Source organism: Glycomyces salinus, assembly GCF_016428645.1.
Classification (GTDB): domain Bacteria; phylum Actinomycetota; class Actinomycetes; order Mycobacteriales; family Micromonosporaceae; genus Glycomyces; species Glycomyces salinus.
Genome location: NZ_JAELXW010000045.1, coordinates 1 through 41,342, shown reverse-complemented (window position 1 = coordinate 41,342; position 41,342 = coordinate 1). Strand labels below are relative to the sequence as shown.

The 41,342-nt window shown below is 69.8% G+C and carries 34 protein-coding genes and 2 pseudogenes; 12 read left to right on the top strand and 24 right to left on the bottom strand.

Annotated elements, in window-relative coordinates:
• Together JFB92_RS14195 and JFB92_RS14190 are read right to left on the bottom strand one after the other, a co-directional pair.
• Window positions 1–194, bottom strand: a 194-nt coding sequence (locus JFB92_RS14195) for an NTP transferase domain-containing protein (RefSeq protein WP_199039861.1), incomplete at its 3' end; no start/stop codon positions are given.
• A 166-nt stretch (window positions 195–360) separates the two neighbouring features.
• Entirely contained in the window at window positions 361–2,217 is a 1,857-nt protein-coding gene (locus tag JFB92_RS14190) for a glycosyltransferase (RefSeq protein ID WP_199039859.1), read from the bottom strand.
• A 232-nt stretch (window positions 2,218–2,449) separates the two neighbouring features.
• Between JFB92_RS14190 and JFB92_RS14185 the strand changes: the two genes are divergently transcribed.
• Window positions 2,450–3,172, top strand: coding sequence for an IspD/TarI family cytidylyltransferase (locus JFB92_RS14185; protein WP_199039857.1), 723 nt, complete (start codon window positions 2,450–2,452; stop codon window positions 3,170–3,172).
• Between the two features lie 61 nt (window positions 3,173–3,233).
• Here the strand turns inward: JFB92_RS14185 and JFB92_RS14180 are convergent, their stop codons facing one another.
• The 5 genes from JFB92_RS14180 to JFB92_RS14160 all read right to left on the bottom strand — a co-directional run bounded on the left by JFB92_RS14180 (window position 3,234) and on the right by JFB92_RS14160 (window position 11,003).
• Window positions 3,234–4,394 carry a glycosyltransferase family 4 protein gene (locus JFB92_RS14180; protein WP_199039855.1) on the bottom strand — a complete coding sequence of 387 codons (1,161 nt, stop codon included), beginning with the start codon at window positions 4,392–4,394 and terminating at the stop codon, window positions 3,234–3,236.
• Between the two features lie 265 nt (window positions 4,395–4,659).
• Entirely contained in the window at window positions 4,660–7,401 is a 2,742-nt protein-coding gene (gene topA / locus JFB92_RS14175) for a type I DNA topoisomerase (RefSeq protein ID WP_307789164.1), read from the bottom strand.
• Window positions 7,402–7,581: 180 nt separating this feature from the next.
• The gene (locus JFB92_RS14170; protein WP_199039851.1) at window positions 7,582–9,906 is read right to left on the bottom strand and encodes a sodium-translocating pyrophosphatase; all 2,325 of its coding nucleotides are present in this window, start codon (window positions 9,904–9,906) and stop codon (window positions 7,582–7,584) included.
• Window positions 9,907–10,137: 231 nt separating this feature from the next.
• On the bottom strand, window positions 10,138–10,647 hold the full coding sequence (locus JFB92_RS14165; RefSeq protein ID WP_199039849.1) for an ATP-binding protein: 510 nt from the start codon (window positions 10,645–10,647) through the stop codon (window positions 10,138–10,140).
• Entirely contained in the window at window positions 10,644–11,003 is a 360-nt protein-coding gene (locus JFB92_RS14160) for an STAS domain-containing protein (protein WP_199039866.1), read from the bottom strand. Before JFB92_RS14160 ends, JFB92_RS14165 begins: the two co-directional genes overlap by 4 nt.
• On the opposite strand from JFB92_RS14160, the gene sftH reads away from it, so the two are divergent.
• Window positions 10,924–13,527, top strand: a complete 2,604-nt coding sequence (gene sftH / locus JFB92_RS14155; protein WP_199039846.1) for a DEAD/DEAH box helicase — start codon at window positions 10,924–10,926, stop codon at window positions 13,525–13,527. The two genes, JFB92_RS14160 and sftH, sit on opposite strands and share 80 nt — an antisense overlap.
• A gap of 593 nt (window positions 13,528–14,120) precedes the next feature.
• On the opposite strand, the gene JFB92_RS14150 is transcribed toward sftH, so the two are convergent.
• Window positions 14,121–14,711 carry a heme-binding beta-barrel domain-containing protein gene (locus JFB92_RS14150; protein ID WP_233163205.1) on the bottom strand — a complete coding sequence of 197 codons (591 nt, stop codon included), beginning with the start codon at window positions 14,709–14,711 and terminating at the stop codon, window positions 14,121–14,123.
• 150 nt (window positions 14,712–14,861) lie between these two features.
• On the opposite strand from JFB92_RS14150, the pseudogene JFB92_RS14145 reads away from it, so the two are divergent.
• Together JFB92_RS14145 and JFB92_RS26975 are read left to right on the top strand one after the other, a co-directional pair.
• Window positions 14,862–15,641 (top strand): annotated as a pseudogene (locus JFB92_RS14145) (HAD-IIA family hydrolase); the annotation flags it as partial.
• Between the two features lie 18 nt (window positions 15,642–15,659).
• Window positions 15,660–15,980 (top strand): DUF3263 domain-containing protein, encoded by a 321-nt coding sequence (locus JFB92_RS26975; protein ID WP_372451648.1) that lies wholly within the window; start codon window positions 15,660–15,662, stop codon window positions 15,978–15,980.
• A gap of 465 nt (window positions 15,981–16,445) precedes the next feature.
• Here JFB92_RS26975 and JFB92_RS14140 read toward each other — a convergent pair whose 3' ends face one another.
• The 4 genes from JFB92_RS14140 to JFB92_RS14125 form a co-directional block, all read right to left on the bottom strand.
• Window positions 16,446–17,681, bottom strand: coding sequence for an APC family permease (locus JFB92_RS14140; protein ID WP_199039827.1), 1,236 nt, complete (start codon window positions 17,679–17,681; stop codon window positions 16,446–16,448).
• Between the two features lie 3 nt (window positions 17,682–17,684).
• Entirely contained in the window at window positions 17,685–18,425 is a 741-nt protein-coding gene (locus JFB92_RS26625; protein WP_199039824.1) for a phosphatase PAP2 family protein, read from the bottom strand.
• A 75-nt stretch (window positions 18,426–18,500) separates the two neighbouring features.
• Window positions 18,501–19,451 carry a malate dehydrogenase gene (gene mdh, locus JFB92_RS14130; protein WP_199039821.1) on the bottom strand — a complete coding sequence of 317 codons (951 nt, stop codon included), beginning with the start codon at window positions 19,449–19,451 and terminating at the stop codon, window positions 18,501–18,503.
• A gap of 12 nt (window positions 19,452–19,463) precedes the next feature.
• A complete protein-coding gene (locus JFB92_RS14125; RefSeq protein ID WP_199039819.1) occupies window positions 19,464–20,885 on the bottom strand; it encodes a zinc ribbon domain-containing protein in 1,422 nt (473 codons plus the stop codon).
• Window positions 20,886–21,203: 318 nt separating this feature from the next.
• On the opposite strand from JFB92_RS14125, the gene JFB92_RS25575 reads away from it, so the two are divergent.
• Window positions 21,204–22,088: a sulfite exporter TauE/SafE family protein gene (locus JFB92_RS25575; RefSeq protein ID WP_269847945.1), complete on the top strand. Its 885-nt coding sequence runs from the start codon at window positions 21,204–21,206 to the stop codon at window positions 22,086–22,088.
• A 19-nt stretch (window positions 22,089–22,107) separates the two neighbouring features.
• Here the strand turns inward: JFB92_RS25575 and JFB92_RS14115 are convergent, their stop codons facing one another.
• Window positions 22,108–23,277 (bottom strand): acyl-CoA dehydrogenase family protein, encoded by a 1,170-nt coding sequence (locus JFB92_RS14115; protein ID WP_199039816.1) that lies wholly within the window; start codon window positions 23,275–23,277, stop codon window positions 22,108–22,110.
• A 208-nt stretch (window positions 23,278–23,485) separates the two neighbouring features.
• On the opposite strand from JFB92_RS14115, the gene JFB92_RS14110 reads away from it, so the two are divergent.
• Window positions 23,486–24,886 carry a UDP-glucose dehydrogenase family protein gene (locus tag JFB92_RS14110; RefSeq protein ID WP_199039813.1) on the top strand — a complete coding sequence of 467 codons (1,401 nt, stop codon included), beginning with the start codon at window positions 23,486–23,488 and terminating at the stop codon, window positions 24,884–24,886.
• A gap of 7 nt (window positions 24,887–24,893) precedes the next feature.
• Here the strand turns inward: JFB92_RS14110 and JFB92_RS14105 are convergent, their stop codons facing one another.
• From JFB92_RS14105 to JFB92_RS14075, 7 genes and pseudogenes are all read right to left on the bottom strand, one after another.
• On the bottom strand, window positions 24,894–25,157 hold the full coding sequence (locus tag JFB92_RS14105; protein ID WP_199039809.1) for a hypothetical protein: 264 nt from the start codon (window positions 25,155–25,157) through the stop codon (window positions 24,894–24,896).
• 29 nt (window positions 25,158–25,186) lie between these two features.
• Window positions 25,187–25,822 (bottom strand): annotated as a pseudogene (locus tag JFB92_RS14100) (UbiX family flavin prenyltransferase); the annotation flags it as partial.
• A gap of 68 nt (window positions 25,823–25,890) precedes the next feature.
• Window positions 25,891–26,325 (bottom strand): hypothetical protein, encoded by a 435-nt coding sequence (locus tag JFB92_RS14095; RefSeq protein ID WP_199039804.1) that lies wholly within the window; start codon window positions 26,323–26,325, stop codon window positions 25,891–25,893.
• Between the two features lie 89 nt (window positions 26,326–26,414).
• Window positions 26,415–28,421, bottom strand: coding sequence for a CDP-alcohol phosphatidyltransferase family protein (locus JFB92_RS14090; RefSeq protein WP_199039802.1), 2,007 nt, complete (start codon window positions 28,419–28,421; stop codon window positions 26,415–26,417).
• On the bottom strand, window positions 28,418–29,242 hold the full coding sequence (locus tag JFB92_RS14085; RefSeq protein ID WP_199039800.1) for an ABC transporter ATP-binding protein: 825 nt from the start codon (window positions 29,240–29,242) through the stop codon (window positions 28,418–28,420). Before JFB92_RS14085 ends, JFB92_RS14090 begins: the two co-directional genes overlap by 4 nt.
• Before the next feature lie 46 nt (window positions 29,243–29,288).
• Window positions 29,289–29,630 (bottom strand): hypothetical protein, encoded by a 342-nt coding sequence (locus JFB92_RS14080; protein WP_199039798.1) that lies wholly within the window; start codon window positions 29,628–29,630, stop codon window positions 29,289–29,291.
• A gap of 5 nt (window positions 29,631–29,635) precedes the next feature.
• The gene (locus JFB92_RS14075; RefSeq protein WP_199039796.1) at window positions 29,636–32,110 is read right to left on the bottom strand and encodes a glycosyltransferase; all 2,475 of its coding nucleotides are present in this window, start codon (window positions 32,108–32,110) and stop codon (window positions 29,636–29,638) included.
• 162 nt (window positions 32,111–32,272) lie between these two features.
• Between JFB92_RS14075 and JFB92_RS14070 the strand changes: the two genes are divergently transcribed.
• Together JFB92_RS14070 and JFB92_RS14065 are read left to right on the top strand one after the other, a co-directional pair.
• Window positions 32,273–33,775 carry a glycosyltransferase family 2 protein gene (locus JFB92_RS14070; RefSeq protein WP_199039793.1) on the top strand — a complete coding sequence of 501 codons (1,503 nt, stop codon included), beginning with the start codon at window positions 32,273–32,275 and terminating at the stop codon, window positions 33,773–33,775.
• 19 nt (window positions 33,776–33,794) lie between these two features.
• A complete protein-coding gene (locus JFB92_RS14065; protein WP_199039790.1) occupies window positions 33,795–35,252 on the top strand; it encodes a glycosyltransferase family 2 protein in 1,458 nt (485 codons plus the stop codon).
• Here JFB92_RS14065 and JFB92_RS14060 read toward each other — a convergent pair.
• Window positions 35,160–36,263 (bottom strand): glycosyltransferase family 2 protein, encoded by a 1,104-nt coding sequence (locus JFB92_RS14060; protein ID WP_199039787.1) that lies wholly within the window; start codon window positions 36,261–36,263, stop codon window positions 35,160–35,162. The genes JFB92_RS14065 and JFB92_RS14060 overlap by 93 nt on opposite strands.
• A 321-nt stretch (window positions 36,264–36,584) precedes the next feature.
• Between JFB92_RS14060 and JFB92_RS14055 the strand changes: the two genes are divergently transcribed.
• Together JFB92_RS14055 and JFB92_RS14050 are read left to right on the top strand one after the other, a co-directional pair.
• Entirely contained in the window at window positions 36,585–37,883 is a 1,299-nt protein-coding gene (locus JFB92_RS14055; RefSeq protein WP_372451647.1) for a nucleotide sugar dehydrogenase, read from the top strand.
• 60 nt (window positions 37,884–37,943) lie between these two features.
• Window positions 37,944–38,873, top strand: a complete 930-nt coding sequence (locus JFB92_RS14050; protein ID WP_199039768.1) for a hypothetical protein — start codon at window positions 37,944–37,946, stop codon at window positions 38,871–38,873.
• Between the two features lie 4 nt (window positions 38,874–38,877).
• On the opposite strand, the gene JFB92_RS14045 is transcribed toward JFB92_RS14050, so the two are convergent.
• Genes JFB92_RS14045 through JFB92_RS14035 form a run of 3 tightly spaced genes read right to left on the bottom strand, consistent with a single transcriptional unit; the run spans window position 38,878 to window position 39,939 of the window.
• The gene (locus JFB92_RS14045; protein WP_199039765.1) at window positions 38,878–39,186 is read right to left on the bottom strand and encodes a hypothetical protein; all 309 of its coding nucleotides are present in this window, start codon (window positions 39,184–39,186) and stop codon (window positions 38,878–38,880) included.
• A complete protein-coding gene (locus tag JFB92_RS14040; RefSeq protein WP_199039762.1) occupies window positions 39,179–39,505 on the bottom strand; it encodes a hypothetical protein in 327 nt (108 codons plus the stop codon). The genes JFB92_RS14045 and JFB92_RS14040 overlap by 8 nt, the downstream gene beginning before the upstream one ends.
• Window positions 39,502–39,939: a hypothetical protein gene (locus tag JFB92_RS14035; protein WP_199039758.1), complete on the bottom strand. Its 438-nt coding sequence runs from the start codon at window positions 39,937–39,939 to the stop codon at window positions 39,502–39,504. The genes JFB92_RS14040 and JFB92_RS14035 overlap by 4 nt, the downstream gene beginning before the upstream one ends.
• 359 nt (window positions 39,940–40,298) lie before the next feature.
• On the opposite strand from JFB92_RS14035, the gene JFB92_RS14030 reads away from it, so the two are divergent.
• A complete protein-coding gene (locus JFB92_RS14030; RefSeq protein ID WP_199039755.1) occupies window positions 40,299–41,147 on the top strand; it encodes a helix-turn-helix domain-containing protein in 849 nt (282 codons plus the stop codon).
• 33 nt (window positions 41,148–41,180) lie between these two features.
• The coding region (locus JFB92_RS26970; RefSeq protein WP_199039863.1) for a DUF397 domain-containing protein at window positions 41,181–41,342 on the top strand (162 nt) is incomplete at its 3' end.

Sequence of the window (41,342 nt, the reverse complement as noted above, 5' to 3'; positions counted from 1 at the left end):
ACCTCCTCCATGATCATCTCCTTCTTGAACCCGACCACCAGGTGGATCGAGTGGCGGCTGAACCTGGAGGTCAGCAGTCGCAGGCTGCGGCCGAGGATGGTCTCGCCGGTGTTCAGCGGCGTGAGCGGCTTCGGGTGCGGCTTGCCGAGCCGGGAGCCGACACCGGCCGCGAGAATCACGATGTTCGTGGACATGTGGATGCCACCTCGGTCAGTTGGGTTGCTGGATTCGAGCAGTTTACCTAGTTGAACCTGAATTGACCCTGAGACTGACACCGGGTGGACGCCGAGATCACAGCAGCGGGCCGAGCCGGGGCCGCCGCCCTACCCAGGATCGCCGTACTCGCTGAGGCCGCAGGGGTCAGTCGCTCTCGATCGACGACCGACTCGGCTCTACCAGGTCGGACGACACCGTGAAACTGAGGTTCCCTTTGACCGTCACGTACGGCTCTAGGCGCTCGGACTCGGGCAGGTCGGCAGCACCGGGTGCGGCCAGGCGTCGGCGGGTGCGACCGCCGGACGTCTCGATCTCGAGGTAGAGGTCGATCGTGTCGCCGGCGGCCGGGTCCGCCCGCTCGAGCGGCCAGGCGGCCTCGAACTCGAAGTCTTCGCTCCCGGTGGAACGCAGCTCGGCGGGCACGACTCCGTAGACCGGGCGCTTCCGTGCCGACCACGACAGCGACGCGGTCGGCCGGTCCAGGCGGCGGCCCGTAACGGACCCCCTCACCAGTAGGCGGTCCCCGGTGAACGAGAAGTTCTCGACACGAGCTTTGAATCGCGGAGCCCGGCCAGCACTCTTGCGGTCCATGGCCTCGGCCAGCGCAGTCGCCCACCGCCGGGTGATGGCCGCGTCGCTGAAGTCCGCCGCCCGCTTCCTGGCAGCGGCCCGCATGGCATCGAGTTCGGTCTCCGGCATCGCGGCGACGCGTGCGATGGTCGCGGCGAGCGCTCCGACATCCCCAGCGGGCACCAGGAAGCCGTCGACACCGTCGGTGATGATGTCCCTCGGGCCGTAGCGGATGTCGTAGGCGATGGGGATGCACCCGGCCGCCATGCTTTCCACCAAGACCAGCGCCATTCCTTCGGACTTGCTGGTCAGAAGGCTGAACGAAGCCGTGTTGAACTGAGCGGCGGCGTCGTGCCGGTACCCCATGAGTTCGACGTACGAACCGGCGTCGACCGCGTCGACCTGCTTCCGCAGGGCCTCTCCGTGGTCACCGTCACCGAAGATACGCAGTCGGACACCGGTGCCGCCGACCCGAGCCAATGCCATCGCGTCGATGGCGTGGTCGATCCTCTTGTCGACAGTGAGCCGGGCGAGCATGACCCCGTCGCGCGGATCGCGTCGGCTCGGGAGCGCCTCGAGTTCGACAGCTCGGGAATTGGGGATGGCCACGAGATTCGGACCCGCGAGGTTCGCTTCGGCGAGATCCTCGGCCTGCCTTCCAGTCAGCGTCGCCACCAGGTCGAACCACCGCATTCCCTTGATGAGGTCGAGCTTCCCCGCGGTGAGCGCCCCGAACGGACCGGCCTCTTCGCGCCGCAGGTGTGCGCTGTGAATCACTTGAACGGTCGTGATGTGGGGCCGTCGGTACTTGTACAGGAATCTGCCCACGACCTTCGAGTCACTGATCAGGTACGACGGTTTCCGACCGATGACATGGTCGAGCCAGGCGAAGTAGAACTCGGCGGCGCCGTCCCAGGAGCGCAACGCCGTTCCCTTTCGAGTGAACAGCGTCAACCGGCGTCCCCCGGGCGTTCCCTCAGAACGAACGTCCCTCCGGTCCGAGAACAGCCGAGTACCGTCGTCCCGGAAGGTGTCGACCTGGAGGACCTTCTTCCCGTCTGAAGTCAAGCGCTCGGTGCGCCTGCGCCCCTCGTACGGCAGCAGATGCTCGCTCTCGTCCGGGACCGGCCGATCGGCGGCGAATCCCTTGGCGAGCGCCCGATCGGACATGCGGGCCAGCTCGTCCCAGAGATTTCGCAGCCGCACTCCTTTGCCAAGCCGACCCGAACTGCGCAATTCACGGGTGCAGGAGCGCAGGTCCAGGTCCCCTGCAAGCGTCAGTATGTCGATACGTCGGCCTCCGAGGCGGGCGAACGCCGCGCTGCGGTGGAGGAGCACGTTCGTCATACCCCCGAAGTTCTCCGGGATCGACCAGGTGATGCCGTAGATGGGTTCGGGTGGTAGCGCCACGGAGGGCTTGCGTTTGAACATGACCTACCTTCAAATGCTGGTCGCCCGTGCAAAGCCGGTGCCCATCAAGCGGTTTGGATGAGCCTGGGGCATGAGGTTACCGTCCCATAGCGCCATCCGAAGAATCATGAAATTTCCTGTGAACGCCGTCATATCGACGCCGGGACACAACCGGCGGACGTCGACCGGGTCGGACAGGTCCCGATATCCTTTCGTGGCACACCCGGTGCGAGTCTCAACCATTGGAGGGGCCATGCGGAATACACGCCCGACCGTCGCCGCCGTCCTCGCGGGCGGCCAGGGCACCCGCATGGGCGCGGCCCTTCCCAAGCAGTTCATCGACCTCGCCGGAAAACCCGTGCTCGGACACGCCCTGGAGGCGTTCGACGCTGCCGAGGCGGTAGACCGGATCCTCGTCGTCGGTGTCGAGCGGGAGCTCGACCGGATCCGCCGAATCGCTGCCGGATCGACCAAATTCGCCGGCGCCGTCGCCGGCGGCGCCACCAGGTCGGAGTCGTCGAAGGCCGCCGTCCGGTGGACCGAGGACCACTTCGGGACCGAATGCGACCTGCTGATCCACGACGCCGCCCGGGCCCTGGTGACCCCGAACCTGATCAACCGCGTCGCTTCCGGACTCGAACGCCACGCCGCCGTCACAGCGGCCGTGCCCTCCCGGGACACCGTCGTCCAGGTCCGACACGACCAGGACGGCGAGTTTCTGTCACGGTCCCTGGAACGCGACGAGCTCCGCCGAGTCCAGACGCCTCAGGCGTTCCACCTGGCGGTCATCCGCGATGCCTACCGCGCCGCCGAGACCGACCCGGACTTCAGCGCCACCGACGACTGCTCGGTGGTGCTGCGCTACCTGCCCCATATTCCGGTGGCCGCAGTCGCCGGAGACGAGCGGAACCTGAAGGTGACCGAGCCGCTCGATCTGGCCGTGGCCGGCGCGCTGCTGGAGGCCGACGGCGTCTAGGACCCGCTGAACAGCTCCGGGCGAGGCCGCATCCGGCCCGGTCGACATTGCTGAACGGGCCCTATCGCCTGACCAGGCGTTCGAACAGCGCCTCGTGGAGGCCCACGACCTGCGCGGGCTCGAACGTGCGGGCGGTGCCGGCGGCGCCTTCGGCCAGTTCGCGGCGCAGATCCTCGTCCTCGATGAGGCGCCTGAGGGCCTTACCGAGCTCCTCGGGGTCCTTGGACTTGACCAGGAGGCCGTTCCGTCCGTCCTCGACGATCTCCAATGGACCGTGCTTGACGCGGGTGCACACCACCGGCATACCGGCGGCCATGGCCTCGACGATGACCAGCCCGAACGGCTCGAACCGGGAGGGCACGGCGGCGATGGAGGCGCGGTGCCACTCCTCGTCGAGCGGCGCGACCGGCCCCATGAGCTTGACGCGGCCGCGCAGTCCGTGCTCGTCGATCAGCTTCTGGAGCTTCTTGCGGTCGCGTCCGCGGCCGTAGATCTTGACCGACCAATCCGGATAGTGGTGGGCGACCTCTCCGAAGGCCCGGATAAGGATATCGAAGCCTTTCATTCCGGTGAGTCGTCCGGCGGTCATGATGACCGGCTCGGTCAGCGGCGAGCGGCCGGCCGGGTTGGCCGGGATCGAATTGGGAATGCACTCGACCTTGTCCGCGTGATCGGGCATGGCCTCGCGGTAGACGCGGGCGTCGGCCTCGGTGACGGTGACGATCGCGTCGAACGCGCCGTACCTGCGCTTGATCTCGTCCTGGACCGGCCCCCGGTAGTGGTCGAGGTACAGGTGCTCCTGGGCGACGGCGACCGTGCCCGGCCGAGCGAAACGCGCCACCAGCAGGTTCAGGATCACGTGGGTGCTGACCAGGACATCGGTGTCGAACCGGCGCAGGAACCTCTTGATGCGCTTATCCAACAGCCGGGAGGACTCGCGCATCCTGTTGATCTCCAGCGGATCCAGCACCGAGGGCAGGCGGGTGTTGATCCGGTCGGCCAACGACAGCCGATCCCCGCCCTCGCTCGGGTCGCGGACGTCCCAGAGGCTGACGATCTTGATGCGGGGGTCGTGGTCGAAGTCCGTCTCGTCCTTGGCGCGAACGCAGGACGCGATGGTCACGTCGTGCCCGCGGTCGATCAGCGCGGCGGCGGTGTTGAAGGTGGTCTTGATCGTCCCGCCGATGCCCCAGATGTTCCGGACCAGAAACGTGATTCGCATAGCGTTGAGTGTCCTTCTCGAAGTCGCGACACAGAGCGAGACCGCGGAACGCCGATGTCCCGTTCAGACCTCTTGCGTACGACGCTTACCACGACGCGGTCGGTTGCCGGGTGTTGCCGAGAAATTCATTCCGGAAACCAGCGATGTTCACCACACCATTGCCACCTGGGCGCTATACGCCGGCCGATCGGAGAGCGAGCGATCCGTCGCGCTCGAGACAGCGCTCACCGCGGCGGCCGCCCGCAGGCGGCCACGGCCTCCCGCGCTACTCGGAGGCGGTCTTCTTGGCGGTCTTCTTCGCCGCTTTCTTGGCCGTCTTCTTCGCCGTGGACTTCTTGGAAGCCTTCTTGGCCGCCGACTTCTTGGCGGAGGTCTTCTTAGCGGTGGACTTCTTGGCCGCCTTCTTCGCGGTCTTCTTGACCCCGCCGTTCTGGGCGACCCTCTCGCGGCGCTCGGCCAGCAGCTCGGCGGCCCGGTCGATCGTCATCGCCTCGACCGTGTCGGTCCTGCGGATGGAGGCGTTGGTCTCCCCGTCGGTGACGTAGGGGCCGAAACGCCCGTCCTTGAGGTTGACGTCCTTGCCGGTGACCGGATCGGCGCCCAGCTCCTTGAGCAGGGTCTGGGCGCGCTGCCGCCCGCGCGCCTTGGGCTGGGCCAGCAGCTTCTCGGCCTCCTCGAGCGTGAGCGTGAACAGCTGGTCCTCGCTCTCCAAAGACCGGTAGTCGCGCTTCTTGACCACGTAGGGACCGTGCGGGCCCAGACCGGTGCGGACCTCCTCGCCGTCGGCGTCGACGCCGACCAGCCGCGGCAGCGTCAGCAGCCTGACCGCGTCGTCCAGGGTCAGATCCGAGAGCTTCTGCCCGGTCAGCAGCGAGGAGGACTTCTCCCCCGAGGTCACGTAGGGCCCGTAGCGGCCGGTCTTGGCGTAGACCGGCTCCCCGGTCTCGGGGTGGGTGCCCAGTTCCCCCTCGCCGGCGCCGAGCTCGTACAGCTCGGTCACCTTGGCGGGCGTGAGCTCGTCGGGCGCCATCGACTCGGGGATGGACGTGCGCTCCCCGGCCTCGGCCTGCTCGGGCGTGGTGCGCTCAAGGTAGGGCCCGTAGCGGCCGACCCGGACGACGACCTTCCGGTCGGCCTCGTCGGTGTAGAGCGGGATCGAGTTGACCCCGCGGGCGTCGATCTTGCCCAGCTCCTCCTCGATCAGGTTCCGCAGCCCGCCCGAGGCGGCCACGGTGCCCTCCTTGTCGGCGCCGCCGAAATAGAAGGCGCGCAGGAAGTTCAGGCGCTGCTCCTCCCCCGCGGCGATCTCGTCGAGCTCGTTCTCCATCCCCGCGGTGAAGTCGTAGTCGACCAGGCGCGGGAAGTGCCGCTCCATCAGCCCGACCACGGCGAAGGCCAGGAACGACGGCACCAGCGCCTGGCCGCGCTTGAACACGTAGCCGCGGTCGGCGATCGTCTGCATGATCGAGGCGTACGTCGAAGGGCGGCCGATGCCCCGCTCCTCGAGGGCCTTGACCAGGCTGGCCTCGGTGTAGCGGGCGGGCGGCTGCGTGGTGTGCCCGGCCGGGTCCAGGCCCCGCTCGGACAGGTGCTGCCGCTCGGCCAGCTCCGGCAGGCGCTTCTCGGCGTCGTCGGCGTCGCCGTCATCGATGGACTCGACATAGGCCAGCAGGAACCCGGGGTTGGTGATGGTCTTGCCCGAGGCGGTGAAATCGGCCTCCTCCCCGGCCGAAGAGACCGCGCGGGAGCGCACCGACGTCGAATTGCCGGTGGCGTCGACCATCTGGCAGGCCAGGGTGCGGCGCCAGATCAACTCGTACAGCCGGTGCTCCTCGGCGCTGAGGACGCCCTTGAGCTGAGTCGGGGTCTTGAACCGGTCCCCGGCCGGACGGATCGCCTCGTGCGCCTCCTGGGCGTTCTTGACCTTGCGGGCGTAGCGGCGCGGCTCCGGCGAGACGTACTGGCTGCCGTAGAGATCTGCGGCCTGCGCGCGAGCCGCCCGCACCGCCGTCTCGGACAGGTTGGTCGAGTCGGTCCGCATATAAGTGATGTGGCCGTTCTCGTACAGCCGCTGCGCCACCCGCATGGTCTGGGCGCTGGACAGGCGCAGCTTCCGGCTGGCCTCCTGCTGGAGGGTCGAGGTGATGAACGGCGCGTACGGGCGGCGGCGATAGGGCTTCTTGTCGACCTTGAGGACGGTGAAGTCCTTGCCCCGCAACCGCTCGGCCAGGCCGCGCGCGCCGGCCTCGTCGAGGTGGACGACGTTGCCCTTGGCCGCGCCGGTGGACGGGTCGAAGTCCTTGCCGCCGGCGACCCGGTCGCCGTCCACGGCCGCCAGCGCGGCCTTGAAGACCTGGCCGTCATCGGTGGCCAGGCGCGCGGTGACGTCCCAGTAGTCGGCCGAGCGGAACGCCATGCGGGACCGCTCGCGCTCGACGACGATGCGGGTCGCCACGGACTGGACCCTCCCGGCCGACAGGCGCGGCATGACCTTCTTCCACAGCACCGGGGACACCTCGTAGCCGTAGAGGCGGTCGAGGACCCGCCGGGCCTCCTGGGCGTCGACCAGGTCCTGGTCGAGCTCCCGCGGATTGGCAACGGCCTCGGCGATGGCCTGCGGGGTGATCTCGTGGAAGACCATGCGCTTGACCGGGATCTTCGGCTTGAGCGCCTCGAGCAGGTGCCAGGCGATCGCCTCCCCCTCGCGGTCCTCATCGGTGGCCAGCAGGAGCTCGTCGACCTCGGCCAGGTAGCCCTTGAGCTTCTTGACGTGGTCCTTGCGGTCGGGGTTGACGATGTAGAGCGGCGCGAAATCGTTGTCCACGTCCACCCCGAGCCTGGACCAGGGCAGATCCTTGTACTTCTTCGGGATTTCCTTGGCGCTGCGCGGCATGTCGCGGATGTGCCCGAGGGACGAGTCGACGATGTAGCCGGGGCCCAGGTACGACGAGATCGTCTTCGCCTTCGCAGGCGACTCGACGATGACCAGGCGCTTGAGGTCGGCCACTACTCCCACCATCCACTCGGATTCACGGAAACACTGAAAGATTGCACTCGAATCGTTACGTTAGCTCACGGTTCGCGAGCTCGTCCTCTGAGTATGGCCATGCCCCGGCCCCTCCACTGATTCACGGCTCGCGAACTTCACCGCGGGAGGCCGGGGCACACGCTCGAACGCCCCCGGACGCTATCCGACGTTCACGGACTCACGCTCGTGCGGGGCCCGGTCTTCCCCCGACTCCACCACCGCCGAGCGGCGCTTGGAGATGAGGATGGCCGCCACCAGGACGGCCAGGGCCGCGCCCGCCACGCCCCAGCGCAGGGCCGGGTTGGTGTCGTCGCCGACGGTGGCCACGACCACGGCCGGGGCGATGATGAGGCTCACCAGGTTCATGACCTTGAGCAGCGGGTTGATCGCCGGGCCGGCGGTGTCCTTGAACGGGTCGCCGACCGTGTCCCCGATGACGGCCGCGGCGTGGGCCTCCGAGCCCTTCCCGCCGTGGTTGCCGTCCTCGACGTCCTTCTTGGCGTTGTCCCAGGCACCGCCGGAGTTGGCCAGCATGATCGCCATGAGCACACCGGTGGCGATCGCACCGGCCAGATAGGCGGCCAGCGGACCCACACCGAGCCCGAAACCGACCGCGACCGGAGCCAGCACCGCCAGGAGGCCGGGCGTGGCCAGTTCGCGCTGGGCGTCGCGGGTGCAGATGTCGACCACCCGGCCGTACTCGGGACGCTGCTCGCCGGTCATGATGCCCGGGAAGCGGGCGAACTGGTCGCGGACCTCGTCCACGACCGCGGCGGCCGAGCGGGCGACGGCGTTGATCGCCAGGCCCGAGAACAGGAACACGACGCTGGCGCCGATGATGAAGCCCACGATGTTGGCCGGGTCGGCGATGCTGAGCGCCTCGAACAGCGCGGCACCGACCAGGCCGTCCTCGCCCTGGCCGACCGCGTCGGTGTAGGCGCCGAACAGCGCGGTCGCGGCCAGGACCGCGGTGGCGATCGCGATGCCCTTGGTGATGGCCTTGGTGGTGTTGCCCACAGCGTCCAGATCGGTCAGGGTCTGGGCGGCCTCGCCGTCGACGTCGCCGCTCATCTCCGCGATGCCCTGCGCGTTGTCGCTGATCGGACCGAACGTGTCCATCGCGACGATGACGCCGACCGTCGTCAGCAGGCCGCAGCCGGCCAGCGCGACCGCGAACAGGCTCACCAGCAGGTTGCCGCCGCCGAGCAGGTAGGCGCCCATGACCGCGCCGCCGATGAGCAGCGCCGAGTAGACCGCCGACTCCAGGCCCAGCGAGAAGCCCGAGAGGATGTTCGTGGCCGCGCCGGTGCGGGTCGAGGCCGAGACGGTCTTGGTGGGCTTGTAGCGGGTGTCGGTGTAGTAGCCGGTGAGGGTCATCATCGCCGCGGCCAGCGCGATGCCGATGACGACGGCGATGATCGCCAGGCCCTGCGGGGAGACCGGGATGCCCTCGGCGTCCACGCCGCTGCCGAGCTCGGACCATTCGGCCGGGACGTACAGGAACACCGCGACCGCGGTCAGCGCGGCGGAAATGAACGCCGAAATATAGAAGGCCCGGTTGATGGCCGTCAGACCCGAGGCGTCGGAGGCGCGCATGCGGGTGATGATGACGCCGATGATCGCGCAGACGATGCCGACCGAGGCGACCAGGAGCGGCAGGACCAGGCCGGTCTCACCGAACGCGGCGCGACCGAGGATGAGGCTGGCGACCAGCACCACGGCGTAGGACTCGAACAGGTCGGCGGCCATGCCGGCGCAGTCGCCCACGTTGTCGCCCACGTTGTCGGCGATCGTGGCGGCGTTGCGGGGGTCGTCCTCGGGGATGCCCTGCTCGACCTTGCCGACCAGGTCGGCGCCGACGTCGGCGGCCTTGGTGAAGATGCCGCCGCCGACACGCATGAACATCGCCAGCAGCGCGGCGCCGAAGCCGAAGCCCTCCAGGACCACCGGGGCGTCCGAGTTGTAGGTGAACACCACGATCGAGGCGCCCAGCAAGCCCAGGCCGACGGTGAGGAAGCCGACCACGCCGCCGGTGCGGAAGGCCAGCTGCATCGCGCCGATGGGCTCCCCGTCGCGGGCGGCCGCGGCCACGCGCACGTTCGCGCGCGTCGCCAGGTTCATACCGGCCCAGCCGATGAAGGCGCTGAAGCCGGCCCCGACCACGAAGAACAGGCTCCGCCCGATGCGGACGTCAGTCCCGGCGTCGCCGACCGGCAGCAGGAACAGGAGGATCACGGCGGCCACCACGAAGATCCCGAGCGTGCGGAACTGGCGGCGCAGATAGGCCGAGGCCCCCTCCTGCACGGCTCCTGCGATCTCGCGCATCTTGTCGGTGCCGGTGCCGGCGCTCAGGATGCTTCTGACGAGCCCGGCGGCAGAGCCGAGTGCGACGAGGGCGAGCACGGCGGCCAGGATCACCAGGCTGATATTGGAGCCGGTGAGCTGGCCTACGTCCCCGTCGCCGTTGGCGAGCAACGTATGCATGTCGTTCCTCCATAGAAAAGAATGCGGCGCGCAGCGCGCGCTGGGTGATTCCGTAATACGCCGGCCGGTTCAGGCGTGACGAGACGCGAAGGCCCCGAAACGCCGCTCGCTGTGCGCGGGCGGCGTGGGTCCGAGACCGTCAGGTGCGGCTGGCATGACCAACGGAGTGTAACGATGTGAGGGATTTGCGAGTGGGTTCGGTCACTCACGCCGGGTGCGGCGGCGCTCCGGTCAGTGGTCGGAGCCGGAGGCGCGCCCCGGCAGGGGCCAGCTCATGGTGACCGTGGTCCCGCGCTCACCGTCCGGACCGGTCACTACCAGGTCTTCGACCAGGCCGCCGAGGACGATCAGGGTGATCTCCTCGGAGAGGGTGTCCTCCTCGATCGCATCATGATCATTCGCTCGCGCATCGCTCCGGTACCCGGCGGGAGCGAGACGGCTCTCCGACTTCGCGCGCAGATCACGCGCATTATCGGTGATTTTCGCTACGAAACGATCACCGATCGAAAACTCGACGCGCACAAGATCATCGATATCGCTGTCCCTGTGCCGGAGGACCGCGCGCGTACAGGCCTCGCCGACGGCCTGACGGACCTCGTCGAGCAGACCGGTGGCGACCCCGGCGTGGGAGGCGACGTCGGCGGCCACGAGCCGGGCGGCGCGGACGTAGGCGGCGGCGGGCGTGAACGCGAACCTCACCGTCACCGAATCAGGGCGATGGTCGTGTTTGGCGGCGTTCACTCGCTGGGCACCGCTTCCCGGACGTCGAGGACCTTGTCCAGTCCGGTCATGTCGAGGAGCTTGCGGATGCGCGTATTGGCGCAGACGACCACCAGCGCCCCGCCGGCGTCGGCCAGGCGGCGACGGGCCCCGATGAGCAGGCCCAGACCGGTGGAGTCGCAGAACTCGGTGGGCGTCAGATCGATCGCCACCTGGGTCCGGCCCTCGCCGATGAGCTGCCGGATCGCCTCCCGCAAACGCTCGACGGTGTACATGTCGATCTCGCCGCTGACGGCGATGACCGTCCAGGCGCCGGCCGTAGACAGGCTCAGTCCCAGTTCAGGCTCGGGCGCTCCGTCACTGGTGGTCCCTCTCACGCGCTCTCCCCAAGTCGACTGTGCTCTAGCGCATAAGCGTACTGCGTTCGCCGTGGGAGCGTGTCGGGAGCGTGACCCCGCCGCGCGGAGGCGTCGCCGGCGGCACGTGTCGGAGCGCTGCGGCATCATTGACCCCGTGCCGTCCGACCACCTCATCAGCTCCCTGGCCGCCGACCACACCGGCCGGGCGGCCGATCACGAGCCCGGAAACGGCGGCCTGCGCCATCTGCGCGAACTCCCGGCCCGCCCGGCCGAGCGCTGCGACTGGCCCGAGTGGGTGACCGAACCGGTCCGCTCCGCCCTGGCTAGACAGGGCATCGTGTCGCTGTGGCCGCACCAGGCCGAGGCCGCCACGCACGCCTTCGAAGGCCGGGACGTGGTGGTAGCGACCGGCACGGCCTCGGGCAAGAGCCTCGCCTACCTGCTGCCGATCCTCACCGAGGCCGACGCCACCGACGGCTCGGCGTCGCCGTTGGGCGGGGAAGGCCGGACGCTGTACCTGGCGCCGACGAAGGCGCTCGCCGCCGACCAGGCCAGGGCGGTCGGCGAGTTCGACGTCGAGGGCCTCGTCCCGGCGATCGTCGACGGCGACACGCCGTACGAGCACCGGCAGTGGGCCCAGCGGTTCGCGAACCTGATCTTCTCCAACCCCGACCTGCTCCACCACTCGCTGCTGCCCCGGCACCGGGCGTGGCGCTCGCTCCTCAAGAATCTGAAGTACGTGGTGGTCGACGAATGCCACATCTACCGGGGCGTGTTCGGCGCGCACGTGGCGCTGACGCTGCGCCGCCTGCTGCGGCTGGCCGCGTACTACGGGGCCGAGCCGACCGTGATCGCGGCCAGCGCGACCGCCGCGAACCCCGCCGCGTCCCTGTCGGTCCTGACCGGGCGGCCCGCCGTCGAGGTCACCGTCGACTCCTCGCCGTCGCCGGGGGCGAGCGTGGCGCTGTGGGAACCGGAGTCGTTCGAGTTCGAAGGCGAGATTCAGAAGGTCTCCACGCTCGGCGAGACCTCGCGGATGCTCGCCGAGCTGGCGCGGCAGGGAGTGCGCACGCTGGCGTTCGTGCCCTCGCGGCGCGGCGCCGAGATCGTGGCGGCCGAGGCGAAGGCGCGGCTGGGCGCCGACCCCGCCTCCGAGCGGATCGCCGCATACCGGGCCGGATACCTGCGCGAACACCGGCGGGAACTCGAATCGGACCTGCGCGAGGGAAGACTCCTGGGCGTCGCCACCACCAACGCCCTCGAACTGGGCATCGACGTCACCGGCCTGGACGCGGTGATCCTGTGCGGGTACCCGGGGCGGTTGGCCTCGTTCTGGCAGCAGATCGGGCGGGCCGGACGCGGCGACGAGCCGGCCCTGGCGGTGATGCTGGCCCGCGACGACCCCCTCGACACGTTCCTGGTCCACCATCCCGAGGCGATCTTCGAGCGGCCGATCGAGACGAGCGTGTGCGACCCGTCGAACCCGTACGTGCTCGCCGGGCACCTGTGCCTGGCCGCCGAGGAACTGCCGCTGCGCGAATCCGACTTCGAGTCGATCCCCGGCAGCCGGGAGGTCGCCGACCAGCTGTGCGAGCAGAAGCTGCTGCGCCGGCGGCCGGGAGGACGCTACTACTGGGTCGGCTCCGAGCGCCCGGAGGTGTCCCTGCGCGGATCGGGGCCGATGGCGGTCGACATCGCCGAGACCAGCACCGGCAGGCTCATCGGCACCGTCGACTCCGCGGCCGCGCACCGCCTGGTCCACCGGGGCGCGCTCTACCTGCACCAGGGCGAGAGCTACCTGGTGGACGACCTTGACCTGGACGACGGCCTGGCGCTGGTGCACGCGGCGCGGCCGCCGTGGACGACCACGCCGCAGGAGATCACGCACCTGGAGATCCTCGGCACCCGAGAGAGCCTCGACCTGGGCCGGGTGGCGCTGTGCCTGGGCGAGGTGGAGGTGACCTCGGCGGTGATCTCGTACCAGAAGCGGCGCATCCCCTCCGGTGAGGTGATCGACACCCAGATGCTGGACCTGCCGCCGCAGACGCTGCGCACCGTGGCGGTGTGGTGGACGGTCGAGCCCGAAGCGCTGGAGGGGATCAAGGACCTGCCGGGCTCACTCCACGCGGCCGAGCACGCCTCGATCGGGCTGCTGCCCCTGGTGGCGACGTGCGACCGGTGGGACATCGGCGGCCTATCCACATCGGCCCACCCGGACACGGAGCTGCCGACGGTCTTCGTGTACGACGGCCACCCGGGAGGCGCGGGCTTCGCCGAGCAGGCGTTCCGCTCCTGGCGCGACTGGCTGGAGGCCACCATGGACGCGATCGCGGCCTGCGGCTGCAAGGAGGGCTGCCCGAGCTGCGTCCAGTCCCCGAAGTGCGGCAACGGCAACGAACCGCTGGAGAAGGCCGGGGCGGTGGCGCTGCTGAAGACCGTGCTGGACGCCGACGACGGCACCGCAGTGGTGAAGACCCACTCCCCCGCCGCGCCCCCTGACCAGGACGAAGAAGAGGAGGACCTGTGGCCGGGCGACTTCTGAACCGTCCTTCGAACCGGGATCCTTCGTCGCATCGCCCCGGGCGGAAGGCCGAAGACAACACCCATGCTCTGGGGCAGCGATCGCGCCGCCAGGGACCGGCTAGGGTGACCGACTCTCAGGAGCGCTCTCGGCTGGTCAGGGAACGGAAACAAGCGCGGCTGGCCGAGTTATCCACAGGGTGGGGGGAGTTATCCACAGGCCGGAGGATTTGGTTGCGATCCGTTGTCGACATCGGAGATGGTTGTAGACAAAAAACCCGTCGGGCCACGGCGGGATGGCGGCACAAGAGGGTTCCGGAAGTCCGCCATACCGAGATCGCGCGCGGAGAGCCACCCGCGCGCGGCCCCCGCCAAGGCCCGACACCGCTCGCGAGCAGCGGGCGGCCGGACCGGTCCGGCCGCCCGCACCAAATATCTAGGCGCGAGGTCCCAACCGTCCACGCCGGCGAGACGTCGCCGGCCGCGCGGAGACCCACAACGTCGAGCAGACCGAGTCAAGCGGCACCCGGCGCGTCAAGACGCGCGCAGCAACAAGCGGTCAACGACATCAGGTAACGCAGTGCCGGGCGCACAAATACTCACCGCGGCCCGGGGTCAGTCCTCGGCGCGGGTCAGGCGAGCCGAAAGATGCGGAGTCAGGGGTTTGCCCTCGGCGGCCATCTCCACCGCGTACATCAGGGCGCCCTCGACGAGGCCGTAGAGGCGCTTGGAGGCGGTGACCTCCTTGGCCTCGGGGCTGCGGACGACGGCGTCGGTGGCCAGTTCGATCCGGTTGCCATCCACGTGACCGTAGTACAGGTCGAGGATGCCGGTCGGGTGGGCGAGCAGGACCTCCACCTCGGGTTTCTTGGGGTCCTTGCCCTTGATCGGGCGCCACCAGCCGGTTTCCTGGGCGGCCGGGCGGACCGGCTTGCCTTCGGTGTCGATGATCCACGAGCGGGCCGTGTAGTGCAGGAACGGGCGGCCGTCATGGGTGAAGGTGACCTCCTGGCCGTACAGGAAGTCCTCGGTGCCCGGGTAGCCGCCCTGGCCGCGGCCGCGCCAGCGGCCGACCAGGGGCAGCAGCGGGACCAGGTCGTCGTGCAGGTTCGGGCCCGTGCGCAGGTCCTCGGTCTCCTCGAACGGGTAGGGCTCGACCTGCGCAAAGGTCGAGGCGTACTCCTCGGGTACCTCGTGTCCGCTCAACGGTTCCTCCCCGTTCTGATCGTCCAATAGCCGAATGCGCCCGCCAGCGCGCCGGAGGCGATGACGAGCACGGCGGTCAATGCCGTCTCCACGTCCCATACTTTACGTGCGGGTCTGGTCGCGGTGATCTTGCGATGGCAAGATGTCCCCATGGATACACCTGGACCGTTCGAATCGTGGCTCTCGGACATGGACGGCGTGCTCGTCCACGAGGGGGTCCCCGTGCCCGGGGCCAACAAACTGATCGAGAAACTGCAGGCGGCCGGCAAACGGTTCCTCGTGCTGACCAACAACTCGATCTACACCCCCCGCGATCTGCATGTGCGGCTGCGGAATTCGGGGCTGGCGGTGCCCGAGGAGTCGATCTACACCTCGGCGATGGCCACCGCGGACTTCCTGCGTTCGCAGCGGCCGGACGGCTCGGCGTACGTGATCGGCGAGGCGGGGCTGACCACGGCGCTGCATGAGATCGGGTACGTGCTGACCGACTACCAGCCCGACTATGTGGTCCTCGGGGAGACCCGCCGGTACGACTTCGGGGCGTTGACGACGGCGGTGCGGCTGGTCAAGGGCGGGGCGAGGTTCGTGTGCACCAACCCCGACACGACCGGGCCGAGCCCGGAGGGCCTGATGCTGGGGGTCGGCGCGGTGTCGGCGATGATCACGGCGGCCACCGGATCCCAGGCGTACTTCCCGGGCAAGCCGAACCCGCTGATGATGCGGAACGCCTTGCGCCGCATAGGGGCCCACTCGGAGTCGACGGTGATGATAGGCGACCGGATGGACACCGACGTGCTGTCGGGCCTGGAGGCCGGGCTCGAGACGGTCCTGGTCATGTCGGGGGTGACTGACAGTATGGGGGAAGTGGAGAAGTACCCCTTCCGCCCCAACCACGTGAAGGACTCGGTGGCGGACCTGATCGATTGGATCGAGTTAGGAGCGACCTTTATGCCTCCCGGACGCACCCCGGCCAGACCGCCCATGCCCGCGCGACAGGAGGCCGAGGAACACCTGCCCGCGCCTCGGGCCGCCCGCGAGCCCGAGGCGAAACTGACCGCCCTCGAACAGCGGATCCTGGGTTTCGAATCGCGCTGGTGGCGCGCTTCGGGCGCCAAGACCCAGGCGATCCTCGACGAGCTGGAGCTCACTCCCGAGCAGTACTACCAGCACCTGGCACGCCTGATCGACAACCCCGAGGCCGCCGCGGAGCAGCCGGCGGTGATCCGTCGGCTCCGCGCCGCCCGCGATCACCGCCGGGGCGCTCGCTGACTCCTCACTTCTGCCGGCGCGCTTCTTGTTGCCGTCTCGGGTCTTTCAGCGGGTCCGTCCGAACCCCGGAAAACGGTCGAAACCTCGGGCGGCTTGGCGGCTTCCGGGTTCCTCAGTCCCGGACGTTCCCTCTGGGTTCACCGGCGCGGCTGGCATGATGAAGATCACTCAGTGCCACCACAAGCCATACGAAGCTCAGAATCATCATGGTGATCCATGCGATGGCGGGCCAACTACCAAAGAGCCGAACTTGACTCGTGAGCGCAAGCAGACCGACCACGCCCGCGAAGACCAGGTGCTTCCCACGTCGTCTCGACATGTGTTCCCCTCGCCGTTCTCAGGCCGTCCCGCCTACGCGGCGGAAGCCGATGAGTGCTCCAAGCCCAGGTAACCATGAATCGGGCCGCGATCGGGTTCAGGTCATGTTGGACTGGCGCGCTGGAGGTAGTCGACTGCGCGGCGGACCTATCGCCGCCGCTCGGTGATCAGGTACCAGACCGCGCCGACGGCGAAGACGGCCAGGCCGCCCAGGACGCTGGCGATCGGGAGGCTCGCGGCGATGAGCAGGCATCCGGTCAGGCCCAGCCACGGCAGGGGCGCGCGCCGGTCGAGGGTGGTCGCCGAGGCGTTGGCGACCGCGTAGTAGACCAGGACGCAGAAGCTGGAGAATCCGATCGCGCCGGCCAGGTCCATGGTGGCGACGACGATCAGGACCAGGACGGTGACGGCGAGTTCGGCGGCCCAGGGGACCCCGAAGCGTTCGGAGACGGCGTCGAGGGCGGCCGGCAGGCGCCGGTCGCGGGCCATGGCCAGGGTGGTGCGGCCGATGCCGGCCAGCAGGCTCAGCAGGACTCCGGCGACGGCGATGCCGGCGCCGACGGCGACCAGTGGTTCGAGGGCCGGGGCGCCGGCGGCGGCGAGGTCGGCCAGGGGCGTGTCGGTCCGGGCGAGCATGTCGGTGCCCAGGACGGCCAGGGCGGTGACGGCGACGACGGAGTAGACGACGAGGGTGATGCCCAGGGCTATCGGGATCGCGCGCGGGATCGTCCATTCGGGGCGTTTGACCTCTTCGCCGAGGGTGGCGATGCGGGCGTAGCCGGCGAAGGCGAAGAAGATGAACCCGGCCGCGGTCAGCACCCCCCAGGGGTCGGTCTGCTCGGCTACCGGTACTGCCGCCGGTCCGGTCGCTCCGGCGATGACGACGGCCGAGAGGACGGCGATGGTCGCGAACGCGAACAGCGCCGAGGCCAGCGCGGTCTTCTTGACGCCGAGGAGGTTGACGGCGGCCAAGGCGATGACGGCGGCGACCCCGAGCGCTCGGGGGTGGTCGGGGAGCAGGTAGTGGCCGAGGGTCAGGGCCATGGCCGCGGCCGAGGCGGTCTTGCCGACCACGAAGCCCCATCCGGCGGCGAAGCCGGCGGCGGGGTGGAGTCGGACGGTGCCGTAGAGGTAGGCGCCGCCGGATTGGGGGTGGACGGCGGCCAGTCGGGCGGTGGAGCGGGCGTTGCAGTAGGCGATGAGTCCGGCCGCGGCGAGGGCGGCGAGCAGGGCGGGGGCGGAGCCGGCGGCGCCGGCGGCGGGGCCCCAGACGGAGAAGACGCCCGCGCCGAGCATTGAGGCGAGGCCGATGACGATGGCCGAGGGGAGGCCGAGGCGTCGGTGCAGGCCGGGTTGGGGCCGGGGTTCGTCAGAAGGGGGCATGTCCTAAAGATACCGTTTCTCTGGCTCGAGCCAGGTGGGCAGTTCGACTGTGTCCCATCGGATGCGTTGGACGATTCGCATGATGATCACGCCGATGAAGATGCCGGCTGGGGCGTCGGAGAACCAGTGCCAGCCGAGGTAGACCATGGAGGCGAAGGCGATGACCGGCGGCGCGAACAGGAGCAGGCGCCGCTGCCAGACGGTGAAGGCGCCGCCGACGAGGATGACGATGACGCCGAACCAGACGATGGTGTTGAGTGCGTGTCCGGCCGGGTAGGACTGGGCGGGGCTGAGCCCGGAGAACAGGACGGCGTCTTCGGCGTCGGCGTAGGGCGGGTGGTCGGGCCAGTGGGGGGCGACGCGGTCGGTGGTCCATTTGACGATCAGGACCGATCCGACCATGAGGTAGGCGGCGAGGTAGGCGAGCAGGGGCCGCACGGAGCGGCCGCGCAGGGCCAGGATCGCGGCGATGGCGAGGGCGATGCCGCCGAGGAGGCCGCCTTGGCCGGTGTAGATGGTGACGCGCAGGATGTAGTAGACCCAGTCGGGCCGGTGTGCGTCGGCCAGGTCGCGAATCCAGATGTCGAAGTCGACCAGCCAGGAGGGCCACAGCAGCAGGATGGTGGTGACCGCGAACGCGGCGGCGGCGGCGATCTCGGGCCCCCACGAGCGGGGCCGCTTCGGGACGAAGGGCCGCCACGCGCTCGCGGGGGCTCGAGTTGGGCGCCATTCTTGGACGGTCACGGCCGTAAGCCTAGCGATAGTTCGCTTCGGGACCGATTCGATATCGGATCGAGCCCCGGGATATACGGTGGTCGGCTAGAGGTCGGCGACGTCGGCCTGTTTGGCGCGGACGGCTTCGGAGGCCTCTTTGAGGTTGGCCAGTTCGGTGTCGGTCAGAGGGGTCTCGACGACTTCCTTGACGCCTTCGGCGCCGATGCGGGCGTTGACGCCGAGGTAGACGCCGGCGATGCCGTATTCGCCGTCGACCCAGGCGCAGACGGGCATGACGTCGCCGGAGTCCTCGGCGACGGCTTTGGCCATCCGGGCGGCCGCGGCCGAGGGGGCGTAGTAGGCCGAGCCGGTCTTGAGCAGGGCGACGATCTCGGCGCCGCCGCCGCGGGTCTTGGCGACCAGTTCGTCGATCTTCTCGGCCGGGAGCAGGTCGGCCAGCGGTTTCCCGTCGACGCTGGACTGGCTGGGCACGGGGACCATGGTGTCGCCGTGCGAGCCGAGGGTGAGGGTGGTGACCGAGCCGACGGCGACGTCGAGTTCTTCGGCGACGAAGTTGGTGAAGCGGGCGGTGTCGAGCATGCCGGCCTGGCCGAGGACCCGGTTCTTGGGGAATCCGGAGGCGAGCTGGGCGAGGGCGGTCATCTCGTCGAGGGGGTTGGAGACGACGATGATGACGGCGTTCGGGGAGTGCGCGACGAGGTTCTCGGTGACGCCGCGGACGATCTTCGCGTTGACTTCGAGGAGGTCCATGCGGCTCATGCCGGGTTTGCGGGGCAGGCCGGCGGTGATGATGACGACGTCCGAGCCGGCGGTCTTGTCGTAGCCGCCGCCGTCGTTGTCGGTGGTGGCGCCGACGACCTTGGTCTCGAAGCCCTCGATGGAGCGCGACTGGTTCATGTCGAGCGCCAGGCCTTCGGGTTTGCCCTCGACGATGTCGGTGAGGACGACCTCGTCGAAGACGTCGTACTCGGCCAGTCGCTGTGCGGTGGTGGAGCCGTAGAATCCGGCGCCTACGACCGTGACTTTCTTACCCATCGTTGCTGCTTCCTAGTTGTCGCCGTTTACTGGCGTTCGGATGATTCGCTCTCCGCACCTGCACTTGGGCATAATGCTGGAGTCCTGGTCCGGCAGTCTGGACCGTTGGCAGTCGTTCCGTTCTCGCAATATCTGCTTCACCCTCGTGAATGGGGTCCACACGGCGATGTCGGGGTCACCAAGTCTATGCAGAACGTTGACCGCAGCGGTATGGTCGGCTTGCCACACGGCCCTGCATTCGGTGCAGTGAAGCCTGTCCCCTTTGCGGACACCAAGGATGTCCGTTCCGGGAACGACTTGTGACGTGTAAGCAGCGTTTACCAGCCGCACCGCAGAACCTCTGCGGTCCGACACAGCTTCCAGCGCCTCGGCGGTGACTCCTCTGGTCCATGTCGCCAAGCGCCGGTTCATGTCCTTCCCGAGCCGCTTCCGGCCGGTGAAGTTCCTTGAGAGGTCTTCGGCCACGATCACCGCGGCCTGATCGGCGACCGCGTGGGCTGCTTCGAACGTGACAGTCCGGACGCGGGTGCGCCATCGGTTGGTACGCCGGTTTTTCTTGCTCGTCCCCAAGTTGTTGGCTTTGATCCGGTTCGCCTTCCCCAGATCCCCGCGCGCTTCGGCCCGTTCGGCCAGTGCCCTCGGTTTCGCGCGTCGGGCATTACCGATCCTGGAGCGATCCGATTCCCGGGTCAGCAGGATTCCGAGTTCAACACCATGCCGGTTGCCGTCGGAGTCTGTCAGCACCTCGGTGTAGCCCTTGTCAACCCCGACGTGCCGGTCTCCGCGGGGCCGCTGGGACGATCGCATCCCCGCCGCATCGACTTGATAATGGACCTCGACGCGGCCATCCTTCAGAATCAACCGCAGGGTTCCGACGGGGGCCACAGTGGTACTCAAGGGGATCGACACCATTCGACGACGTCGCAGGCCGGGGACTGCCAGCCACACGTCTCCCCCCTCGGCCAGTGTGAAGATCCGGTATTGGTCGGATCGGACCACGATCTGGTTGTGGACATGGTTCCTGCCGCGTTTCCAGTGTCTTCGCATCTGGCGGCTAAGCCACCGATCGGTGACCCACCTGTCATAGCGCAAGTCGCAGAGTAGGGACTTGCGTGTCTTCTCACCGTCAATGTGCCTCATGACCGCACGTCGGACCTGCTTCTTGGCGATGCGCCGTGAGCTTGCGACGTCGCTCATCGCATCGCGCACTGTCTCTTTCCATGGGGTGGCGAGCACTCCGAAGCTCGCCGCCGTGCCGTCTTTCATCCAACGATCGCGGACCTGCCGGTCAGTCACGCCGACCCCCTGGACCGAACCGAATTGGCGCCACACCAGCGACCGCACACGTCCGAGCCTTCGCGCCTGCTCGTCTAGCTCGCGGTACTTCGAATCGTTCAAGCCCGTCGAATAGGCGATGCGGGTGACCTTCGACATGACGTGTAGATCCGGGGTCTGAAGTGGGTCGTTTGTACTAGACATAACGGCCCGCCCATTCAGGAAGTTACGGAGTAGGGCCGGCAGAAGACCGCCCACCTGAAACCTCCTTCGATATCGCAGGACTACGCTTGTCACGCTATGACCCGGGTCTCGGGGTGCTCACGCGGCCCCTGGTCGGGTGGTCCGCGCGACTTCCGTTCGGGAGGTTCGCGGGTCGGCGCGGGGGCGGTGTCCCGAAGCGTGGACTGTACTTGACAAGTCCTAGTAGTTAAGTGGAGTATTGGCCGGACGCCGACTTGACAGGGAGTCTCGACCATGTTGACCACCGCCGCCATCGCGGGCCTGGCCGGGTTCGTCGCTCAGCTGGTCAACGGCAGTCTGGGGATGGGCTACGGGACGATCACGATGACGTTCCTGCTGGGGTTGAGCATCACTCCGGCGCTGGCTTCGGCGTCGGTGAACGTGGCGACGGCGGCTTCGGACCTGGTCAGCGGGATCGCGCACCACCGGCTGGGGAACGTGCACTGGCCGACGGCGCTGCGGTTGGGCATTCCGGGGGCGGTCGGCGGGTTCTTCGGGGCGCTGGCGCTGGCGTCGCTGACGGGCCTGGACGCGGCCACGCCGGTGACCAGCGCGATCCTCGTCTGCTTGGGGGTGGTGATCGTGTGGCGGTTCTTCAGGGGCCGCACGGTCGACCACGCCGAGCCTTCCGGGCGGGCCCGCACCGGATTGGCCCCGCCGACGGGGCTGGTGGCGGGTTTCCTGAACGCCGTGGGGGGCGGGGGCTGGGGGCCGGTGGCGATGCCGGTCATGCTCGCCACGTCGCGGTTGGCGCCGCATCAGGTGGTCGGGTCGGTCTCGGCAGCCGAGTTCGCCGCCGCGTCGGCGGCGGTGGCGGGGTTCTGGGTGGGGCTGTCGGACGGGTTGACGTTGCTGTGGCCGCTGGTGCTGGGGATGGCGCTGGGCGGGATGATCGCGGCCCCGGCGGCGGCGTGGCTGACGCGCCGGCTGCCGACCGCGGCACTGGGCGCGACGATCGGGATGCTGGTGATCGCGTTGAACCTCAGGATGTTCCTGGGGAATTTCGAGGTGCCCTGGCCGGTGGTGACGGTCCTGTACCTGGCGTTGGCCGGGGTGTGGGCGGTGGTTCTGGTCGGCCGGCCGGCCCGCCGCCGCGAGCCGGCCGAGGCCGAGGTCTAGCCGGTACCGGGGCCGGGTCCTACCCGAACGCCTTGCCCTTGAGCAGTTCGCGGGCCATGACGATGCGCTGGACTTCGTTGGTGCCTTCGTAGATCTGGGTGATCTTGGCGTCGCGCATCATGCGTTCGAGCGGGAAGTCCTGGGTGTAGCCGTAGCCGCCGAGGACTTGGACCATGTCGGTGGTGATCTCCATGGCCGCGTCGGAGGCGAAGCATTTGGCGGCGGCGCCGAAGTAGGTCAGGTCGGCGTCGACCCGCTCGGATCTGGCGGCGGCCGCGTAGGTCAGTTCGCGGGCGGCCGAGATCTTCATGGCCGCGTCGGCGAGCTTGAACTGGATGGCCTGGAAGCCGGAGATGGGCTTGCCGAACTGCTCGCGCTCGGTCGCGTAGGCGCCGGCGGCGTCCAGGGCGCCCTGGGCGATGCCGAGGGCCTGGGCGGCGATGGTGACGCGGGTGTGGTCGAGGGTGCGCATGGCCAGGGAGAATCCCTTGCCCTCGTCGCCGATGAGGCGGTCGGCCGGGAGGCGCACGCTGTCGAAGTAGACCTCGCGGGTGGGCGAGGCCTTGATGCCGAGTTTCTTCTCGGGGGCGCCGAAGGAGACGCCCTCGTCGTCCTTCTCGACGACGAACGCCGAGATGCCGCGGGATCCGGCCTCGGGGTCGGTGGCGGCGAAGACGGTGTAGTAGCGGCTGACGCCGGCGTTGGTGATCCAGCGTTTGACGCCGTCGAGGATCCAGGTGTCGCCGTCGCGGACGGCGCGGGTCTTCATGGAGGCGGCGTCGGAGCCGGCTTCGGGCTCGGACAGGCAGTAGGAGAACATCGCCTCGCCGGCGGCGACCGGCGGCAGGTAGCGCTGTTTGAGCTTCTCGGAGGCGTCCAGCAGGAGCGGGACGGTCCCGAGCTTGTTGACCGCCGGGATCAGCGAGGTGGAGGCGCAGGCGCGGGCGACCTCTTCGATGACGATCGCGGTGCCGAGGGCGTCGATGCCGGCGCCGCCGTACTCGGCCGGGATGTGGGGCGCGTGGAGGTCGGCGGCCTTGAGCGCCTCGAAGGACGCCTGGGGGAACGCGGCGGCCGCGTCGGCCTCGGCGGCGTGAGGCGCGACTCCCGCGTCGCACACGTCGCGGGTGGCCGAGCGGATATCGGAGTATTCTGCTGGCAGTTGGTATGGACTGAACCCGGTGGACATTGGCAGCTCCCGGTTGTTACTCACGAGTAATGCAGGGCGAGTCTAGCGCGCCGGGCCGGAGTCCGGTGATGCGGAACACCTGGAATTATCCCCCAGGTCGCCGCAACGTCTCCGCAAGTTCACGCGTGGAACTGAATATACGATGGCGCACGGCGCCGTCTCAGACAACCGACCACCGAAGACCTAACACAGACAGGGCACTCACTCGATGGGCAACGCGACTCAGTCCCCGGAGACTCCGCAGAACACCACCACCCGCCCCCGTATCTCGTTCCTGGGCTGCGGCTACCTCGGCGCGACCTACGCGATCTGCTTCGCCGAGCTCGGCTACGAGGTGGTCGGCTACGACGTCGACGCCGAGAAGATCGACTCCTTCTCGACCGGGACGGTCCCGTTCCACGAGCCGGGCCTGCCCGAGCTGCTCAAGAAGAACCTCGAGTCCGGGCGGCTGCGGTTCACCACCGACGTGCAGGCCGTGGCCGACTTCGCCGACGTGCACTTCATCTGCGTGGGCACCCCGCAGCGGGCCGGCGAGCACGGCGCGGACCTGTCCTACATCGAGGCCGCCGTCACCGACCTGTCCCGGCACCTGAGCCGCAAGGTCCTCATCGTCGGCAAGTCGACCGTGCCGGTCGGCACCGCCACCTGGGTCCAGGAGATCGTCGACCGCAATGCCCCGGCCGACCTGGGCGTCGAGGTCGGATGGTCGCCGGAGTTCCTCCAGGAGTCGAACGCGATGCACGACGTCCTGCGCCCCAACCGGATCGTCTACGCCGCCCAGTCCGAGTGGGCCTCCAAGCTCCTCAAGGACGTCCACCGCGGCATCATGGAGCTGGCCGCGGTCGAGGACCGCGAGGTCCCGGTCGTCGAGACCGACCTGGCCACCGCCGAACTGGTCAAGGTCGCGGCCAACGCGTTTCTGTCGACCAAGATCTCCTTCATCAACGCCATGGCCGACCTGTGCGAGGTCACCGGCGGCGACGTCGCCGACCTGGCCCGCGCCATCGGCTACGACAATCGAATCGGCAATCGATTCCTGCGCGCCGGCATCGGCTTCGGCGGCGGGTGCCTGCCCAAGGACATCCGCGCCCTGACCGCCCGCGCCGGCGAGCTCGGCGTCGGCGAGTCCTTCCGCTTCCTCGGCGAGGTCGACCAGCTCAACACCAGGCGGCGCACCCACACCGTCGGGATCATCGCCGACCTGGTCGGCCGCCCCTCCGGTCCGGCCGGGCCCGACCTGTCGGGCGTGCGCGTGGCCTACCTGGGCGCGACCTTCAAGCCCGACACCGACGACATCCGCGACTCCCCGGCCCTGGCCATCGCCCGCAAGCTGCGCGCTTCGCGCGCCGACGTGGTCGTCTACGACCCCGAGGGCCTGGACAACGCCAAGTCCTACGCGCCCGAGCTGTCCTACGTCAAGACCCTCGCCGAGGCCGTCGAAGGCGCCGACGTGGTGTGCGCGATGGTGCCCTGGGAGGAGTTCCGCACCCTCGACCCCGAGGCGCTGGGCCAGCAGGTCGCCGAGCGGCGCATCCTCGACGGCATGAACGCCTTCTACCCCGAGCAGTGGGTCTCGCACGGCTGGACCTACCGCGGCATCGGCCGCTGAACGTCCGCTAGGCGCCCGGTCCCGGCGCGGCCGTGGTGATCCGGGTGAACGGCCAGGCGTGCGGGGCGCGTTCGACCAGGTCGGCCGGGGGATCCGGCAGGGTCCGGGGGGCTTCCGGGCCCACCGCGACGACCACGACCCGGTCGGCGGCTGTGAACACCTCGGTCCTGACCGCCTCGCCGAGGCCGGACACGCCCTCGGTGAGCACCCATCGCAGCAGTTCGGGGCCGAGCCCGGCACGGGCCTTGGCCTCCCACATGAGTGTGTCCACGGTGTCCCTTCGTCCTGAGGACCCGGTCCTCACCGGTTCGGTTCATCCGAACCTAGCCCGTTCCAGCGCCGGGCCTTCGGGCTGGGCAGGTCGAACTGGTCCATCACCCGCGAGACCACGTGGTCGACGAGGTCCTCGACCGACCGCGGGTGGTTGTAGAAGGCCGGGACCGGCGGCATCACCACCGCGCCCATCCGCGCCAGCGCCAGCAGGTTCTCCAGGTGGACCTCCGAGAGCGGGCTCTCCCGGGCCACCAGCACGAGCTTGCGCTTCTCCTTGAGCACCACGTCGGCCGCCCGGCCGATCAGGCCCTCGGTGTAGCCGGTGCGGATGCCCGCAGCCGTCTTCATGCTGCACGGGGCGATGATCATCCCGTCGGTGCGGAACGAGCCCGAGGAGATCGGCGCGGACTGCTCGGCCGGACCGTACGAGAAGTCGGCCAGCTCGGCGACCTCGGCGGCGGTCCGGTCGGTCTCGAGTTTGAGGGTGGTGCGCGCCCACTTGCTGATGACGGCGTGCGTCTCCACGCCTGCGGTGTCGCGCAGCGCCTCGAGCAGCCGCACCCCGAACACGGCGCCGGTGGCGCCGGTGATGCCGACGATCAATCTCACGCTTGAACCGTAGAGCGCCGGGCGGTCGGCCCGCCAGCGAGTCGGCGCATGAGCGCCGCCGCTCACCCGCGCCGAGCCCCGGCGCCCACGGCGGGCGCGTCCGGCTGCTCGCAGAGAGGCGCCTAGCGCAGGTTCGCCGGCATGCGCCGTCCCGGCAGCAGCGCCAGGAACGCCAGGGCGATGACGCCGACCGACAGGCCCGCCTGGAGCGGGAAGGACAGGCCGAGCATGCCTCCGGCGTCGCTGCGGCTCTCCTCGCCCGAGCCGGGCTCGTTGACCTCGGGTTCGTCGGCGTCGCCGCCGCCTTCGGGCGCCGATCCGGTGCTGCCGTCGTCGGGGACCCCGTCGCCGTCGGCGTCGCTGTCCTGGGCGTCGGGGGTGCCGTCGCCGTCGTAGTCGGGGGTCGCGGTGTCCGGCGGCGAGATCGGGTTGGTCTCGTCGGCGTTGGTCCAGTCGACGCTGTCCGGCTCGCCCCCGTTCGGCGCGAACGACAGAACACTCACCGCGGCCATGAGAGTCGCGGCGAGGATCAAACGCAGTAGCCGGTTCTTGCGCACAGGTACACCTTAGTTGCAAGGCACCACGCTCGCCCGCCTGTTGGCCCCCGTAATCCGATCGGGTCGCGATGGGGCGTCCGGTGATCGGCCTAGGCGGCCGAGGCGCGCACCGTCCCGGCGACGATCGCGCCGATGAACGTGGCCGCGACGTAGGCCGCCAGGGCTCCGAACACGACGGTGGCCGCGACCGGGGTCGTGGCGACGGCGGCCGCCGATGCTGCCACGGCGATCAGGCTGCGGGCGGGCCAGCCGAGCCCGGCCCCGCGGCTGGAGACCGGCGAGGCCGCCTTGTCGAGGCCGGCAGCCAGGTCGTAGAAGTACAGAGCCACGACCCCCAGCAGCGCGAACAGGACCGGCCAGGAGACCCCGGCCACGATCCCGGCGCAGGTGATGATGCCCAACTCGGTCGCGCGCAGCCCGGCGGGGATGAGCCAGTCGAACATGCCGTCGTGGTCGGAGTGGGCCGAGGCCAGACCGGTCAGGACCGCGATGCAGCACAGCCCCAGCGAGACCCACGTCAGGCCGTCCTCGGCGGCGCGCCACACGGCGGCGGCCGTGACCGCGACGGCGAACGCGGTCGCCACCGCCGGGAGGTTCGAGAACCGGTTGCGGTTGCGCGGCATGAGGCGGCCCAGGAGGCCGTCGTCGCGGTGCGCGGCGCGGTCGGGCCGGCGGAGGGCGGCGGTGCGGGCGGCGAGGGTGCGCAGGGTCCGCCCGGCGCCGGTGTAGGCGAGGGCGAGCAGCTGCCAGACCAGGAGCGCGGCGAGGGCGGTGCGCGGCCCGAAGGCGACCGCGGCGACCGCCAGCAGCAGCCAGCGTTCGCCGACGGGGGCGACGATGGTGCGCTTGGCCCAGTACAGGGCGGACCGGTGGGCGCCCATGACCTGGTCGGAGGCCGAGCCGAGGCGCTGGCCGAGGTGGGCGGCGCGGCCGATCGGCGGGGCGGACTCGCGCTGGCGGGCCTGCCGGACGACGGCGGTGTCGAGCAGGACGGCGTACCAGGTGTCGGCGGTGTGGCGGACGGTCTGGGCGCACATGGCGGCGATCGCCAGGCCCCAGGCGGCGGCCGTGGAGGTGCCGTCGAGGGCGGCGCCGGCGGCGAGCCCGCCGTAGATGGTGAACTCCTTGGCGCGGTCGGCCATCATGTCGAGCCAGCCGCCGAAGGAGGAGAAGTTCTGGGTGTAGCGGGCCAGTTGGCCGTCGACGCAGTCGAAGACGAAGCTGAAGTACATCAGGGCGGCGGCCGCGAGGTATCCCGTGGCGACGCTTGCGGAGCCGTAGATTTGCACCGTCGAGGGGCCGGCGGCGAAGATCGCGGCCGCGGCGACGGCGAGGGCGATCGAGACCCAGGTGATGGCGGTGGGGCTCAGCCTCAGACGGGCGGCGAGGCGCACCAGGGCCGGGGACCAGGAGGAGACGGCGTAGGTGGCGAACAGGTCGTCGTCGTGTTTGACGGCGTTGCCCATCCGCCAGCGGTCCATGTCGACGGCGGTGAACTCGGCGATGGTGGACTCGGCCTCGTCGGCGGTGCGGACCTGGCGGTGCGGCAGCCCGGCGGTGCGGTAGGCGCCGACCGGGACCGCGCGGGCGTGGAGCGCCGCGAGGACGGCCTCGAAGGCGTCGCCGCGGGCCTTCTCGGGCCAGTGTCGCTTCAGGCGGCCCAGGTGGGCCGCGGAGACCTTGGCGAGTCCGCCCAGGCGCAGCGGGCCGGGGCCGGGGCCGGTGACCAGGCCGCGTTCGACGGCGACCGGCGGCGCGGTCGCGTCGTCGTCGCCGACCAGGACGCCCGAGCGGCGGGAGGAGTCGGACAGGACGGCGGCGACGGTGGTCTGGGAGGCGACCAGGTCGGCGTGGGCGATGAAGACCGGTCCGGCGCCGGAGTAGGCGATCCGGCGCACGTGCTCGAGGTCGGTGTCGGGGTCGGGGGAGGTGATCTGGGCGGCTTTGAGGGTGAGGTCCTCTCCGGGCCTGGCGAGGACGGTGACGTCCTCGCATCCGGCTTCGCGGATCTGCGATATGAGCCGGTCGACGACCGTGACCTCGCCGGCGGTTTCGACTGCGCCCCCTCCCGCCGGCAGGATGACGGCTCGGCTCACGTGGCCGCCCCGGCGGCCTGCTTTCGCTGCTCCTCCTGCTGCTTGGCCTTCTTCCTGGCGGCCTTGCGCTCGGCTTCGGCCTCCTCGGCCTCCTTGTAGGACTCGAGGGCCTCTTGGACGGTGCCGTCGGTGACCACGCGGCCGGTGTCGAGGAAGATGCCGCGCTCGCAGTACTTCTTCAGGTCGCCCTCGGAGTGGGAGACGAACACGAGGGTGCGTCCCTCGTCGAGCAGGCCGCGGATGACGGCGTGGCACTTCTTCTTGAAGGCCTTGTCGCCGACGGCCAGGGCCTCGTCGACCAGCAGGATCGGGTGGGGCAGCTGGGTGATGACCCCGAAGCCGAGCCGCACCTTCATGCCCGAGGAGTAGTGCTTGAGGGGGGTGTCGATGAAGTCCTCGAGTTCGGCGAAGTCGACGATCTCGTCGAATTTCGACCTGATCTCCTTGTTCGACATGCCGTGGAGGGAGCCGACGAGGTTGACGTTCTCGCGGCCGGTCAGGTCGCCGGAGAAGCCCGCGGACAGGGCGATGAGGGGGGCGACGCGGCCCTCGCGGCGGACGTAGCCCTCATCGGGGATGAGGACGCCGGTGATCAGGCGCAAGAGCGTCGACTTCCCTGTTCCGTTGCGGCCGATGATGCCGACCGAGTCGCCGGGGAAGATGTCGAAGTCGACGTGTCGCAGCGGCCAGAAGTCCTCGGCCTGACCGCCCTTCTTGTTGGCGCCGCGGCGCACGAAGAGGTCCTTGACCCGTCCCTTCTTCTGCTTGCCCTTGGCGAAGCGGATACCGAGGTTCCGAGCCTGGATGATCGGTTCCTCCATGGGGCGGTCCTCCTGGAGCAGGTGGTGGAAAAGCGGCGCGCCAATACTACCGCTCTCCTTCGCCCCCCTGACCGGGCACTATGCGGGCCGCGTGGCGGCGTTCGGCGGCCAGCCGCTCGACCTCGATGGCCGCGAGGATGCGCCTGTAGGTGACCTCGGTGCGCTCGTCGGACTGGCGGACTTCGGCGCTGGTGCGCCTGGTCTGGTTCCAGACCGCGGCGAGCGCGCCGAGCACGGCGAGGTTCAGCAGCAGCGCCAGCGCCGCGGTGGTGCGCGCGTCGGCGAGGTAGGCGACGGCGACTCCGGCCGCGGCCGCGATGAGGCCGCCGACGGCGGCCACGCGTCGGAGCGGGGGCCTTCCGAGCCGGTTGTAGGCGGCTTTGAGCATTGGCTTCACTGTGGGACCTCGGACAGGATGTCGGTGACGAGTTTGCGGTAGGTGTCGTGGCTGAACTTCTCGCGCACCCGCTGCTGGGCGAGCGCGCTGCGGGCCAGGAACCGCTCGGGATCGGCGTAGTGGGCGTCGATGAGGCCGGCGACCTCGGCGGGCTCGCAGTAGAGGGCGGCGTCGCCGAAGGTCGGTTCGAACCGGGGCGGGAGGACGGTCACGCACCCGGCGGCCAGGGCCTCGAGGACGGCGCGGCCGAACGCCTCGTACTGCCTGGGATGGGGGAAGTATACCCAGAAGTCCAGTTGGTAGAGGAAGGCGTCGACGTCGGTCTCGTTGAACCGGTAGCAGGTCCATTCGGGCGGGGCGCTCCGGCCGGTGACCTGGTTCACGGATTTGACCCCGCCCATGACGCGCACGTCCCAGCGGCCGTCGTCGGGGTAGACGCGGAACAGGTCCTCGGCGGTCGGCCATTTGGTGGCGTCGTCGCGGGAGTGGCGGCCGACCACCGGCAGCACCGAGCGGAAGCCGGTGCGGGCCGGGGCCATGGAGGCCGGGTCGAGGATGCCGGGCATGTCGAAGGGGGCCAGGGCGTCCGCGGTCAGGCGCGGGAGGTCCGACTCGGGCCCGGTCGGCGTGAGGGCCTCGCGGACCTGCGGGCCCTGCGGCACCCACAGGGGGGCGACGCCGAACATCTCGGTCGCGTTGGCGTGGGCGGCGTCGGGCAGGTATCTGAGGTCGGAGCCGTCGCGTTCGGCGGGGGCCTGGTTGGCCAGGACGATCATGCGCCGCGGGCGGACGCCGCTGCGTTCGCCGGAGCGGAACTGGAGGATCGGCGGGTAGCGCAGGATCAGCAGGTCGCACTCGACGTCGTCGGTGGGCAGGACCTGGTCGACGGTGCCGTCGTTGACCAGGCTCTGGATGTGCGGGTTCATGGGGCGGTCCTCGGTGGTCATGTGCCGCCAGGACTCCAGGTGCATGATCGCCAGGTTCAGGCCCTCGGCGCGCAGCGCCCTGATTTCCTCGATCGTGGACTTCTGGGGGCCGCCGAAGGGCCGCCAGTCGAGGGCGAAGACGACGTCGAAGCGGCGCCGCGCGCGGTCGCGGGCGGCCACGGCCGCGTGGTAGGGGGCCCAGAAGGGCCTCGGGCCGCCGCGGGGCAGGTACGGGTCGGCCTCGCCGGCCTGGATGCGCTGGTGCCACAGCGGGTAGGCGGACTGGTAGGCGCGGCGGGAGGGGTGCTTCCAGCCGGGGCCGAACTCGTCGCGGGACAGCGACCCGGGCGCCTGGCGCATGAGCGTGTAGGTGTGTTCGAGGCGCCGGACGGCGTCGGGGCCGTAGGCGGCCGCGACCCTGGCGAGGAACTCGGTGTCGGCGCCCTTGCGGACCTCGTCGTAGTAGCCGATGCGGTCGAGCACGCCGCGGCGGAACGTCATCGAGGCGGTGGAGGTGGTGGTGACGACTCGGCCGGGCCGGGAGACCTCGAGGTCCTCGGTGAACAGGAACGCCTGGGAGTAGGCCAGTTGGAGCTCGGGTTCGGCCAGCAGGGGGGCGACGGAGTCGGCGAGGCGGTCGGGGGCGGCCCAGTCGTCGGAGTCCAGGCCGGTGAGGAATTCGCCGGCGGCCTCGTCGAAGGCGGCGTTGCGGGCGGCGAAGGTGCCGCCGTTGACGGGCTTGCGGATGAGCCGGACGCGTTCGTCGAGGGCCTCGACTTCGGCGAGGACGGGCTCGAACTCCTCGCCGGAGGCGTCGTCGACTACGAGGACCTCCAGGTTCTGCCAGGTGCCGGCCAGGAGCGAGGTGACGGCGGTGCGCAGGGCCCGGTCGGGCCGGTAGGCGGTCATGACCACCGAGACCTTGGGGCCGTCGGTGATCGGGCGGCCGGCGCCGGCGGTGAGCCGGTCGAACCAGGGCAGGTCGGTCTCGGCGGCCAGGCGGAGGCGGTGGCCGGTCAGGCGCGCGAGCGCGGCGATCCAGGCGTCCGGGTCGCCGCCGCGGTCGGGGTGGGCCAGGTCGGCCTCGATGCCGCCGCGTTCGAGCGCGGGCATGCGGCGGTAGCGCCGCAGCAGGTCCGCGGCGCGGGCGGTGTCGCCGAGGGCGAGGGAGAGCTGGGCGTGGAGGGCCTGGTCGCGGCCGGGGACACGCTTGGGTCCGCCGGTGCGCAGGGCCGCGTCGTAGAGGGCGAGCGCGTCGCGGCGGTCCTCCTCGGTGCCGAACTGGAGGCCGACGACGCGGGCCAGTTCGCACAGCCTGGCCACATCGACGCGGCGGTCGAGCCGCTCGCCTGTGCGGGCGGCCTCCAGCAGCCGCGGCAGGTCGAGTTCGCGGGAGGCGGCTCGCGCCAGCAGGTGCCGGGCGGACCTGGAGCGGGTCCGCAGCGCGGTCGCCACGAGCGTGCCCGGGCGCCGGACGGCGATCCGCGCCAGGTAGTCGTCGGTCAGCCGACCGGGGTACAGCTCGATTTCATCTTCGAAGGTCATCGATGTCGTTTGTCTCCTGCTCGGATTCCGCATGATCCTGGCACCCGGTCGCGCAGATTACTTGAATAGAATTCAAACAATAATCCGCGTTCAAGTAAACAGGCAATTAACGGGCAAGCCGCTACGCGGCTCCTAAAGGGCCCGGGATATTGTGAGCGAGAAATGAACGACTCGCAGAAACGCCCGCGCATCGTCCGCAACGACTATACGGCCTTGAAGCGGCCGTCCGGGGACGGCTGGAAGCCCAATCTGTCGGTGAGCGTTGTCATACCGGCCTATGGGGCCCAGGAGAAACTCGACCTGACCCTGGCCGCTCTCGCCGCGCAGACGTATCCGGACGAACTGCTGGAGGTCGTCGTCGTCGACGACAATTCGACCCCGCCGCTGCGACTGCCCGAGCTGCGCCCCGAGCACACCCGCCTGATCACCACCCCGCCCGACTCGTGGGGCTCGGCGCACGCGGTCAACACCGGGGTCGCCCACGCCGAGGGCCAGGTCATCCTGCGGCTGGACTCGGACATGGTCGCCTGGTCCGACCACGTCGAGGCCCAGATGCGCTGGCACCACGCCGCCGACTACCTGGCCGTGCTCGGCCACAAGCGGTTCGTCGAGTGGGAGCCGGGGCGGCTGACCCCGACGCAGGTCCACGAGAAGATCGGGTGCGGCGAGGGGCGGGCGCTGTTCGAGATCGAGTCGTCCCGTCCGCACTGGATCGAGAAGATCATCGACGACACCGACGGCCTGGTCGTGCACCACCCGACCAACTACCGGGTCTTCATCGGGGCGACCGGTTCGCTCCACCGCGACTTCTTCAAGTCCGCCGGAGGGCTGGACACCACGCTGCGGCTCGGCTCGGACACCGAGTTCGCCTACCGGCTCGCCCAGGCCGGGGCCGTGTTCGTGCCCGAGCGGACCTCCTCGTCCTGGCACCTGGGATTCCCGCAGATGCAGGAGAAGGAGACCGAGGGCCGCAACCAGCGCCTGCCCTACATCGCCCAGCGGGTGCCGCTGCACGGGATGCGGCGCGCGGCCCCGCCGCGGGCCTGGCGGGTCCCGCACGTCGACATCGTCGTCGAGGTCGACGGCGCCGGCGTCGACCAGGTCGACGCGACCGTCGCCCCGGTCCTGGCCGGCAAGGACGGCGACGTCCGCATCACGCTGGTCACCGGGCAGGCCCCGCCCCGGCACGACCGCGAGGCGATCCTTTCCGGCGAGGGCGCGCAGCTGCGGCTGATCGAGGAGATGTACGAGGGCGAGAGGCGGGTGCGGATGCTGCCGGAGCGGCCCGAGCCCGACCCGGCCGTCCCCTACCGGCTGCTCCTCCCCCGGCCGGTGAACCTGCGACCGGACTCGATGACCGGCCTGCTGGGCACGGCGGTCCGCGAGGACGCCGGCCTGGTCCTGGCCGAGCTGCCCGAGGGCGGCTTCGCGAGGCTGGAGCGCACGGCCGCGTTCGCGCGCGCCCGCCACCTCACCGGCGCCGACGGCGACCTGGACAAGGCCGTCGCCGGGATCTGGGGCGCGGTGCGCCACCGGCGCCTGGCCTCGGCCGAGCCCGGCGACACCGCGTTCACCCCGCCGCCGCCGAGTCTGCCCAGGCGGCTCGTCCGCCGCCTGTTCAACGCCCGGCAGCGCGCCCGCCTGCGCGCGCTTCTCAAGAGATAGAGCTTCGATGGGAGTTTCGATGGCCTCACCGAGCATCCTCGGCAACGACTACGGGACGCTCGCGGCGCCGCAGGGGGAGGATTGGCAGCCGACCCTGAGCGTCAGCATCGTCATCCCCGCCCACGGCGGCCAGGAGCGGCTCGACGTGGTGCTGGCGGCCCTGGCCGCCCAGACCTATCCCGCCGAGCTGCTGGAGGTCGTCGTCGTCGACGACGCCTCCGATCCGCCGCTGCGCCTGCCCGAGCTGCGGCCCGAGCTGACCCGGATCGTCGAGCCGCTCCCGGGCGGGTGGGCCTCGGCGCACGCGACGAACTCCGGGGTCGAGCGCAGCGACGGCGAGGTGGTCCTGCGGCTGGACTCGGACATGCTGGCCTGGGCCGACCACGTCGAGTCGCAGATGCGCTGGCACCACGCGGCCGACTACCTGGCCGTGCTCGGCCACAAGCGGTTCGTCGACTACTCCCCCGGCGACCTGGACCCCGGCGAGGTGCACAAGGCCGTCGCCGACGGCAAGGCCGCCGAGCTGTTCGACCGCGACGCCTCCGAGCCGCAGTGGATCGAGGCGATCATCGACCGCACCGACGGCCTGCGGACCTCCGACCACCGGGCCTTCCGGGTCCTGGTCGGTGCCACGTTCTCGGTGCACCGGACGCTGTACAAGGCCTCGGGCGGCATGGACGCGGACGTGATCCTCGGCTCCGACACGATCTTCGGCTACCGGCTCCACCAGGCCGGGGCCGCCTTCGTCCCCGACTACGGCTCCTCGTCGTGGCACCTGGGGCCGCGGCAGATCGCCGCTCGCGGGCAGCTGGCCAAGCACTACCGGCGCCCGTTCATCGCGGGCCGGGTGCCCGAGCTCGACCTCAAGCGCCCGCGCGCGAGGCGGTCCTGGGACACGCCGCTGGCCGAGGTCTTCATCGACGCGGCCGCGGGCGCCGAGGAATGCGCCGACCGGGTCCTGGCCGGGACGGTGCCGGACGTGCGCGTCTCGCTGGTCGGGCGGTGGCCGGGCCCACTGCGGGAGCGGCACGCCCCGCTCGACGACCCGGACCTGGAGCTGCGGCTGCTGGCCGAGTCGTTCAAGGGCGAGGCCCGGGTGCGCCTGGCCGGCGACGACGAGCCCGACGCGGACGTGCCCTACCGGATCTGGCTGCCCGCGCAGGCCCGACCCGGACGCAAGGCGGTCGAGGCGCTGGTCGCGTTCGCCAATGAGCGGCGGCTCGGGCTGCTGGAGGTCGAGCTGGAGGCCGGGACGGTGCGCCTGGAGCGGGCCGCGGCGCGCGCCAGGGCCGATCACCTGGGCGTGGACATCGACGCCGTTTGGGGTTTCGCGCGGGTCGCCGAGGGCGATCTGGTCGACGCCGTCACCGGCGCGAATCCGGACTCAGGATCGGCGGAGGTCGGCCGAGGAGGAGGACGACCCGAGGGCCTGCGTCGGCGGGCGCGCGGCGCCCTGGGCAGGCTCCTCGGGGGCTGAGCGGCGCCGCCGCGCCCGGCGGGTCAGGCGCCAGGCTTGGCGGAGCAGTTCGTAGCCGAGGTAGGCGCGAGCGGCCAGCAGGCGCTGCTTGAGGCCGTCGACGCCGGGAGCGGGCCGCCAGTGCTCGCGGCCGGGGTGGTGGAGGCGGTACAGCTCGGAGGTGCGGCGGAAGAACTCGCGCCGCTTCTTCGGGTCGACCCGCTCGGTGTTGCCGATGACCAGCAGCAGGTGCCAGACCATGTGGTTGAACAGGGCGGTGCGCACGCCCGCGTCCTCGACGGACTCGAAGTCGTCCCAGACCCGCTCCCACTGGGTGAACACGTCGAAGTGGCGGTCGTCGCGGGTGCGGGTGATGGAGGAGCCGGCGCGCTGGATCCACCGGTAGCAGCACTCGGTGACCACCGCCATGCGCTCGGCGCGCCTGAACAGGCCGTAGGTCCAGGGGATGTCGGTGTACCAGCCGGTGGGGAAGCCCATGCCGATCGAGGTCAGGAACTCGCGGCGGGAGACCTTGGTCCAGGGGGTGTGGGTGTAGTCGACGATCTCGGGCCACTGCTCGAGGGTGAAGGCGCCGGGGTCGACCGGGGCCCGCTCGGCCAGTTCGGCCAGCTCGCCGACCTCCACCTCGCCGGAGTCGCGGACCTTCTCGTGCTGGACGAGCACGACGTCGAGCTTCCCGTGCGAGGCGGTGACGGCCTCGATGACCCGGTCGACGGCGCCGGGCCCCAGCTCGTCGTCGGCGTCGACGAACCACACGTAGTCGCCGGTGGCCTGGGAGAGCCCGAAGTTGCGGGCGGGTCCGGAGCCGGCGTTCTCCGGGGTCGAGACGACGCGCAGGCGCGGATCGGCGGCCGCGTAGCGTTCGGCGATCTCGCGCGAGCGGTCGGGCGAGCAGTCGTCGGCCACGACGACCTCGAGCCGGTCCCCGCCGCCGCCGAGGATGCTGTCCAGGCATCCAGCGAGGTATTCCTCGGCTTTGTAGACGGGGATGACGATGCTCAAAGCGGGCATGTAGCGATCCTATCCTCCTCGGTGCGAGCGGAGTGGTCCCGCGACCGCACGAAAGTGACCCCGAGGACTCCCATTCGTCCATGTAAACGTCAGATTTCGACTCGTCTGTGCGAATGGTCCGCCCGGGCGCGGCCGCTGAAGCGGAAGGTGAATTCTGGGCAATCGGTCAGTGAACTCTTGAGACGGTCGAACCGCGGATGGACGACAGGTATCGATAAAGTGAACCGGGCTGCAACGGATCACAACATTCGGCCTGCTCCACGGCACGGAATTCGCCATTGCTAATCTCGATTCCCGGCATCTCCGCCAGCGCACCCCGCACTGAATGCAAAGGACACCGCAGTGGCATCGATTGATCACCAGGGCGGCACTCCCGTCGACCTGGTCGTGGTCGGGCAGGGCTACGTCGGCCTGCCCCTGGCCCAGGCGGCGGTCGCCAAGGGCCTGACCGTGGTCGGCCTCGACCGCTCCCAGTATGTCGTGGACGCCCTCAACTCCGGCTCCAGCCACATCGACGACATCGCCGACGCCGAGCTCGCGACCATGGTCGAGCAGGGCTATTCGGCCTCGGCCGACGCCTCGGTGCAGGCGCGGGCGAAGGCGATCGTGATCTGCGTGCCGACGCCCCTCTCCGAGGCGGGCGGGCCGGACCTGACCGCAGTGACCTCCGCGGCCGCCTCGGCCGCCGAGCACCTGCGGCCCGGGACCCTCGTCGTGCTGGAGTCGACGACCTATCCGGGCACGACCGAGGAGGTCGTCCGCCCGATCCTCGAAGGCGGCGGACTGCGGGCCGGAACCGACTTCCACCTGGCCTTCTCCCCCGAGCGGGTCGACCCGGGCAACCCGGTGTACGGGATCGTCAACACGCCCAAGGTCGTCGGCGGGCTCACTCCCGAGTGCACCGCGGCCGCCTCGGAGCTGTACGGCAGGTTCATCGATCGCGTCGTCCCGGCCAAGGGCACGCGCGAGGCCGAGATGGCCAAGCTGCTGGAGAACACCTACCGGCACGTGAACATCGCTCTGGTCAACGAGATGGCGGTGTTCTGCCGGGAGCTGGGCGTCGACCTGTGGGACGCGATCGGCCTGGCCAAGACCAAGCCGTTCGGGTACCAGGCGTTCTACCCCGGCCCGGGGGTCGGCGGGCACTGCATCCCGATCGACCCGAACTACCTCTCCTACAAGGTCCGCACGCTCGGCTACCCGTTCCGCTTCGTGGAGCTGGCCCAGGAGATCAACAACCGGATGCCCGAGTACGTGGTGAGCCGGGCGATGTCCCGGCTCAACGAGAACGGGCTGGCGCTGTCGCGCTCGCGCGTGCTGCTGCTGGGCGTGACCTACAAGCCCGACATCGCCGACCAGCGCGAGTCGCCGGCCGAGCCGGTGGCGAAGAAGCTCATCGACGCCGGCGCCGAGGTCGCCTACCACGACCCGCACGTGGCGACCTGGAAGATCGCCGGCAACGAGGTCGAGCGGGTGGAGACCCTGGCCGGAGCCAAGGCCGACCTGATCGTGCTGCTGACCAACCACAGCGCCTACACCGCCGACGCCCTCCCCGAGGGGGTCCCGGTCCTGGACACCCGAGGATCCCTCCGAGGCACCGAGGGCGTCGAGACCCTCTGACGGACGCGGCGCGCCGTCTCGGAGGAGACGGAGCCCGGCGGTCGGCGCTACCGTTGCCCAATGGCATCGCTCACACCTGCCGAACGACTGAGGATCGCCGTCGAGGCGGATGAGACGCGACTGCGCATGCACCGCATGACGTTGCTGCGATCACGGCCCGACATCGGCGATTCGGAGCTGCGCGGCGCCCTGATGAACTGGGCGGGCGACGACGTCGAGCTGCCCGACATCCGCCGCGCCGAACCCGGTGCGCTGGCGGACATGTCCGCGCCGCGGGTGAACAGCCTCGAACGCGCCTACGCGCGCCTCGCGGACGCCTTCGACTCCCTGGAAGCGCCGTGGGCCTTGGCCGGGAGCCTGGCGGTCTCGGCGCGGGTCGAACCCCGCTACACGACCCACGCGACCGTGATCCTGCCCGTCACCGATGACCAAGTGGCGCAGGACATCATCGAGGGGCTGACGGGCTCGGGCTACAAGCTCCTGACCTTGACCGAGCGGGCCTCGTTCAGGCCCTTGGACGTCGAAGAGGGCCCGACCGGCGATTTCGAGATCGTCCGGCCCGACGAGGGACGGATCACCGAAGTCGGCTTCGTCGACGCGGACACGCCGGACCGGGAGCTGTTCGTCGACCTGTGCTTCCATGATTCGAAGATCGAGCCCGAGATCGTGCGGGCCGCCGACCGGCTGGAGATCCTGCCGGACCAGTCCATGCCGGTGGCGCGGATCGGTCACCTGATCGCCTTGGGACTGCTGTCGTTCAGCGATCAGGTGCGGCGCCCGGTACCGGCCGCGTTCGAGGCGATGGACCAGATCAACTCCGAGAAGGTCTTCACGGGCATCCGAGTGGAGGCCGACTTGGCACTGCTCCGGGGCGCGGCAGGCGATGAGGACCTGGCCCTCGCGAAGAAGGCGGTCGACCAGATGACTGAACGTGAGACCCACCCCGGCCCGAACCTCCGGGCGGAGCTCGCATCGTTCATGCGGCGCTGACGAATCATCGGGTTCTTGGCGACTGGACGACCACGGATCGGCAGAGTCCGGCTCTGGCGTCGGTGAGGATACCGGGACTGAGCCGGTCGCCGTCCCAGGCGCGGGCCCAGACCGGTTCGCCGCGGCTGGGGTGGGTGAAGGTGCAGACCTCGCCGGGGCTGGTGCTCCCCTGTTCGCGGTAGGAGATCCTGTGGAGGGTCGGGTCGTGGCCGGAGCGTTCGACGGTGAAGGTGATGCGGTCACCGGAACCGATGCCCCGGGTGAACTCGCCGAGCAGTATCCATTCGCTGTCGGGAGTGCGCAGGTCAGCCATGAGCGGCTCCCCGCGGGGCCGGGGCGCCGAAGGCGCGGCGGCGGTCGTGCCAGCGGTGGACGAAGAATCCGGCGAGGGCGGCGCGGTCGGTGGCGGTCCAGGCCCGGCGGTGGGCCGGGTAGATGGTGACCTGGCCGGTGGTGGCCTCGATCTGGTCGATGACGCCGATGTCCACAGGCGAGCCGGGGAAGAGTTGGCGGAGGATGATCGAGTCGGATTCGGCGTGGTGGACGTAGCCGGTGATGACGCGGTCGCGGAAGTCGGCGGTGCCGAGCTTGGTGACGGTGGCCGGTTCGCGGTCGGTTTCGCTGCTGCTCATGCGCCCACTCCCGCGAATCGCCGGGGCGTGGGCCGATCGGAGTTTCGGTCCGGACGGGGCCGGGCGTGTGAGTGCGAGGTCAGTACCAGCGACGGGCCGGTCTCAGGTGTAGGCCGGGGCCTGCGGCGGTGGCGGCCGGTCGGATGAGCGGGCGCGGGCCGGTTCGGGACCGGGCGGCGGGGCCGGAGTTTGAGGTCGGCAGGGGTGATCTCTCCGGCGAGGAGCGCGGCTTCTTTCTGGGCGCGGCTGGCGGTGTAGGTGAACAGGCGGGCGGCCGACTCGCGGGAGGGACACCCGTGGCGGCCCCACTTCTCGCCGCACCAGTCGCAGCGCAGGCGACCGAAGCCGAGGAGGGTGCGGTAGGGCTGGTGGAGCTGGAGGTCGATCTTGACCCAGGCGGGCACGGGATCGCGCGGTAGGCTCAAGAATGCCATGGGAAACCTCGTTTCTCTGTGGTGTTACGCGGCCCGCCTCAGGAATCTCGCCAAAGATCTGTATTGAGGCGGGCCGCTGTCTGTGCGGCCAGATTGAAATTGTCTGGTTTTGGGGTTGCCCGCCCCGGAACGGGAAGACCGGGGCGGGCGAAGGCCGCGACGGGCGGCGCGCCGCCGATCCCCCACCGAACCCGCGGCCTGCGAGCCAGCAACCGCCCGAAAAACGACCCGGTATGAAGTTTACGACCTCAAGCCGTGACACTCACCATACATGCCGCCACATCTCCACGCAAGTTGCATGACACGCGATCGTGTGAAGATAATTTGCTCTCGCTATCCTGCGATGGGATACTTCTCGCATGGCAGTCCTACGAAGCCCTACAGTCAAACGCCGCCGAATCGCCCAAGAACTCAGGAAGCTGCGCGAGCGAGCTGGACTGAACCGTGGCCAGGCCGCAAAGGCCCTCGATATGAGCCCAGGCAACCTGGGGCGCATCGAGAGCCGCGAAGTCACTGCCCGACCGGTGGTGGTTCGTGCCGCTCTCGCCCTCTACGGCGTGACCGGCGAGGACGCCGAGGTCTTGATCGACCTGGCACGAGGCGCGCAGGAGCGCGGCTGGTGGCAGAACTACGGCGAAGTCATGCCCGACTGGTTCAGCTTCTATGTCGGCCTCGAAGAGGAAGCCGCCACGCTCGCGACCTACGAGTCCGAGAACATCCCCGGACTGTTCCAGACCGAGTCCTACGCCCGAACGATCTTCCGATGGACCGCTGGCGAAGAAAACATCGATCAGAAGGTAGCCGCGCGCCTACGCCGACAACAGATCCTGTACCGCGACGACCCGGTGCATGTCATAGCCGTCCTGAACGAGGCGGTCCTGCTCCGCCAACTGGGCAGCGCCGAGGAGTTCCGCGAACAGCTCGAACACCTGGCCGAGCTCGCCGAACTGCCGAACATCACGATTCAGGTCCTCCCATTCGCGGCAGGAGGGCATCCTTCGATGACCGGACCATACGTGCTCATCAGCTTCCCCGATGCGCTGGATGAACCGGTGGTCTACCTCGACAACTTCACTCGGGGCCAGGTCTTGGAGGAACCTGAGCATGTCAGCGAGTACCAGACAGCGCACGCGAAGCTCCAGGACATGGCGCTGGCCCCTGAAGAGTCGCTGAAGATGATCCGCGAGCTCGCAGGTAGCATCGGGTGAAGAGCATTCGACTCGACTCTGAAGGTGTTTGACATGGAATCACTTCAATGGCGCAAGTCCAGCCGCAGCGCTGGTAACGGCAACTGTGTCGAAGTGGCCTGCGTCCACGACGCCCCCTGGAGGAAGTCCAGCCGTAGCATGAGCAACGGTGCCTGCGTCGAGGCGGCTCCCGTTGGGGATACCGACTCCCCGGCC

Excerpts from the sequence above, each read along its gene's own strand:
- JFB92_RS14190 (WP_199039859.1), bottom strand. The coding sequence starts at position 2,217 with ATGTTCAAACGCAAGCCCTCCGTGGCGCTACCACCCGAACCCATCTAC.
- JFB92_RS14185 (WP_199039857.1), top strand. The coding sequence starts at position 2,450 with ATGCGGAATACACGCCCGACCGTCGCCGCCGTCCTCGCGGGCGGCCAG.
- JFB92_RS14180 (WP_199039855.1), bottom strand. The coding sequence starts at position 4,394 with ATGCGAATCACGTTTCTGGTCCGGAACATCTGGGGCATCGGCGGGACG.
- JFB92_RS14170 (WP_199039851.1), bottom strand. The coding sequence starts at position 9,906 with ATGCATACGTTGCTCGCCAACGGCGACGGGGACGTAGGCCAGCTCACC.
- sftH (WP_199039846.1), top strand. The coding sequence starts at position 10,924 with ATGACCGTCCAGGCGCCGGCCGTAGACAGGCTCAGTCCCAGTTCAGGC.
- JFB92_RS26975 (WP_372451648.1), top strand. The coding sequence starts at position 15,660 with ATGCCTCCCGGACGCACCCCGGCCAGACCGCCCATGCCCGCGCGACAG.
- JFB92_RS14140 (WP_199039827.1), bottom strand. The coding sequence starts at position 17,681 with ATGCCCCCTTCTGACGAACCCCGGCCCCAACCCGGCCTGCACCGACGC.
- mdh (WP_199039821.1), bottom strand. The coding sequence starts at position 19,451 with ATGGGTAAGAAAGTCACGGTCGTAGGCGCCGGATTCTACGGCTCCACC.
- JFB92_RS14125 (WP_199039819.1), bottom strand. The coding sequence starts at position 20,885 with ATGTCGAAGGTCACCCGCATCGCCTATTCGACGGGCTTGAACGATTCG.
- JFB92_RS25575 (WP_269847945.1), top strand. The coding sequence starts at position 21,204 with ATGTTGACCACCGCCGCCATCGCGGGCCTGGCCGGGTTCGTCGCTCAG.
- JFB92_RS14115 (WP_199039816.1), bottom strand. The coding sequence starts at position 23,277 with ATGTCCACCGGGTTCAGTCCATACCAACTGCCAGCAGAATACTCCGAT.
- JFB92_RS14110 (WP_199039813.1), top strand. The coding sequence starts at position 23,486 with ATGGGCAACGCGACTCAGTCCCCGGAGACTCCGCAGAACACCACCACC.
- JFB92_RS14085 (WP_199039800.1), bottom strand. The coding sequence starts at position 29,242 with ATGGAGGAACCGATCATCCAGGCTCGGAACCTCGGTATCCGCTTCGCC.
- JFB92_RS14080 (WP_199039798.1), bottom strand. The coding sequence starts at position 29,630 with ATGCTCAAAGCCGCCTACAACCGGCTCGGAAGGCCCCCGCTCCGACGC.
- JFB92_RS14075 (WP_199039796.1), bottom strand. The coding sequence starts at position 32,110 with ATGACCTTCGAAGATGAAATCGAGCTGTACCCCGGTCGGCTGACCGAC.
- JFB92_RS14070 (WP_199039793.1), top strand. The coding sequence starts at position 32,273 with ATGAACGACTCGCAGAAACGCCCGCGCATCGTCCGCAACGACTATACG.
- JFB92_RS14065 (WP_199039790.1), top strand. The coding sequence starts at position 33,795 with ATGGCCTCACCGAGCATCCTCGGCAACGACTACGGGACGCTCGCGGCG.
- JFB92_RS14060 (WP_199039787.1), bottom strand. The coding sequence starts at position 36,263 with ATGCCCGCTTTGAGCATCGTCATCCCCGTCTACAAAGCCGAGGAATAC.
- JFB92_RS14050 (WP_199039768.1), top strand. The coding sequence starts at position 37,944 with ATGGCATCGCTCACACCTGCCGAACGACTGAGGATCGCCGTCGAGGCG.
- JFB92_RS14045 (WP_199039765.1), bottom strand. The coding sequence starts at position 39,186 with ATGGCTGACCTGCGCACTCCCGACAGCGAATGGATACTGCTCGGCGAG.
- JFB92_RS14040 (WP_199039762.1), bottom strand. The coding sequence starts at position 39,505 with ATGAGCAGCAGCGAAACCGACCGCGAACCGGCCACCGTCACCAAGCTC.
- JFB92_RS14035 (WP_199039758.1), bottom strand. The coding sequence starts at position 39,939 with ATGGCATTCTTGAGCCTACCGCGCGATCCCGTGCCCGCCTGGGTCAAG.
- JFB92_RS14030 (WP_199039755.1), top strand. The coding sequence starts at position 40,299 with ATGGCAGTCCTACGAAGCCCTACAGTCAAACGCCGCCGAATCGCCCAA.